This is a genomic window from Sorangium sp. So ce375, from assembly GCF_051473855.1.
In the GTDB taxonomy this organism is placed as follows: domain Bacteria; phylum Myxococcota_A; class Polyangia; order Polyangiales; family Polyangiaceae; genus Sorangium.
This window is the reverse complement of sequence record NZ_CP150335.1, coordinates 2,997,155-3,050,000: the sequence shown is the minus strand read 5'-3', so window position 1 is coordinate 3,050,000 and position 52,846 is coordinate 2,997,155. Positions and strand designations below refer to the sequence as shown.

Below are 52,846 nucleotides of genomic sequence, written 5' to 3'. Positions count from 1 at the left end.
GCCACGCGGGATGACCGTCGAGCCCACCACGTTCACCACCATCGAGGACGATGACCCCGCGGGATGCCGCCCCGGGACGCCTTTGCAGCCGTACCTGTTCGTCGTGCTGCACTGCGATCAGCCGCTCGCCGGTGGCGCTCGGCACAGCCTCTCCGAGGTCGACCTTGTCACGATCGGCCGCGGGGCAGCGCACGCCGCCGCTCGCACCCGCGATGGAGAGGTCCGGAAGCTCGAGATCCGTCTCCCCGGCGGCACCATCTCGTCGACGCACGCGCGCCTCGCGCGCAGCGACGAGGGCTGGGTCCTAGAGGACGCGCAGTCGAGGAACGGAAGCTTCCTCAACGGCGAGCGCGTCACCGGCGCGACGCTGCTGCGCGACCGCGACGTCATCCAGATCGGCCCTGTCTTCCTGTGCTACCGCGCCGCCCTGCCCGCTGCCCCGGAAACCGCGGCTGACCTCGACACGGCCGCGCTCGCTCCCAGAGCTCCCGGCTTCGCCACGCTCTCGCCGGCGGTCGCCGACCAGCTCGTCGCCCTCGAGCGCATCGCCCGCCGGCCGGTCACGGTGCTGCTCCTGGGTGAGACAGGCAGCGGCAAGGAGGTGCTGGCGCGCGCGGTCCACGCCCTGTCGGGCCGCGCAGGGCCCTTCGTCGCCGTGAACTGCGGCGGTCTACCCGACTCGCTCCTCGAGAGCCAGCTCTTCGGCCATGTCAGGGGCTCCTTCACGGGCGCCGCCCGAGACGAGCCCGGCACCATCCGCAGCGCCGATGGCGGGACGCTCTTCCTCGACGAGATCGGCGATCTGCCGCTGCCAGCGCAGGCGGCCCTCCTCCGAGTGCTGCAGGAGCGCGAGGTCGTACCGGTGGGTGGCACGCGGCCGGTCAAGGTCGACCTGCGCGTCATCGCCGCCACACACAAGCCGCTCGAGCGTATGGCCTTGCGCGGCGAGTTTCGAGGGGATCTCCTTGCGCGGCTGTCCGGCTACCGCCACCTGCTCGCGCCGCTGCGCGAGCGGATCGAGGACATCGGCGTGATCGTTGGCGACATCTTGCGGCGCCTGGACATACCGGCCGCAACCGACCTCAAGCTCAGCACCGGCGCCGGCCTCAAGCTCCTGCAGCATCCCTGGCCCCTCAACATCCGGGAGCTGCAGCAAGCCCTCTCGGTGGCGGCGGCGTTGACCACCGACGGCGTCATCGGGAAGGCACATCTGCCGGAGGTTGCCCTCGGAGCGCTGGCGCCGCGCTCCGCGACGCTCCACGAGGAGCGCCGCGACCCGGAGGCGCTGCGACGGCACCTCGTCGTGCTCCTCGAGAAGCACCAGGGCAAGGTGACCCACGTGGCGCGCGACATGGGCAAGGCGCGGATGCAGATTCACCGCTGGATGCAGCGGTTCGGGATCGATCCGAACGAGTACCGCGGCGGGTGAGGGCCCCTAGCGACGGAGGGGGCCGACGCTGACCGGCGTCGCGCCGGCCGCTGAGCTGCGGTGGGCTCCGCGCCACCTCGCACGCAGATCCGTGATCCGAATGGCTCTCAGGAACGCGCCGCGTAACCGTGTAACATCGTTACTGTCACCGTTGCAGTGTGCGGCGTGCGACCTGGGGAGGGTCACCGCGGCAGAGGTGGGGACGACGTAGAGCTGTTTCCGCCCACCTCTGCTACATGCAGAGCATAGGAGCGGCGGTCACCCGCACAGGGCGTCATGGCGACGGGGCATCCGACGGTGCGGCAGAACGGCGCGCCGCACAGGCTCGGCGAACGACGCTTCGAGCAGACCTCCCAATCGACTGTCTCGCGAGCAGGCGCGACGCGCTCTGGGCGCGCCAGGCGGCCCTGCAGCCCGAGGTGTCCGAGGTGCTCGCGGCGCTCGCTCTGCTCGCTCTGCTCGCCTGCGCGTCGTGCCCGCAGGCCGTGGGGAAGGCTGCCCCTTTCAATGCATTGATGAGTTGTTCTGCGGAATCTTCGAGCCCGCGGCGGTCGAGCGATCTCATGGCACAGCCATTGCTTGTGCGCAGAGCGTTCGACACGATGGGTCGGACACACCCGAGGAGAAGAAAATGAAGATCGTTCACGAGCGGATTTGCACTGGATTTTCGTCGATCGCCGCGTGCAGCACGCTCGCGCCGACCGCCACAGGGTCCCAAACGCTCACCGTATGAGCTCGATTGCACAGGCATACAACCCCAAGCCAGCCATGACGAGGAGTCGCGTGAAGAACTTCCTATTTAAAGTAGCAGTACTGCTGGTGGCCGCCATGAGCGGCGTGGCCATCTCCGTCACGCCGGCAGCCGCCGCCAGTGCCCCAGACAACTGTTGGGCCGTGACCGACACCAGCAGCAACTACGAGTACAGATGCGAGTTCGGCATGTTCCCGCTGGCCGACACCCCGGCAGGAGGCGCGGTCAAGCGGGCCGTCTTCCAGGTCGCCATCACGAACTTCTCCGACTACTTCCCGTTCGGCGGGTGCGGCGACGAGCTGGAAGTGGGTCAGGAGTGTGACCTCCAGCCGGGCGATTCCCCCGTCGAGGTCACCGAGATCGGCTCGAACTACTTCATCCTCAAGTCCCTGCCGGGACACCTCGAGGGCAAAGACAGATACATCAAGTTCGCGATCTACATCATCGATAATGAACTGCGCCTGGGCGTACGTGCTTGGGGCAAGCCGAGCTTTGCCGCCAAGCAGAGCGTGGACTCCGAGCTCGTCGACGTGTTGTGGGGCATGTACGCCGAAAATCTGGTGAAGATCGTCTTCCCGTGAGCGAGGTCGACGCGCTGCTTCCGATCTAAGCAGAGCCGCGTGACGGCCAGCTCCTTACGGTTCCTGGCCACGCTCTTCTGGTCAGCAGGAAGCCGCTCGGTCCTTCAGCGGGATACCGTACCCGGGACACGCTGTGGCCCCGCCCATCCGGGCGGGGCCACGCATCTGCGGGCAGCCACTTCGCACGCGCCGAGGCTCGTTCCCACGCCGCCGTCCATCTCGAGGGGTCCGGTCGGCCCCCAGAGCGCGCGCCAGCGGAACGGGTGACCGGATCGACCGGAATGCGCACCCGACCGGGATCCTGAAAGCCGCCCATCGACACCGCGCTCTCACGGCTCCGCATGGACCGCGAGCACGCCGCGCGATCGCGATCGCGCGCCGCGCTCCCCGACGCGATCGCGATCGCGCGCCCGGGCTGAATCTCGGCCGTAAGTCCATGAATTTACATTGGATAGCGTCGGCACACGGGGTGCAACGGGGGCGCTCGGAGAGGAGCCCCGATGCCGATGATGAGCCGAGATACCTCCGATACGTCCGTCACGTTCTCCCTCGCGGAGCTCGCGAAGCTCGAGGAGGCGCGCGTGCGGGAGGAGCACCTCCAGCGCGCCAGGGCGCGCGATGAGAGAGCCCGCGAGCAACGCGAGGCGGAAGCGCGCCAGCGCGCAGCGGAGGCGGCGCGGGTCGCCGCCGAGACAGAGGCGCAGGCGCGGCGCGAGCGGGAGCAGGCGGAGACAGAGGCGCGCGCGGATGCACGGGCGCGGGCGGCGATCGAGGTGGCACGCATCGAGGCCGAGGCGAAGGCGCGCCTCGAGGCCGACAACGCGGCACGCGCACACGAGCTGGCCGTCGTGCGGGCGCGCGCCGAGGGACGGCGCCGCGGCGTGGCGCACGCGCTCGCCGCCGCGCTCGGGCTCGTGCTGTGCGGCGGGGCTGCGGGCGCCTACGGGGTCGCGCAGCACGTGGCGGGCCTGGAGCAGGAAGCGCGGCGGCTCCGCGAGGCACAGGCGGCGCAGGTCGAGGAGCGCGAGAGCGCGAGGGCGGCCGAGCTCGCGGCGCTCGATCGGCGCCACGCAGCGCTGCGCGGACGGCCCCTCGCCAGCGACGCCGAGGAGGCGCGCGCGATCGCCGAGGCGGCGCGAAATGCCCTGGATCCACGGGCGCTGGACCATAACCGGCTCCGGGCGTTCGGGGACGCGCTCGACGCGCTGGAGGCGCGGCTCGATGCGCTCGAGAGGATCGCGGCGCTCGATCGGCGACACGCCGACCTCGCGGCGTGGGCCGCCGAGCGGCGGCGGCCCGAGGCCACGGCGGCAGCCCAGGTCGCCGCGGCGCGCGCGAGGACGCCAGGGGCCGACGAGGGCGCGCTCCGCGCCTACGAGAGCGCGCTAGCCCAGCTGCGGGAGGCGCTCGCCCGACCTGCAGCGCCGGGAGCGCCGGGGCCGAGGCCGCAGGTGGGATCTCGACAGCCCCAGTGCTCGAACCCGGGTGATCCGATGTGCTCGCTCGATGGGCGGCCTCTCTGAGGCGCTGAAGCGGCACGGCACCCCTCTCCGGGAAGCGGCGCTTCTCTCCGGGAAGCGGCGCTTCTCTCCGGGAAGCGGCGCTCCTCTCGGGGCGAACGACTCCGGGAAGCGGCGCTTCTCTCGGGGCGAACGACGTCGCCGTCGCCCCCGGCGCGGCGCTTCCACGCTCTGGACGTGCATGGCACCCTGCGAGGAGAATGGCCAAGGACGTGTCGAGCACCCTGGATCACCGGAGCCCGGTGCGGCCCGAGGCGGGGCGGCGGCGGCCGGCGCTGGTGTGCGCCTTCCCGCGGCCCATGGCGTTCGCGCTGCCCGACTCGGGGACCGTGATCGGCCGCGCATGGCTCGCCGAGCGCGGGCTCGCCGACGCGGAGGTGTCGGGCAGACACCTGCGGATCGATCGCGCCGGCGGCGCGCTGCGCGTCGCGGACGTCGGGTCGCGCAACGGTACGTGGGTGAACGGTTCGAGGCTCGCGCCGCGCGACCTCACGCCGCTCGATGACGGCGCGGTGCTGAGGCTCGGGCGCATCCTCTTCGTCTTCCGCGAGGAGCTCCAGGGGCCGCTGGATCCGGCGCCGCCCGTGGGCGGGCTCGTCGGCCCGTACGGGCTACGCGCCGTCGCGCAGCCCCTCGCGGGCCTGCCGCGGAGCCGCCCGGGCAACGTGCTCATCGAGGGGGAGACGGGCGTGGGCAAGGAGCTCGTGGCGCGAGCGGCGGCGGCGGCGCTGGGGCGCGCGGCGCCGTTCGCGGCGGTGAACGTGGCCGGCGTCGCCCGGGGCGTCTTCGAGTCCCAGATGTTCGGTCACGTGGCGGGCGCGTTCTCGGACGCCCGCAGCGCGGCGCCCGGGATCGTCGTGGCCCACGACGGCGGGACGCTGTTCCTCGACGAGATCGGCGAGCTCGACCCCGATCTCCAGGCGAAGCTCCTGCGGCTTTTGGAGAACCGCGAGGTGCTGCCGGTCGGGGCGCAGCGGCCGGTCCACGTGAACGTGCTGGTCGTCGCCGCGACCCACCGCGACCTCGAGGAGATGGTGGAGCGCGGGGCGTTCCGGCGCGACCTGTTCGCGCGGCTCGCGATGGCGCGCATCCACGTGCCGGCGCTCCGCGAGCGGCGCGAGGACGTCTTCAGCGTGGCGTGCGAGCTCGCGCGGCGCGCGAGCGTGGCGCTCCCAATCGAAGCGGTCGAGGTCGAGGCCATGGAGCGGCTGCTGCTCGATCCCTGGCCGAACAACGTGCGCGGGCTCGACGCGGCCCTCGCCGAGGTGCGCCGCCTCGATCACGAGCCCGGGCTGCGGCTGTGGGCGCTAGAGGAGGTGCTGGGGAAGGCGCCGGACGGCCAGAAGACCGCGCTCACGCAGGAGCGCGTCGAGTCCGCCCTCGCGGCCGCCGGGGGCAACGTGACGTCGGCCGCGGAGCGGCTCGGCGTCTCGCGCGGGAAGCTGCTGCGGTTCCGGAAGCGCACACAGGAAGAGGAGTGATTGCGCCTGGTTCCGCGTGCCAGAAATCCCGACAGAACAACCGGCCTATAGCGGGCAGCCGCCGAAAAGATTATGTATCGCACGGCAAGCCGATGTCCCTCGCCTGCTCGCCGTCAGGATGGGCTCTACCGAACGCACACGAGCTATGTGATGAGCGGACCTCGACACCAGGCAGCGCGGCCGACTGACGTCACGTCCATGCCGATCGCCCGGGCGATGCTGGCATAAACGTCGTTGTGCTTGCGCCCGCCGGCGTCGAGCAAGCGCCCGGTCTTCCAAGCACCTCCACAGCTGCCGGCAACCACGAAAGGTGCGTGCTGGGGCGGGTGGTCGGTCTCGGCGAAGTTCTGGGCTGAGCCCAGCTGGCTGCTGCCGTTCTGGGTGGAAAGAACCGCTGCGGTGTTGTCGAGCAGCGAGAACTCGCCGTCGGAGAGGCTCTTCAGCTTTTCGACGAAATAGCGGAACTCTCCCGCGAAATAGGCCTGGAGCCGAATGATCTGTTGTCCCGGAGCGCCGTCAGGATCGCCGTGTGAGATGGAGTGCCAGGCTGAGATATCGATGTCGCCGAACTTGATGGCCTCGTTGTTCTCGCCGCCGCCCCACATCACGGATACCACGCGAGTGATGTTGCAGGCGAAAGCCATCGCTATGATGTCGAGATACAGCCGGCTGTGCTCCGGCATGTCGCTCATCATGGTGTTCTTGCTGAGCAGCGGCGACGCGATCTCCTTGCACGAGCTCTCTCTGGGGATGCTGCCGCCGACATCGCGCTCGAGCGTGCGCAGCGACTCGAGGTAGAAGTCCATCTTGACGGCTTCCTCCGGCCCGAGCCGCCCGCGAAAGGACCGGACATCGTCCTTGATGAAGTCGAGCACGCTCTGACGGCGGAGCAGCGCCTGCTCGGCGGAGCTCGGCGTGTTCATGGACGTGCCGCCCCCGCCGATGCGGTCCGCGATGCGCTGATACGCAGCCAGCGGGTTTGTCACGCTGGGGATGAACCTGCCATCGACCTGAGACAGCCCGGGGATGACGCCGCCGTCGCCGGATGTCTGTCCGACCGCGATCTCCAGCGATGCCAGCGGGGTCGTGCCCTTTAGGAACCTGGCGAACTCCTGATCGATGCTGGTCGGCGCGCCGAGGCCGAACACCGAGAACGACGCCGAGCGGTGCGCGTTACCGGGGTCGCGCGCGAGCGTCAGGTTCTTGAACACCAGGATGTCGTCGCGCACCGCCTCGAGCGGCGCCATGTGGGGCTTGAGCACGAAGTTTCTCTCGCCCCCGGTCGGCTCCGATTGATACTGAGAGCCATTCGCGTAGCCGAACATGGCGACGCGCGTGATTCGCGGAACAGTTTGGGCGTAGAGGTTGTCGATTAGCCCAGAACAGAAGAGCGTTCCGTAGCCGAGGCCTCGAAGCATCGTACGCCGGGAAAATTTCACGTTGCGCATGGCTGACTCCTAGTTCCTCCGGTCGATGAAGCTCGGCGATTCGACCACGCTCAGCACCAGCCGATCGATCGCGTGCTGCGAGCGCGCAAATTCGTCCACGAGGCGCTCCTTCTCACAGGCGTCGAGCTCCGGCAAATCGTATCCTGAAGCGTAGGCGGCGAACTGCTGGGCGAAGCAGCCGTAGACATCCGGCTTTTGCGCCAACTCGTCCACCAGCTCCACGAAGTTGGAAAACTTGATTCCGGGAAGCGCGTTCCCCTCGCTCGGCAGCGGCAGACTGCCGCTCGCATCGATCTCCTGCCCCTGATCCGTCGTTCTGTAGCGACCGATAGCATCGTAGCTTTCGAGCGCAAACCCGATGCCATCGAACAGTTTGTGACAGACGGCGCAGCCCGGACTCGCATGAATGCCGAGTCTTTGCCGGCCCGTGGCACCCGGCTCGGCAAAACGGCCGGCATTCGGGACACCGCCGGGCGGCAGCGGCACGCGGTCGCATAGGACCTCTGCGCGGACGTAGGCGCCGCGCCCGACGAGGCTCGTATCTTGGCTGTGCGCGTGGCCCCAGAGAAACGGTAGCGAGGTGAAGATGCCCCGGCGTTCCGTCGGATCGAGCTCGCGACGCACCATGGCGTTGCCGGTCACCCCGCTCAAACCGTAGAGCGGGGCGGTGCGCTCGTTCACGAACGCGTACGAGCCCGAGAACAGCGAGTCGAAGCGACGATCCGCTCCCGCGTCGAACAGCACGCTGTTCGTGAACAGGCGCAACTCTTCTTTCAAATCGGCGGCGAGCTCGGGCGTCGCCATCGGGAAGACGCTGGCGTCTTTCACCGACTTCGAGAGATTCTCGAGCTCCAGCCACTGCTCGAAGAAGTGGTTCATGGCCGGCGCCGCCCTGTCGCGCGCCTCGAACAGGCGCTGGGCCTGGGCCAAGATCACCGTACGGTCGCGCAGCTTCCCTTGATCTGCGAGCGCGGTGAGCTCAGCGTCCGGCGCGCTATCCCAGAGCAGGTACGAGAGCGCCGAAGCGATCTCGTGATCCGTCAGCGGCGTCACCGCTCCGGTATCCTTCACCGTGCCGAGCTCGGTGCGGTGCAGGCTGTTCGGCGACATGAGCAGCGCCTGCACGACGCTCTTGACGCCTCCGGCAGGACCTTCGCCCTGCGCGGCGGTCTTGGCGAAGAGCCCGCTGAAGGAGGTGATCTCAGTCGCCGAGAGCGGGCGGCGCCAGAGCTTTTGCCCCGTTTTGGCGACGAAACCGTCCAGGCAGCTGCCAGGCGCCAAGCTGGCGACGTCGCAAGCGATCCCGAACTTGTCGGGGTTCTGCAGCGCGTGCGCCCCGAGCTCTTCGCCGAGCGCGAAATATACCTCCGCGAGGAGCGGCGCGACTCGCAGGTCTGAGGCCTGGTTGGCGAAGCCGTCGAGCCTGGCCTCGTTCGGCAAGTTCGACAGCGCTGCCGGCTGGATGTCGAACTCGTCGCGCAAGGTGTTGGCAAGCTGGGTGTTGGTCAACCGCCAGATGCGCGGTTTGGCCAGCGCAGGGGTGGCGCCACACTCGGCCGCCGGCGCCGCCTCGCCCTCGGGTCCCCCGCCCTCGGGTCCCAGGACGCCCGTGCACCCGCTGGCCACGGCGACCGCGAGCGGCGCAAGGCGAAACGAGCGGCTCATGAGTGAACGCAGTACACCGATTCGTTTTACGATTGGCATGGAACGCTCTTGCTGGGGTGAAATGTTGGACGAAGCTGGGTGGGGCTGGAAATCCAAACGCGATCCGAACGTCGAGCTCCTCGTGGTTGCGTCTCCGTTGATTGCCACAGCGCGGCATTCGTATCGAAATCGATGTCGCTCCCGGGGTTCAGCGCGGGTAGCCGGACCGCCGTGCGTCGCACCTTGCCCAAGGTGGACGCGAGCGTCCGAGGTTGATCACGATCTGCTGGAGACTTGTCGAGAGGCCGTGAAGAACGCTCATTGAAGTATTCTGCGCCGGGGGTGGACGCGGCCGACTCGACCGGTCAGCTCACCGGATGAACCACCGAGTTCGTGCTTGGCCGCGCCATCTCCATGTCGTTCCCCTACCCCGGGGCGCGAGGACCCCCATGAAGAGCTGCCAGGCGCTCCACATCATCACAAACGCCGCGCCGCTCGGCGTGAGCGTGGTCGCCCCACCGCCGGTCGTTCGATGGGCGCCGGCGATCCCCGCTCTGGCCCGGGACGGGGTGCTCCACCTTCCCGGGGCCGGCTCTGGAGCCGACGAGCCGCATCCCACCAGGCTCAATCCAACGAGAGCGACGATTTTTGAGGCATATGAACGCACGGCAGCCTCGACGAGGTGGGTTGTATACGGCTGAAAGCTCAATGAACCTATGCGTGTGCGGGTCGCAGCTGAGGCCTCGCGCTCAGGGCGCGGTGTAGCGCGAGCGACGCCCCCGCGATCGCGCCGCTGCACGCGCGCTCGACGACCGGACGAATCTACCCGGTGCCGAGATCGATCCGGATCCCGCGGACGAAAGGCCGGCGCGCACGACGGCTTGTCCAGGGCAAAACAAGAGAAGACCCCGAGAAGGCATTGTGAACGTTGACATTGCAGGTGTCAACCAGAGATTGAGCGGCGCGCGGGCCTCCTGGATCCCTAGGGTGGGGCGCGGCGCCCATGTGCGCTCTCCGATGCGCTCGGCCCGCACCACGGCCCGGCGAGACGGCGAGATGGCGGGCCTGCCCGTGCGATACGTCGGCCTGCCTCGGGCTCGAGAAAGCGAACGGCATCACGACGGTTGCCCACGAAGGCTGCCGTGGTCAACGGCCTGCCCATGAACAGAAATTGGTACATCACGGCACAGGAGCTCACGATGACCGCGAGACCTCGCCTGCCGGGCACCTCTGATCAGGGCGCACACGCACCTGCCACGCAGGCTCCGAATCTCCGTCTGGCGGCCCCGCTCGGACGGAGCTCTCCGGGCCAGTGTTGGCCTCAGCCCGTCGTACGGCCGGGGCTGCCAGGAGAGCGCGCGCCCGACGCGAGGAGCGGAGAGGGGGATAGCTGAGAGAGGCGCCTCAGAAGGCGGCGTCGCGGAGCTTCGCCTTGTACTCCGCCTTGTACAGATCGTGGCAGGCCTTGCAGCTCGCCTTGGCGCCGTCGATATCGCCCTTCTTGGCCTTTTCCGCGCCATCCTTCGAGATCGCAACCCACTTGGGCATCCCGGGCGGCGGCTTCGACGCCACGTAGTCCAGCGCCGACGCGATCTTCGCGCCGTCGCCGCTCGTGGTCGCCGACTGCATCACCGTCTTCATCCAGCCCTGCATCGGACAGGCTTTCTGTCCTTTTCCACCGCAGCCAAAATCCTTTCCCTCGGCAACAGAACCGGGGACATCCGCCGTCCCGCTCGCGGCCCATGCTGCGCCCGCAAAGCAGATGCCGACGCTCATCAACACCGCACTCATCAGCTTCATGCTCATCGGCATCCGACGTCTCCTCTCATGTAAGAAGCAAGCTCGGCCAAGCCATCGCAGCTCGGAGGAGCAGATTGTGAACGCTCACATTTTTGGCGTCAACAAGAATTGACCGACGCGCGGCTATCCTCGATCCCGATGGGCGCCCAGCGGCGGCCAGCCGCGGCGCCCCAGCTCGGAGAGGCCGGCATCCGCCGATGTTGACGCGACGCGCCGGAGGAGCCCCGCCAGCCTTGCCCTCCCTCAGGCTCGGGGGTACCCCCGCGGGCCCAGGGCCGGCGTCGTTGTGTCGTGCAGGACGAAGAGCGCGTGCCAGCGGTCCTTGCCCTCCGTACCGTGCTCGCGCACGACCGCGGTACGGCGGGGCCGAGGGCGGCGCGGACCTGCACGACGCCCGTGCCGCTCGACGTGCCCACCGCCGGCGCGGGGAGGCCGGCGGAGCCGAGATGAGGGGATGGAAGGGACTTGCCGAGGTGAGCACCCCCGCGTACTTGACAGCGTGAAAGCGCGGCGGCGGGACGCTGGCCGCGAGGCGGCACAATCGCGCTCGCGACCTATCCGGCGCGTATCATCGCCGACAATCCGTTGCCACGTGGATGGGCTCCCAAGGCGGACAACGACAAGGCCCAAAACCTTCTATACCCCGACGAGGATAAGCGCCTCGTGGCTGCGGTGGATATTTTACTGTCTCATCGGATCTATGACGGGTCTCCGATCCGTGAGCGGATGCGTGCGGACGAAGCTGGCAGGCTGGAGCGCTCATCGGTTCCGGGGGACCGCGGCGGTGCTCTTGCGCAAGACCAGCTCGGCATCGACCACGACGCGCGAGCAGGAGCGGCGGCCGCTCTCGATCTGCCCGAGGAGCAAGTGGAGGCACCTGCGCCCCAGCTCGGAGAAGTCCTGGCGGACGGTGCTGAGCGGAGGCGTGAAGTAGGCCGCCTCCGGGATGTCGTCGAAGCCGACGATGCTGATGTCCCGCGGCACCGCGCGTCCGATCTCGTGGAGGTAGCGGAGCACGCCCAGCGCCATCTGGTCGTTGGCCACGAACACGGCGGTGACGCCCGGCGTGCGCGCCAGCTGCGGGGCGAGCTCGTAGCCCGAGCGTGCGCTCCAGTCGCCGCGCAGGAGAGGCGGCGGCTCGACGCCCGCGGCCTCCAGCGTCGAACGCCAGCCGTCGATGCGCTGCTCGGCCTCGAGCGAGTCGGTCGAACCGGCGATGTGCCACACCGTCCGGTGGCCCAGGTCGAGGAGATGGCGGGTCGCGGCCGTCGCGCCGCCGTGCTGGTCGACGGCGACCACCGGGACCGAATCGTCCGGCCCACCCTCGACGGCGACCACCGGCACGTCGGAGGTGACGTGGCGGAGCGCGTCCACCGCCGACCGCAGCGGGGCGATGACCATGATGCCGTCGGCGCCCTGATCGCACAGCCCCTTCACCGCCTCCACCACCGGCGTGCGGCTGAGCGATTTCAGGCTGACGACGCTGACGCCGTACCCGGCGTCGTGCGCCGCCGTCTCGAGCCCGTGGAGCGTCGACGCCGGGCCGTAGTGCGTCGTGTCGAAGCTGACCACACCGAGCGTCCGCGAGCGCCCGGTGACGAGCGCCTGCGCCACGGAGCTCGGGCGGTAGTCGAGCTGGCGGATCGCGTCGAGCACGCGCTCCCGCGTGTCCCGATGCACGTGGGGGCTGTCGTGCAGGACCCGTGAGACCGTCTGGTACGAGACGCCGGCGAGCTTGGCCACGTCGACCATGACCGCGGCCCGGCGCCCGCCTCTCTTGATGCGCCCCTCGGGAGGAGAGTTGTCGTCCATCGGGGCCAAGCTTAGTCGCGCGCGGGGGGAATGGAATCGACATCCACAACGACCGCGCCCCGGCGCCCGCCTCTCTTGATGCGCCCCTCGGGAGGAGCCTTGCCATTGGCCGGGCCCGATCTCGGCGGCGGAGGGGCGGATCGGCGTGAACGTCCCCGGTCGGGCGTCGTCCTCCGGCTTTGCCCTGAGCGGGTCGTCAGCCGCCACGTGCCCAACGACAGGCATGTTACCGGAGCTCATGCCGCAGGCCGCGCTGGAGCAGGCGGTCATGGCGGCGCTCCTGGCGATGCTGGAGGTCAGCGCCCCGTGGACGTCCCCGACTGAGCGAGCGCCTGGACCGCTCGCCATAGCTGGGTCACCACGTCGCGATCCAGCCCGACGGTAGAGAGCTTCCCGAGGCACCCGGCGCAGAGATGACCGGCCTGGAGCTTGATCCCCACCTCGGCCTTCTGCTGGCAGAGGTCGAAGAGGCAGGCGAGGGTCTCGGTGTGCAGCAGCTTCGCGGGCTCATAATCGGCGGAGAGGGCGTGCAGCCCGTAGAGGAGCAGCTCGTACGCCACGAAGGAGATGGCATCCTCGGGCAGGTGCGCGCCCACCTCGGCGCAGCCGCGGAGCCAGCCGCCGCCCAGATCGGTGTTGCCTCGCGCAATCACCGTGTCGAGCGCGGCCTCGGCGTGGAGCCGCGCCCCAGGCGTGGCCTCGGTGGAGGGGATGGGCACCTCGACCTGGTGGTCGAAGGTGACCACGCTGAAGCGGTCGCCGGGCTGGAGGGTGCGGATGGCCTGGCGAGCAGCTTCCAGCGCGAGCCGGAGCTTCTCGCCGGTCATGGAGCCGGAGCGGTCAATCACCAGCGAGAGGTGGACAGGCTTGCGGGCCTGGCTCCCCTCGGGCCGGGGTACCGTGATCTCCACCCGGAGCAGTCGCTCCGAGCGCTCGGCGGGGAGCAATGGTCGATCAAGACGGGCGTTGAACATGGCGGCGGCACCATGGCAAACCCCGCCCGGGCTACCGTCAAGGGGTCGACGGCCTCCGCAGGCTGGCGGCGTGTACGGCGCGCCGCGGCCCCGGGACCTTAGCTGACCGGATCTCCTGACAGCGGCGCGACGCTCTTGGGCCTTCGCGATCTCTTGAATGAGGCTGCCGCCGCGCGACGTGCTACACCGCGGGCTCACGCCGCCCCTCCGGGGCGATCGCCCCCCGAGCATCGATATGACGCAGCCCCAGCCCAACAATCCTCTTCACGGCGTCACGCTCCAGATGATCCTCGAGCGCCTTGTCGCGCAGCACGGCTGGGAGCAGCTCGGACGCATGATCGACATTCGCTGCTTCAAGTACGATCCCAGCATCAAATCGAGCCTGCAATTCCTGCGACGGACCCCGTGGGCCCGGCAGCAGGTGGAGGCTCTCTACCTGCGGGACATGGCCAAACCCAGCCCGTGACCGGGCCGCCCGATCGTCAGGCGCCCGGGGCGCGCACGAACTGCTCGTAAACCACGAGCGTGACCGGCTTGTCGTTGGCGACCTTCACGAGGATGCTCTTGACGCGCAGCCACTCGAGGCCGGTCTTGCCGGCGCCCACGCGCGGTACGCCGATCCGCGCGATCCCCGCCCCGGCGGCGTGCGTCACCATCGCGACGAGCGAGCGCTCGAGCGCGGCGAGCGAGGGCCTCTTCGTCGCGTTCTCCTGGATCGCGAGGCTGTACACCGTATCGCCGCCCTCGCTCCAGACGAAGGCCTCCCCGAGCTGGAGCTTCCGCTCGGCGCTCCGCTGCTCGAACGCCGGGAGCAGGCCCGGCCAGCGCTTCTTGAACGCCACGGAGATCCCCGTGTCCATCTTGCCCGCGCAGCTCACGCCGTGCGCGTACGCATGAAGATCGGGGGTGTTGAGTAGATCGCCCTTGGTGAAGATCGTCGGCACGCGGGGCACCCTAGCACTGACGCGGTCAGCTTCGTGAATTGCCGACGGGCCCGCGAACGCGAGGCGAGGTGCCGCCTACGCCCCCGCCACCTCGAGCGCTCCGTTCCGGCCCACCCGGTACGTCCGCACCGGCGCCCCCCGTACGAGCCGGGCGTGCTCGCTCCAGCGCGCGGCCTCCTCCTCGGCGCCGCGCCGGGCGGCGCGCTCGGCGATGCGCGCCGCTGCGCGGCGGACGTTCGCGTACCGCGAGCGCTCGTCGGCGACGCGCGCCGTGATCCCTCTCGGCCGTCGGGAGTCGATGCGAGCGGCGGGCTCGACGTCCGCCCGAGCTCGCTCCCCCTCGGCGCCAGCCGCAGCCCGAGCAGCCTCCCTTTCGCCTCGTGAGCGACCCGGTGATGGTCGAGCGGGTTCGCTCTCTTCAATGACCGACGACGGCGAGGCCCATCACCACGCAAGCGAGGATGAGCGCCGAGCAGATGGGCAACACGATCCAGAAGCTGAAGTACGGCGTGGAAGGGCGGCGGAGGCGAACGACACTGACGACAAAGGCGTAGAGCGCAGAGGTCAGCGTGAGGGTAAACGCCAACGGCTTGAGCATATTCGCCCCTTCAATCGAAAAGACGTAGAGGGAAAACAGCGTTGGTATCGCGAGAAAAAGGACGGTGAGGATTTTTAGGAGCATGCCGGACGCTCGTCTTGTCGATCAGGGTTTCGGGTTCACAGCAACAGGCACTTTGCGCGGGATCCGAGCCTCCGAGTGATTTCAGCGGGTAAGCTTGTCCCGTGAAACTCAACGACTACCACTCTACCGTACGAGCCGCCCAGGTTGGCGGACCTACGGGTCCTTGGCGCAGCGGAAGCCGATGCTCCAGCCGCGCGCCGTGGAGGCGCTCGGGCGGCGGTGCGCGGAGCGCACGTACTGGCCCTCGACCGTGTCCCACCCGCCGCCGCGGAGCACTCGGCGGGAGTCGTCGCAAGCATCCCTGTCGTAGGGGCAATAATGCCCCTCGGTCCACTCCCAGACGTTGCCGGCCAGATCCAGGGCGCCGGCAGGCGATTTTCCCGCAGGCGATCGTCCGACGGGGGCAGTCGCCGGGGCCGCGTCGTCGTCGTTGTACATCCGAGGCCACGGCCCCTTCCCCACCTTTTCAAGCCGCTCCGTCAGCATCCGGCTGCACTCCGGCCCGCAGGCGTTGAGGCGCTCGCCCGAGGGAGGCGCGTGGCCCCAGGGGTAGGTCCATGCCTCCTTGCCGCGCGCCGCGAGCTCCCACTCCGCCTCGGTGGGCAGCCGCTTGCCGGTGGCGGCGCAATACGCCTTCGCCTGGTACCAGTCGACGCAGTTGATGGGGTGATCCAGCGCCTCGGGGCCATTGCAGAACTGGCTCCAGAAGGAGCGGCCGTTGGGCGTGAGCCCCTCCGACTCGACGGTTTGCCGCGGGCGCTCGCAAGCCTCGCATTCGGAGTAGGCCTTCACCGTGACCTCGGTGACGTCGAGACAGAACGGCTTCACCGTCACGCCGTGCCGCGGCGTCTCGTCGCTGGGCGTCTCCGCGTCCGCGTCGGAGCCCATCTGGAACTCGGCGCCTTCGATGAGCACCATGCCGCCCGGGCAGCCGGCCGATCCGGCCGGCGGAGCGCGAAAGGAGAGGTACACGCCCGCGCACGCGGCGCACGCGGCGGCGGCGAACGGCGCGGCGCGCCGGAGGCGCGTGGCGCGCGCCCCCGAGGGGCCCGGCGCCGCGGGCCGCTCCGCGGCGCGCTGGTGGAGCACGGTGTGGCCAGCCGCAGAGTCGGAGACGGCGCCCGCCATCCCAGGGTCGCCCGCGAGCGCGCCAGAGGTCGCGCGCGCGCTTCGCGTCAGAGGCGTCACAGGCTCTCTCGCGAGCTCGCCCGCGCCGTGGGGCGCGCCGAGGAGATCGACCGGCGCGGCCACGGTCGTGGCGAACGCGGCGGGGTGATGGCGGCCAGCGGGCGCGTCGTCGTCCGCGATCCGGGCGTCCAGGCCGAGAAAGGCATCGACCATCTCGCGCGCGGACTGGAATCGGCAGCTCGGATCGACGGAGAGCGCCTTGGAGAGCCAGTCGTCGATCGGCGCCGGCAGGCCAGGCCGCTGCTCGGTGGCGGGGCGGAATTTCCCCTTCAGGACCGCCGCGCCCACGGCCACGAACGAGCTGCCCTGGAACGGCAGCGCGCCGGTCAACGCCTCGTAGAGGATGACGCCGAGCGACCAGAGATCCGAGCGGAGATCGACGTCCTTGCTCCCCTCGAGCTGCTCGGGGCTCATGTACGGAGCCGATCCGATCACCATCCCGGTCTCGGTGAGCGCGGGGTTCGCCGCCGGCACCGCCGCGTCGCCCGCCACCTTCGCGACGCCGAAGTCGAGCACCTTGACGAAGAGCGGGTATCCCTGGCTCCCCTCCGTGATGAAGACGTTGTGGGGCTTGATGTCGCGGTGCACGATGCCGAGCTCGTGGGCGCTCTCGAGCGCGCTCCCCACCTGCCGCACGAGCGATCTCGCGGTGGCGAGGCTGAGGCGACCGCCGCGCTCGAGGAGCTCGGCGAGCGAGAACCCGCGCAGGAGCTCCATCACGAGGTACGGCACGGCGCCGTCGACGACGCCGTAGTCCATGACCTGCACCACGTGCGGGTGCGCGATCCGCGCCGTGGCCCGCGCCTCCCGCTGGAAACGCGCGACGAGGGCAGGGTTCGCCGCCACCCGCTCGGGGCGGATGAACTTCACCGCGACGTCGGTGTCGAGGGCGAGGTGCCGCGCCGCCCACACGACGCCCATCCCGCCCTGCCCGAGAGGCCTCAGCAGGTGCAGCTTGTCCGCGATGACAGCGTCGGGCCGGAGCTCCACGATGGCCAGGCGATGCTACCACCGGCGCGCCGGCGGCTGCACCGCGGCCGGCGGGAGCTTGCCGTCAGGTGGTGAGGGTCTACTTCGCCTTCTCGTCGAGGAAGCCGGTCACCCACGCGAGCGGCGCGTTCCAGTTGATCGTGATCTCGTTCACGCTCCAGGCCTCGATGTTGTCCACGAAGCACCGCTGCGCGACGCACCCCTTGAGGCCGGCGCTCTGGGCGTAAGGATCCTGGAGCGAGGAGTTCGGGCCGCCGGAGACGGCGCCAGGCGGCGCCTTCGGATACTTGCTGTTCGCCTGGTGCGCCCAGAACCGGTGGTGCGGGTTCTCGAGCGGCTTGTCGCCGTAGCCGGTCACGTACGACTGCCCGAGCGGGTTGCGCCCGAGGAGGTAGTCCATGCCCAGCACCACGCCGTCGAGGTACTTCGGCTGCTTGGTGAAGTCGTGGGCGAGGGCCACCACGAGCATGTTGTTCAGCACGCCCGAGTTCGAGCCCCAGTCGTACTTGCCTTCATGCGTCCGAGCGATGAGCGTCCGGTACCCCTCCTTGTCCGCGATGGCGAGGTACTGGTCGGCCGCCTTCGCGATGCGGCCGCGGAGCTCCTTCTGCCACGCCGCGTCCACGTGGCCGGGCACGATCGCCATCGAGATCTGGCCGAGCCCGTCGGTGACCCGCCAGCTCATCGACGCCGCGCCCCCTTCGACCTCCGTCGGGAACCGCGCGTTGAGCGGCGAGTCCTGCAGGAACTTCTTGTACTCCGGCTTCCCCGTCGTGACGAAGAGCTCCGCCGCGGCCCAGTAGAACTCGTCCTTGACGTCCGTGTCGTCGTAGGGACCACCACCCTTGTCGCCGCCGGGCGGCGCATAGAGGGCCGGGTTCTTCTTCGCCGCCGCCCAGGCGCGCTCGGCGGCCGTCAGGCACTTGGCCGAGAACGCCGCGTCCACCGTCTTCCAGATGCGCGCGCACTGCGCCCCCGTGGCCGCGACGTTGAGCGTGGCCGCGGTGCTCGGCTTGTGGAGGAAGCGCGCCACCTTGTCCTCGTGCGGCGCGAGGCCGAGGCCCGTCCACGACTCGTCGTGCATCTTGTGGTGGACCATGCCGGCGAGCGGCTTGCCTTCCGGCACCTGCATGGCGAGCAGGAACTCGAGCTCCCAGCGCGCCTCGTCGAGGATGTCCGGCACGCCGTTCTTGCCCTCGGGGATGCTCAGCTTGCCGTCCGCGAAGTCGGCGCTCGAGGCGCCGAGGTGCTTCGTGCGCTCGTACCAGTTGAGCAGCGTCCACACCGAGATACCGCCGTTGACGACGTACTTGCCGTGGTCGCCGGCGTCGTACCAGCCGCGGGACACGTCGAGCGCGTAGTCGCAGCCGCTGTCCTTCAGGCAGCGCGTGCTCTTGTCGTGGAGGTGACCCGCCGGACGCGCCAGCTCGGGCTTGCCGGCGAAAGGCATCTTGATCTCGATGCCGCTCCGGTTGTGATAGAAATACGCGAGCGCGTCGTACTTGAGCTTTTGGTAAAGACCCGTGCCGATGTCGAACGGGAAGCTCTTGTCCTCCCCCACCTTGAGCACGTAGCCCTGGCCCGGCGCCTTGAGGGCCGTGAAGTCGACGAGGTGGACGTGATCGCCGGAGGCGCCGTCCTTTCCGAAGACCTTTGTCTGGCCGTGGGCGACCGCCTTGCCGGAGGCGTCGAGGACCTCCCAGGCGAGCGGCGCGGTCGCCGCGTTGTTCACGCTCGCGATCTTGATGGCGCCGGGCAGATACCCGACCTGGTTCACGGCGACCTTCGGCGCCGCCGACTCGGCCACGGGCGCGGCGGCCTTGAACTCCGGGTCGTCCAGCCGGATGTCGTCGATGCAGACCTCGAACGGCTCCTTGGCCGACGCCATCGCGCCGCCGATGTGGAACGCGAGCTCCGCCGTGGCGTCATCGGCCTTCGCCATCGAGAACTTGCCGGAGAACGTCTTGGGCTCGGTCCCGAGGATCACGGTGTCCGACCAGTACTCCTCGTAAGGCGGCCCCGACATACCGACCTTCGGGCGCGCCTTCGTGGGCGAGGACGCCCAGGCCTTGTACTGGAGGGTATAGGTGTGCCCCTTCTGGATCACCATCTCCCGGTGGCGGAACTGGGCATCCCAGTTGTTCGACCCCTTGTTCGTCACCGTGACGCAATAGGCGCCCTTCTTCACCTCGGCGCTGCCCGCGCCCGGCGCGGTGAACGAGGTGTTCCAGGGAAGGCTCTTGTTGTCGTCGAAGTTGGATGCCTTGAGCAGGTTGGTCTGCGCGGGATCCGGGCTCGCCGCGGCGTTCGCGCCAGGCTCCGCGCCGGCGGTCGGGGCGGCCCCCGCTCCGGGGCCCTGCGTGACCACGCATCCGGCGCTCAGCCCGAGCGCGCCGAGCGCGAGCGCGGACACCCGCCCCGCTCGGCGGAGCATCGACTGCTTGAGAAGAAGGTCGTTCATAAGTCCTCGGTTCACGGCTGGGAGCAATCGGCGCATAGAAAGCGGCGATTCCGCTCGCCTTGTCAAGCGCAAACCTTACGGGCGCGCGGGATCCAGGCACGGCGCCTGCCATCCCAGCCATCCCCCGTCATCGTCCGGCGGCCGGCGGTGCGCAGCCATCCAGCGCGACCGGCCGCGCGCGGGCAGCCGTCATCCATCCCGAGCGCTCTGCGGCGCGCATCCCGCGCATTCTGCGGCGCGCGAAAGGCTCGGTAAGTTCGCGCTGGTACCCGTGGCGAGGTCGCACTAACCTCCGCCGCACCTCGCGCCGTACAAGGATGGCGACCGAGCACCCCAGGAGACGACATGGCAAAGCACAGCTTCTCAGTCCCCTTCAGCGGTTCCTCTCAAGACATCGTCGCGAAGGCCAAGGAGGCGATCGAGAAGGCCGGCGGCAAGTTCAGCGGCAATGACAGCAAGGGCGACTTCTCGGTGTCGACGCCGGCGGGGACCGTGAAGGGGACCTATGCCGTCTCGGCTCAGAGCTTCTCCGTGGACATCACGGACAAGCCGTTCATCGTGCCTGGCAGCGCGATCGAGTCCCAGGTGCGCAAGTTCCTCGAGAAGGCCTGAGCCCTCTCGGAGCGCACGCCGGCGCGCGCCCCCTCGGAGCGGGAGCGCGGCGGCTCGGAGCAGGAGCGCGGTGACATCGAGTTGCGACGGGCTGGTCACGGTGACGCTCAACGCGGCCGTGGACCAGACGCTGGAGTGCCCTGGCTTCACGGCCGGCGCGGTGAACCGCGTCGCGGCCCAGACCTTCACGGCGGGCGGCAAGGGCATCAATGTCGCCGCGTTTCTGGCCGGGCGCGCCGGGCGCGCCGGTCGGGTCACGGCGACGGGCTTCCTCGGCGGCGACAACGCGGCGCCCTTCGAGGCGCTGTTCCGCGAGCGCGGCATCGAGGACCGCTGCCTGCGCCTGCCCGGCGCGAGCCGGGTCAACATCAAGGTGGTCGATCGCCTCGGCCCGGAGGGTCCGAGGGTCACCGACATCAACCTGCCAGGCCCCGTCGTGCCGCAAGAGGCCCTCTCGCGCCTCGTGGACGAGCTCGACGCGCTCGCCCGGGAGAACCGCTGGTTCGTGCTGGCCGGCAGCGTCCCCGCCGGCGTGCCCGAGGATTTCTACGCGGAGATGGTGTGTCGGCTCAAGGCGCGGGGCTGCTCCGTCGCGGTCGACGGGAGCGGCGCGCCGCTGCGGCGCGCCGTGGCCGCGCGGCCCGACCTGATCAAGCCGAACGAGCACGAGCTCGCCGAGCTCCTCGGCAACCCGCTCCTGGGAGAGCGCGCGCAGATCGTCCGCGCGGCGCGGGAGATCCAGCGGTCCGGCGTCGGGCTGGTCGTTGTGTCGCTCGGGGCCGGCGGCGCGGTCTTCGTCGACGCGGAGCGGGCGCTCCTGGCGGTGCCGCCGCCGATCGAGGTGGCGAGCACGGTCGGCGCCGGCGACGCCATGGTGGCGGGCGTGCTGGCGGCGCGGCTCCTGGCCGAGGGCGGCGACCTGGAGGCGTGCGCGCGCCTCGGCACCGCGTTCGCGGCGGGCAAGCTGGCCGAGGTCGGGCCGGTGCTGCCGCCCGACGAGCGGCTCCGGGAGCTCCGTGACGCCACGCGGATAGAGCCTCTCGACGGCGCGGCGTGAGGCCTCGCGACGTGCAGGAGGCGAGAATCAGCCTGGCCTGTCAGATGCCGTCGCCGGCGAGGTGGACCTTGAGCACGCTCTCCTCTGCCGGCACGCCGAGCCGAAGGGGAAACCCGTAGTGTCCTGTCCCGCGGTGGACATAGAGCCGATCGGGGCCGCGGGCCCACAGGCCGTGATCGGGCATCTTCACGAAGAGCTGGAGAGCAGTCCAGGAGCCCCCGAGGCTGACAAGGCCGAGCTGCCCGCCGTGGGTGTGGCCCGAGAGCACGAGATCCCCCTCCCCCTCGCCCAGGTGGCGGAACGCGCCCGGATCGTGGAGCAAAACGAGCCGTAGCGCGCCCTTCACGCGCGGGTGCCGGGCGCAGACCGCCGCCATGCGCTCCGCGCGATCGCGGTAATGGAAGTCCATCCCGAGGACCTGGACCGGCCCGGCGGCGGTCTCGACGAGCGCCGCGTCGTCCACGAGCAGGCGCGCCCCTGCGCGCTCCAGCGCTGTCGCGACGTGGCGGGGCGACTCGTGATCATGGTTGCCATGGCACGCGAACACGCGGCCCTCGAGGGCGCGGAGCGGGGACAGGGCCTCCGCGAGGTGATCTGCGGTGTCCTGGGACTCCATGGTCAGGTAATCGCCGGTGAGCACGACGAGATCGGGATCGCGCTCCACCGCGCGCTCGCAGATGCCGCGGAGACGAGCGACGGACATGAACGGACCGAGGTGCGGGTCGGTGATCTGGACGATGCGGAGGGGCCGGCGCGCGCCGGGCGCCCCCTCGCGCGGGAGCGGGTGGCGGCGCAGCCCGTCGATGGGGGCGCGGTCGACGACGAGCTCGATCTCCTCGCGACGGGTGGTGAGCGACTGGAGGATACCGACGCCGGCGAGGGCGAAGGGCACCCAGAGGCCATGGGGTGTGGCCCCGAGCCCGCTCGCGATGGCCCACGGGAAGGACAGGAAGATCGCCGCCACGAAGTACGACGCGGGGATGCTCACGAGCGCGCGGTAGGCGAGCGGCCGCATCCGGGGGCGCGAGAGCAGGAGGAAGTGCAGGTACACCGCGCCCTGGAGGTAGGCGAACACCGGAGCGAGCGGGCCGACATGGCGGAAGAGCGCGCACGAGATGAGGGTGTGGATGCCGAGCAGCACGCCGACGAACCGCGCGTAGAGCCGACCGCGGCGGCGCCTCGCCGCCGCCACGATGAAGAGCCAGGCCAGGACGGAGACCGCCCAGAACAGGACGATGGGGGAGAGAAAGCTCAATCGACGGCTCCACGCGACCCGGGCGCACAGGACCACCATGGTCTGCTCTGCCTGGGCGGACGCGGAGTGTCCCGCGTTCCGGGCGTCCGCGCCAGGCGCCGCCGGAGGCCGATCGCCTGGCGTGCGGCGCGCATACGCCCAGCGCCGCCCGGCGGCGTTGCGGCACACGCACATCGCTGGTACGGAGACGCGATGCTCCTCCTCGTGAGGCACTTCCGGTGTTCCGGGAGGACATCGCCACGAGGGTCGCCCCATGATCCCGTACAGCAGGCGCGCTTGGCTGCAGATGCTGGTCTCGCCGCGGGGCTCCTTGTCGCCGGGCGTGATGAAGCGCGTGCTGGCCTTCGGGGTCATCGCCGCCGCGCTCTGGCTCGCGCACAGGTTCAGCCCCCGCGTGTCCCTCTCGATCGGCATTCACGAGGTCGCCGGCGCGGTGATCGCGCTCATCCTCGCGTTCCGCACGAACACGGCCTATAACCGCTTCTGGGAGGGCCGCACCCTCTGGGGCTCGATCGTGAACGCGAGCCGCAACCTCACGCGCATCGTGAACGCTCACGCGGCGGTGGACCCGGGCGCCGCGCGCGAGCTCGCCGTCTGGGTGGTGGTGTTCGTCCACGCCGCTCGGCGCTCGCTCCGCGGGCAGGCCGAGCGCCCGGAGATCGAGCGGCTGCTCCCGGCGGCCGAGCACGAGGCGCTCGCGGCGCGCGCTCACCCGCCGCTCCATGCGGCGCAGCAGATCTCCGAGCGCCTCGCGGCCTTCGTGCGGGCCGGGCGCCTCGAGCACAACATGGCCGTGTGCGCCGAAGAGCAGCTGAACACCCTGGTCAACTGCCTGGGAGGCTGCGAGCGAATCCTCAAGACGCCGACGCCGCTCGGCTACATCCTGCTGTTGCAGCGGGGCGTGGCGCTCTACCTGGCCACGCTGCCCCTCGCCCTCGCCGAGGCGCTCGGGGTGCTGACGCCCGTCGTGACGATGATGGTCGCGTATCCCGTCCTGATGATCGAGGCGCTCGGCGGGGAGCTCGACGACCCGTTCGGCCACGAGCCGAACGACCTCCCCCTCACGCGCATCTGCGACACCATCGAGCGCGACCTCCTGGGGTCGTCGCCGCTCAATCTGGTGATGGCGTCGAAGCCCGAGAGCTACCAGGACTGAGCGCGGCGCGGCGATGGGGCTCGTTTCTCACCTCTTCCCGAGGAGGGCGGTCGAAGCGTCCTGCACCTCGGGCTCCATGACCCCGCCGCGCGCTCTTGGCAATTTGCTCGACGATATCGTAGATCTGCGGCGCTCGCGGGCGTGGCCCCGCGTCGCTCGAGCCTGGACGCTATCATGACCGACCGTTACGCCATCATCGGCAATCCCATCTCCCAGACCAAGTCGCCGGCGCTGCAGACCGCCTTTGCCGAGCAGTGCGGGCAGGACATGGTGTACGGCGCGATCCTCGGCGAGCTGGATGGCTTCGCCGCCGCCGTGCGCGAGTTTCACAAGAGCGGCGGCAAGGGCATGAACATCACCATGCCCTTCAAGCTCGACGCCTTTGCGCTGGCCGACGAGCTGACGCCGCGCGGCCGTGCCGCGGGAGCGATCAACATGTTCACCTTGCGCGCCGACGGCACCATCCTCGGCGACAACACCGACGGCTTCGGCATCGTGCGCGACATCACCCACAACCTCGGCCGCGACCTCGAGGGCGCGCGCGTGCTGCTCCTCGGCGCGGGCGGCGCGGTGCGCGGCACCTTGTTGCCGCTCTTCGATGAGCAGCCGGCCGAGATCTTCATCGCCAACCGCACAGCCGGCAAGGCCGTGGAGCTCGCCGCCGAGTTTGGCCCGCGTGCCGGCGCCATCCCGCTCGCCGGCGGCGGCTTCGCCGACATCGCCGGGCGCTTCGACGTGATCATCAACGGCTCCGCCTCGTCCATGACCAACGAGGTGCCGCCCCTGCCCGCCGGCGTGTGGGACGAGGGCTCGCTGGCCTACGACATGGCCTACAAGAAGGAACCGACCGCCTTCGTGCAGGCCGCGCGCGCGGCCGGCGTGGGTCAGACGACCGACGGCCTCGGCATGGTGGTCGAGCAGGGCGCCGAGTGCTTCTACCTGTGGCGCGGCATGCGGCCCGACACCGCGCCCGTGATCGCTGCGCTGCGGGGAGCCTGAGAGGCGCGCCCGCTGGCAGAGCGCACGGCGGGCGGCGAGCAGCGCACCGTGGCGCCCCGGTGTCGGTCCTCGCACGGAGACCCGGCGAGGCGGACGCCGTGCACGTCCACGCCGCGCACCAGGACGTGCCAATAACGTACCAACGACAGAGCCCGCCTCTATACGGCATTTTCGCCACCACCCCGGCGCGACGCTGCTGCCTGGGAAGCAGCGGATCAGCAACTCCGCTGCTCAGAGCGCAGGACGGACATGGAGTGACCGGCCACCTGGACCGCGCGCCGTCGCTGGACACAGAGCCGGCGGCGAGGTGCCGCTGTCGCCGCCAGCTCGAGAAGGACATCACACGAGGAAAGTGTGCTTGCCAAGGCGAGAGGAGGAGAGTAAGAGTCGACTGCATGGCGAGTACCTCGACCTCGCAGGTGCGCTTCGTCGCGCGCTGGGAGCTTGGCGAGGTCGATTGCGGCTCCGGACGCGACAGTGACGCTTCGCTCCGAGAGGGCCGCACGCGCTGACGCTCATCCATCCTTCGAGCGTGCGACCCCTGCGTCGCTCGACAACCTCGCCGATGCTTCACAGCCCGCCGCAGGTCGCTGAGCGCTGCCAGGGCGTTCCTCCGATGATCCATCCACACGCCGAACGTTGAGCAAGAGGAACAGATGTCACGAGCTACAGTCACGTTGAAGACCAGGGATGGCCAAACCGAAGCGTCCGTCTTCCGTCCCGACTCCGGCAAAGGCCCCTGGCCCGCGGTGCTTGTGTACCAGGATGGCCGCGGCATACGGCCCGCTCTCTTCGAGCTGGGGGAGCGCATCGCGCAGGGCGGCTATCTCGTCCTGTTGCCGGATCTCTTTTACCGCGGCGGGCCCTATCAGGCGCCGGACGCCGAGACCTTCAGCCGAGATCCGGAGCTCCGCAAGCAGTGGCAGCAGAAGTACATGGCCACGGCCACCAAGGCCAACGTGCGCTCGGACACGGAGGCGTTCCTCGCCTTCCTGGCCGCCGAGCCCGATGTCCGCTCGCTGTCGATCGGCACGACCGGCTATTGCATGGGAGGCGGGTTGTCGCTGGCGGCGGCTGGCCATTTTCCGGATCGCGTGATCGCCGCGGCGTCTTACCACGGCGGCAACCTGGCGACCGATGATCCAGACAGCCCGCACCTTCTGGCGCCGCGGATCCGCGCGCGCGTGTACGTGGCGGGCGCGATCGAGGACGCCTCGTTCCCTGACCAGCAGAAACAGCGCTTGATCGACGCCCTCCAGCAGGCGGGCGTGCAGCACGCGGTCGAGACGTATGAAGGCGCGAAGCACGGCTGGGTCCCCTCCGATTCAGCGGTGTACAACCGAGCCGCCTCCGAGCGCCATTACCAGACATTGCTCGCGCTGTTCGACGCGACGCTCAAGCCGGCGCCTCCGAAGAACTGAACGCTGAACCCCGGGGTCTAAAGCGGGGAGCAGGTCCCCGCGTGACGCCAGGCCGGGCGGCTCGGCCTGTTGACCGGCGTTCGCCGGGCGCCCACTCCGCGCAGCGCGTCACGTCGACATCACCCACAACCTCGGCCGCGACCTCAAGGGCGCGCTCCGGCGCGCCTTGGCACAGTACGCACGACGTGGATCCACGTAAGCGCCTGAAATGACACGGGTATGGCTCGGTACGCGCCGTGCTTCGCAGCATGCCCGGCCGCGTCCGACGTCGGCACGTGACGACCCTGGCGGCCGAGGAGATCCCGATGCACACCCATTTCCGCTTCGCTTTCATGGTGGGAAGCCTTCTCGCGCTAGGCGCATGCTCGGTCGGATCGAGCCCGGCCGAGGGCGGCGACGGGGAGATCCCGGGGAGGGGCGCCGGCGCTGGCGAGGGTGACGCCTTTGGCTCAGCCGCTGCAGGAGGTGTGTCGGAGGGCGCCGAGCCCTCGGACGGAGCCTCTCCCGGGGTCGGTGTGGGCACAGGCGGCGGCGGAGGCGCAGGCGGCGGAGGCGGCGGAGGTGCAGGCGGCGGAGGCACCATCGAACCTGGCACGCTCACCGCGGGCGTCTGGGACGACAATCGCAACTTCGACTTCTTCCTCTCGTACCGGAGCACGCTCTATTCGCAGCCGCTCCCGGGCGTATTGCCCTTCACCGAGGCCGACCACCAGGCCGCGCATAGCCTCTTCGCGGCGCCTCCGGGAAAAAAGGAGACGCTCGACGTATCGCTCGTCATCGACACGACCGGCAGCATGGGTGATGAGATCACGTATCTCCAGACGGAGTTCATCGCGCTCTCCGACTCCATCTTCGCCAAGTACCCGAACGCCCAGCAGCGCTGGTCGCTCGTCCTGTACAGGGACACCGAGGACGACTACGTCGTCCGGTGGTTCGACTTCCGCTCCGATCCCGACGAGTTCCAGGAGAAGCTCGCCGAGCAGGCGGCCGGCGGTGGCGGCGACTTCCCGGAGGCGCCGGACATGGCGCTCTCCAAGGCGGCCGACCTCTCCTGGCGCGCGGACGACACCACCGCGCGCCTCGCCTTCTGGGTCGCGGACGCGCCCCACCACGACAACAACGCGGCGGCGATGGCGGGCGGGATACGGGCCCTCAAGGACCTCGGGGTGGCCGTCTATCCCGTCGCGTCGAGCGGCGTCGACGAGCTCACCGAGCTCAGCATGCGCTCTGCCGCACAGCTGACGGGCGGGCGATACCTCTTCTTGACGGATGACTCCGGGGTCGGCGGGACGCACAAGGAGCCAACGATCCCCTGCTATTACGTGACCAAGCTCGATCGCGCGATCCTGCGCATGGTCGACGTCGCCCTCTCCGGCGTCTACCGCGAGCCGGAGCCGTCCGAGATCCTCCGCACGGGCGGTGATCCCCAGGACGGCGCGTGCGAGCTCGCGTCGGGCAGCGAGGTGCTCGCGTTTTGATCTGACCGCTCGTCAGCCCCGCTCCCGCTGGCCGCTCGTCAGCTCCGCTCCCGCTGGCCGCTCGTCGGCCCCGCTCCCGCTGGCCGCTCGTCGGCCCCGCTCCCGCTGGCCGCTCGTCGGCCCCGCTCCCGCTGGCCGCTCGTCGGCCCCTCTACTCTAAGAGAGTGGGCGGATCAGATAAAAAATTGTCCTGCCAATCCGGCGCAGATACCGCAGTTGTGGCTTGACGCCTCCGGAAACTTTGGGTTCCTATCCCCCCGTGAACATGGGTGCATCGCGATGAGGGAGAAGGGGCAGACCTTCGAGGTCATCTTCGGCCGTCCGGCAAAGCTCCTGGCCGAGGCGCCGGGGCGCGTGAACCTGATCGGCGAGCACACGGACTATAGCGGCGGGTACGTGTTGCCTACCGCGATCCCGCAGAAGACGCGCGTCGAGATCGCGCCGCGGGAGGACGGGCTCATCCAGGTCGCGACGGCGAACGTGGACGGCGGCGCCCAGCTCTCGTTCCGCGCTGGAGAGGAGTCGCGCCGCGGCCTGTGGCTCGACTACGTGCAGGGCATCACCGCGGTCCTCCGCGGCCGGGGCGCCTCGATCCCGGGCTTCGACGCGAGGATCGCGTCGACGGTGCCGCTCGGAAGCGGGCTGTCGTCGAGCGCCTCGCTGCTCGTGGCGCTCGCCCGCGCGCTGCGCGCGATGCTCGGCCTGTCCATCGACGATGTGGAGATCGCCCGGATCGCACACGCCGCGGAGCACGACTTCGTGGGCGCGCCGGTCGGGACGATGGATCAGATGGCCGCGAGCCTCGCCGACGAGAGCACGGCGCTCTTCATCGACACGAGGACGCTCGCGTTCGAGCGCATCCCGCTGCCCGCGGAGGCCGAGCTGCTCGTGGTGGACTCCGGGGTGGCTCACCAGCACGCCAGTGGCGATTACAAGACTCGGCGGGCGGAGTGCGAGCGCGCGGCCGCGGCGCTCGGCGTCCCACAGCTCCGGGACGTCGACGCGACCGTGGAGCCGCGCATTGCGTCGCTGCCGGCGCCGCTCGACCGGCGCGCGCGCCACGTCGTGACCGAGAACGCCCGTGTGCTCGCCGCCGTGGCCGCGCTCCGCGCAGGAGATCTGCGCCGTCTGGGCGAGCTCTTCGACGCGTCCCACCGGTCGATGCGCGACGATTTCGAGGTGTCCGTGCCGGCGGTCGACGAGCTTGTGGAGAGCGCGCGGGCGCAGCCGGACGTCTTCGGCGCCCGGCTGACCGGCGGCGGCTTCGGCGGCGCGATCGTGGCCCTGGTGAAGCGCGGGCGCGCAGCGAGCGTGGGCCGGGCCGTCGTGGAGGCCTATGCGCGCACGCCGAACCGCCGGGCGACGGTGCTGGTAGGCGGGCCCGTCTCGTAACAGAGAGGCTCGGCGTCGACGTATTCGTCAGGCGCGTCCACCACGGGAACGGGTCGCCGTGGGGAGACGGGGCCCCATCAACCGGGGTACCACGTGACGCGCGGGTCATCGGGCGCGCGCACGTGGTCGAAGGCGGCGTCCGTGAGCTTCGCCAAGTCGTACTGCGGCCGCCAGCCGAGCAGAAACTTCGCCTTCGAGTTGTCCAGCCAAGTCGAATGAAATTGCGTCTTCACCCTCACGCTCGGCAAGCCCCGCGTCGTCTCGAGGTAACGCGCCAGCTCCCCGTAGTCCACAGGCTCGTCCATGCAGATGTTGAAGGTTTGCTGGCGAGCCTTCTCATGATTGATGGCCTTCAGGATCGCGGTGACCAGATCCTCCACATGCACGAAGTTACGCTTCACCGGCTCACCGCCAGGGTCGAGCATCACCGGCACGGCGCCCGAGCGGACGTACCCCTCTGCCGCCTCAGCACCGACCAGATCGCGCCACCTCGGCCCTCCGAACACGTCGTCACCGAAGGATAGCTGCGCCTTGAAGTCGTCCTTCTCCATGATCCACGGCGCGCGCAGGCAGCACCCGTTCAGCCCATATTGAATGTAATACTGCTCGAGCATGACCTCCTCGAGCACCTTGGACAGCGCGTAACAGCCCGGGTAGGCGCTGTGCCGCTGCGCCTCCGTGACCGGGACGGGGTGCGGATAAAAGAAGTGGCCCATCCCGGCGTCGCCCCCGACCAAGATGAATTGCTGGAACGCAGGGCTGACGCGGCAGGCCTCCAGCAGCCAGAACATGCCTTTGACGGCCACGTCCATGATGCTCTCGGGGGTCTCCTTGCTTGTCGCCAGGTGCAGCACGTGGCTCACGCCCTCGGTCGCCTCGTTGACAAAGGCCCTGTCCTCGATGGCCCCCCGCAGCACCTCCACGCGCTCCGTCCGCTCCAGCACGCGGTTGTGGCACAGCGCGCGGACCTTCCATGCCTCGAACCCGGGGTTCGACAGGAACCTGCGGATGAATGCCTGGCCGACCTTGCCCGCCGCCCCGGTGACCAGAATTCGCTTGGTCTCGCTCATTCTATCGCTCCTCGCTCTCCAGCATCATCAAGGATGAACGTTCTCCACCCCCCTGGCTGCGGGGGCCGACCGGATCAGGACCTGCTGCATGACGATAAAGACGAGCAGCAGCAGCCCGATGCTGATGTGGTGCCAGGGCGACGGCAGCCGTCCATCCAGGTTGATCACCGCCCGCACGATGCCCGTGATCATCACGCCCATCACGGTGCCGACGACGCTGCCGGCCCCCCCGGTCAGCAGCGTGCCACCGATCACCACCGAGGCGATGGCCTCGAGCTCCAGCCCGGCGCCGATGTTCGGCTTTCCAGCGCTGTCGACCAGCGCCGTCGTGACCCCGCCGAGGCCCGCGCACAAGCCGCACAACGCGTACAGACACACCGTCGTGGCGCCCAGCGGCACCCCCATGAGCAGCGCGGCCTGCCTGTCCCCGCCGATGGCCAGGACGTTCCGGCCGAAGCTCGTGCTGCGGCCAAGAACCACGCCGAGCACGACGACCATCAAGAACAAGAGCGCCGTCGCCGGGACCCAGGTTCGGTCCAGGCCCGGGATCCTCAGCGCGAAGCCGAGCTCATCGACGATCCAGTCCAGCGCAGGGTGATCGATGCCGATGGGCTGCATGCTGACGAGGAACGCCGCGCCGCGGGCGAAGAACATGCCCGCGAGCGTCACAAGGAACGGGGGCAGAGAGAAACGATGGATCAGGTGCCCCGTCATCGCGCCGAACGAGACCGCCACCGCGAGGCCGATGCAGAACGCCAGCAGCGGGTGGCACCCACCGGCGACCAGCGTGCCGACGAGGACCGTCGTGAGCGCGACGACGGAGCCGACCGAGAGGTCGATACCCCCCGACAGGATGACGAAGGTCATGCCCACCGCGCAGAGGCCCATCGCCGCGTTGCCCTTGATCAGGTCGACCAAGAAACGCAGGCTGCGCGCCGCGTCGTAACAGACCAGCACCCCCGAGTAGAGCGCGATCAGGAGGACCGCGGTCACCACGAGCGGCAGATCCCGCCGATCCCAGCTGCGCATCGCTACCGCCACCGCCTGAGCCCGAGCAGCTCGACGAGCCGCCGGCGCGACTCCTCCGAAACGAGCAGGCAGCTGAGCAGCATCACGCCGGCCTTGGGCATCGGCTCGATCTCCGAGGGGACGTGCTGGATGTACATCGTGGTGGAGAGCGTTTGTATCAACAACGCTCCTATCAGGGTGCCGCCCAGATAGAAGCGCCCGCCGGTGAGCGCGGTACCGCCGATCACCGCGGCGAAGATGGCGTCCAGCTCCCGCAGGCGCCCCACGCGATCGGGGTCGGCCGTGGAGATGTACGAGGCGGCCACGAGCCCGGCGATGCCGGCGCACAGGCCGGAAAAGCCGTACAACCAGAGCTTGATGCGGCGATCGTCGACGCCTGCGAGGCGGCTCGCCCGCTCGTTGTCGCCGATCGCTTCCATGAACAGACCGAGCGCCGTCCTCCGGCAGAGCAGCGCGGCGACGACGAACACGGCGGCCACCAGCACCATGGAGAACGGCAAGCCACCGACGTGACCGTTGCCGATGAACGCAAACGTCGCGTCCGTGTGCGTGACGGGCTCGGCGCGGGTGATGAGCATGGCGACGCCGCGGACACCGACCATGCTGATCAAGGTCACGATGATGGGCTGGATGTTCAGCGCCGTCACCAGCGCGCCGTTGAACAGACCGACGGCGCCGGCGACGACGAGGGACAGGAGCGCAGCCGGGAGCGGCCCCCAGTGAGCCTCCTTCATCAGGATCACGCAGGTAGCGCCGGACAACGCCATGACCGAGCCGACCGACAAGTCGATGCCCCTGACGGCGATCACCAGGGTCAGGCCGATCGCGAGGAGCATCACCTCCGAGCCCTGGTTGAGCAGGTTGATGGGCGTCCCGTAATAAGCGCCGTCGCGCTCGACGATCGAAAAGAAATTCTTGGACAGGACGGAGTTGAACAGAAGGAGCACCAGGAGGCCGAGCAGAGGCCAGGCCTCGCGGCGCCCGCGCACGAGCAGAATGGCGCCGGCGCACCCGGTGAAGAGGAGGATCCCGATGCCCGTGAGGTTGGCGTTCGTGGGCGCCGCTTCCGCGATCTTCTCAAGCATCGGGCGCCTCCTTCTGATGGGCGATGGCCTGGATGATCGACGAAGGCGTCACCGACTCTCCCGCGAGCTCGCCCTGCTGCTTGCGGTCCCTCAGGACGACCACCCTGGAGCAGTTGCGCGCGATCTCCTCGAGCTCCGACGAGATCAAGACCGTGGCGACCCCCTTCTCGCTGAGCGACTTCACGAGCGCCTCTATCTCGAGCTTGGCGCCGATGTCCACGCCGCGCGTGGGCTCGTCGAGCAGCATGATCCGCGGCTGCATGGCCATCCAACGCGCGAGCAGCACCTTCTGCTGATTGCCGCCCGACAGCAGCTTGACGGGCGTCTCGGGGGACGGCGTCTTGATGCTCAGGGCCTCGATGTAGTGCTGGACCAGACGATCCCGCTCGTTGCGCGGGAGCACCCGCAGCGCCCCCTGGGAGGCCTGCAAGGCGAGCACGAGGTTCTCGCGCACGGAGAGGTTCGGGATGATGCCATCCACCTTGCGGTCTTCCGGGCAGTACGCGAGGCCGGCCCGGATCGCCTGCCGAGGCGCCTCGATCTCGGTCGCACGTCCGTTCACCGCGAGCTCACCGCGATCGGCGGGCTCGATCCCGAAGAGCATCCTGGCGGTCTCGCTTCGACCCGAGCCGAGCAGCCCCGCCAGCCCCACCACCTCGCCGGGCCGCAGCGCGAGGTCGATCGGCCCGATGACCCCCTTTCTTTCGAGGCCGCGCGCGGAGAGCGCCGGCTCCGCGGCGCTCTCCCCCCCTCCGGGACCGGCAGGGCCGCCTGACGCGGCCCTGTCTTTTTCGCCGAGCTTGACGCCCAGCATCGCCTGAACGAGCTCCAGGCGAGGCAGCGCGCCGCTCGCGTACTGGCCGACCAGGCAGCCGTTCCTGAGCACCGTGATCGTATCGCTGACCGCGTAGACTTGATCCAGGAAGTGAGTCACGAAGAGGATCGCCAACCCCTGCGCCTTCAGCCCCCGCATCACGTCGAAGAGCCGCAGCGTCTCCGCTTCATCCAGGCTGGAGGTGGGCTCATCCAGGATCAGGATCCGCGCGTCCACGGCGAGCGCGCGGGCGATAGCGACCATCTGCTGTAGCGCGGTCGGCAGCGCCGCCACCGATCGCGACACGTCGAGTTCCAGCGAGAGGCGCGCGAGGGCCTGACGAGCCTTCGCGCGGACGGCGCGCCCGTCGATCAGGCCGAAGCGCCGAGGCTGCCGGCCCAGCATGATGTTGTCCGCGATGGAGAGGTGCGGGATCAGGCTGATTTCCTGGTGCACCGCGCTGATCCCCAGCGATTCTGCGTGGCGGGGAGACGTCGGCCGGATCACCGTGCCGCCGAGGCGCAGCGTCCCGGCGTCGGGGGAATAGACGCCGGTGAGCAGCTTGATCAGCGTCGACTTGCCGGCTCCGTTCTCCCCCATCAACGCCTGGATCTCGCCGGCGCGCGCCTCGACGTGCACGTCGTGCAGCGCGCGAACTCCGGGGAAGGACTTGCTGAGGCCCTCGACAGAGAGCAAGGCGTTCGAGACAGGCATGCGGCTGCTGCTCCGTAGGTGAGTGCCGCGCGACGAGCGAGCTCACGAGCGTGATGGTGCTCGCGCCGCCGCAGCGAGGCCGGCGCCGACCCCTCTTCAGTAGGGCCGCGAGCTGATGACCGCCGCTGCCTGCTCGCGCTCGAAGATCTGGCCGGGGACGATCGTGCGCTTCGGCACCTTCTCACCGCGCACGATCTTGTCGATCGTATCGAAGAGCAGGGGGCCGTGCATGGGGTTGCACTCGACCGTCGCGTTCAGCTTCCCCTCCATCATGGCCTCGAACGCCGCCTTCACGGCGTCGATCGATATCACAAGGATATCCTGCCCGGGCTTCAACCCCGCGGCCTGGATCGCCTGGATCGCCCCGAGCGCCATGTCGTCGTTGTGAGCGTAGACGGCGTTGATCTCGCCCTTGTGGGCCGAGAGCAGCGTCTCCATCACGGCCTTTCCCTTGGTGCGCGTGAAGTCACCGCTCTGGCTCGCGATGATCTTCATGTCCGGGTGTTTCGCGATCGCCTCGGCAAAGCCGGTCTTGCGCATCACCGCCACGTCCGCCGCCGGCGTGCCCACGAGCTCGATGATGCGCGCCTTGCCGTTCGTCTGCTTCGCGAGCCACTCCCCTGCCCGGCGCCCCTCCCAGACGAAGTCTGCGACCATCACCGTCTCGTACAGATCTTCGTCAGCGTCCACGCCCCGGCTCGTGAGCACCACCGGGATCCCGGCGCGCTTGGCCTCCTTCAATGTGGGCTTCCAGCCGACAGACTCTTGCGGCGCAATGACGATGACGTCGACGCCCTTGGTGATGAACCCGTTGACGGCGTTGACCTGGTTGTTGTGCACGTTCTGGCCGTCTGCGAAGAGGAGCTGCACGTGGCGCTTCTCCGCTTCCTCCTGGATCGACTTGCCGTGCGCGATCCTCCACGAGCTCTCGGCGCCCGTCTGCGAGAAGCCGACGACGATCTCGGACAGCTTCTTCGGCTTCCGCCCCGCGGGCTCGGCGCTCGAGGCCGGCTTCTGGGCGGCGCGCTCGGCGTCGCCTCCCTCGCGGGAGCAGCCGGCGGCGACGGACGCTGCGCCTAGGATGGTCAGGAACGTCCGCCGTGACACGTAGTTTCGAGGGTTCATGCTCTTCAACATAGATTACGCCATCCCGACGGCTGTCGTCCAGCCGCGCCGCCAGCACCGCCGGATCTTTGAAGGAATCATCTCCGGTGAACAGCACTCGAGATCTCACGACAGCCGCCGAACGAGCGCGGTATGCCGTGTTCTCTGGTGGAACACCCTCGGCCCGATACAAATCCCCCATCGTTCGGAGATCGCTCCCGCGACGACCGAGCGAACGGAGCTGGTGCAAAAATCGGTAGGATAACGAATGCCTCGGTACGCACGGCGACCGGAGCACGGCGCAGCGACAAGGATACCCCTCGGTGAGGAATGTGAACGATCACATGACGAACGTCAATTCCAATCGACCGGTCTGTAAGCATCTTGATCCCGGGAGAGAGCGGGGCTGACGGCCCGATGCCCGCCCGCCCCTCTTGACGCGGCGCTCCGGAGGAGTCCTGTCTAGCCTCGGGACGCGAGGACGGTGGCCGGCGGACGTTTCGAGTTGACATGGAGATTGTGAACGTTCACATTTCGTCTCTGGGGCCCCGCTCCGGCTTGCCCAGGACTGGGGTCGTCATGAGCACCGGGACGCAGGAGAGCTCCGCTGTTCGGGGTCGTGCGCACGACACGATTCGCTCCCTTGTGGCGGCGCCCTCTCACGCCTGCAGCACGCGCAGCGACCCCCGCACCACGCCGTAGCTCCCCTCGGCCCGCAGCCCGCGCGCGACCTCCGCCGGCGCCACCTCCCCGGCGAGCAGCCGCCGGTACGCCTCCACCACCCGCCGCGCCCCCTCGGCGTCCTCGCGCACCAGCTCGATCCGGAACCGCCGCACGCCGCTCTTCGCGAGCGTCGGCACGAGGTGCGCCGCGCTCTGCGGCGCCGCGTGGAACACCGTGTTCCGACACCCCACGTCCGCCTCGAGCGGGTGATCCATCCCCGCCCGGTCCCGCAGCGACAGCGCGTGCTGCTCGCACGGGCGGCCGCAGGTGAGGTGATCCTTGCCCTCGGACAACGTCGCTGCGATCACGCAGTGCTCCATGTGGAACAGCGGCATCGGGTGGTGCACAACCACCTCGGCGAACGGCGCGAACGGCGAGTCGAGCAGCGACTCGAGCTGGGCGGCGTCGAGGTCGAACGACGGCGTGAACGCGGCGAGCCCCCGCGAGAGCACCTCGCGCGCCGCCAGCTTGTTCGTGACGTTCAGCGAGAAATCGCCGATCCGGGGCACGCCCGGCGTGGCGTCGAGCAGCGCGCCGAGGCTGCGGACCAGGATCGCCGCCGGCCCGAGCGAGAGCAGGTAGCGGTCGATCTTCTCCTCGCCGGGCTTGCGGATCCGCGGCGGCGCCACCCCCACGCAGGCCCCCGCCGCCATCAGCTCGCGCGCCGCGGCGCCGAGGCCGACCATCTCCAGGAAATCGAGGTAAACGCCGCTGGCGCCGGCGTCGAGCGCGGCGCGCGCCTGCACCACGTTGCGGCACAACACGAAGAGGCCGGGCGTTGGCGGCGGCGCCTCCGGCGGAGCGACCCCGGCGACGAGCCCCTCGATCGCGAGCGGCGCCGACGCATGGGGCCGGTGCGACGCCTCGAGCAGCGCGGCGACGAGCGCCCGGCGGGCGCGGTTGAGCGCCGACGGCGGCACGAGGGCGGGCCCGTCGAGCGACAGGCCGACGCCGCGCAGGACGAACGGCGTGTCGCCAAGCCGATCCAGCTGCTTCCGCAGCGTAGCCTCGTCGAGCGGCGACCGATCGGCGCGGCCGAGCGGGGCGTCGACCTCGACCGACGCCGACACGCCGCCCTCGATGGTCGCCGAGAGCCGCGGGCGCTCGCCGAGGCGGCCCTCCAGCCGGACGTCGATCGCCACGCGGCGCGGGGCGCGGTCGAGCGCGTCGCGGACCGCGCGCGCGGCGGCAGGATCGCTCGTGCGAAAGACCCGGCGCCCCCGCAGCCCCCGCGCGCCGCGCAGCACGTCCTCCGGGAGCCGCCGATCCGGCCCGAGCCAGACCTCGACGTCGCCCCCGGCCGGCGCGCGCTCGACCTCGCGGCCGTCGAGCCACAGGCCCCAGATGCGGCCGCCGATCTCGCCCTCGCCGGCGAACCCACCCTCCACGAGGATCCCCTCGCCGCGCGCGAGCGGCCGGGCGGCGCGCACGACGAGCACCTCGTGGCCGCGCCGGCGCCCGGCGCCGAGCGCCTCGCCGACCTCGATGCCGCGGTGATCGCAGGTGCGGCCGTCGACGAGGCGCTGGTGATCGACGCCGCGCAGGAAGCCGGGGCCCGAGCCCCGCGAGAACGCCTGGAGCGCCGCCTCCCGGTCGGTCGCCCCGGGGCCCGCCCCCTCCCCGAGCGCCGCGTCGATGGCGGCGCGGTAGAGCCGCGCCGTGGCGCCGACGTACTCGGGGCCCTTGAGGCGCCCTTCGATCTTCACCGAGGCGACGCCGAGCGCGACGAGGTCGGGGATGACGTCGGTGGCGTCGAGATCCTCCGGCGACAGGAGGTAGGCCGCGTCGCCGAGGTCGCGCAGCGCGCCGTCGACGACGAGGCGGTACGGAAGGCGGCACGCCTGGGCGCAGGCGCCGCGGTTGGCGCTGCGGCCGCCGATCGCCTCGCTCGTCAGGCACTGGCCCGAGTAGGCGATGCAGAGCGCCCCGTGGACGAAGACCTCGAGCTCGACGTCGGTCGCCCGCCGGATGGCGGCGATGTCGTCGAGCGAGAGCTCCCGGGCGAGGATGACGCGCGCGGCGCCGAGCGATCGCGCGAGCTCGACGCCGGCCGCGTCGGTGCAGGTCATCTGCGTGGAGGCGTGGATCGGGAGCCCGGGCGCGAGCGCGCGCGCGAGGCGCATCACCCCGAGGTCCTGGACGATCACCGCGTCGACGCCGGCCGCGGCGCACGCCTCGATCGCGCCGCGGACCGCCGGGAGCTCGTCGTCGAACACGAGCGTGTTCAGGGTGACGTAGGCCTTCACGCCGTGGGCGTGGAGGAAGCGCACCGTCTCCTCGAGCTCCGCCGCGTCGAAGTTCGCGGCGCGCGCGCGGGCGTTGAACGGCGACGCCGCGCCGCTGCCCGCGGCGCCCCCCCGGAGGCCGAAGTAGACGGCATCGGCCCCGCCGCGCACGGCGGCTTCCAGGGCGGCGCGATCGCCGGCGGGAGCGAGGACTTCAGGGCGCGCGGGCCGCGACATGCGGGCGGTTCTAGCAAGGGGTGGAGCGGTTGTCGCTCCCGCAAGCGCTCGGCCTCTCCCGAAGAGCCTGCCGGACGGCGCCTTGACCTCGCTTCCCGACGTGGGGCACGATCGTGCAGCGGCCCACCCGGCCGAGCCGCCGTCGGGTCGTCGCCGGCCGGCGCGGCGAGGCCTCGATGGCAGGGTCGGATGTGCGGAGCGACCACGTCAGCCATCAACCACCAGCGCGGGGCCCGGGAGCCGAACGTCGGAGAGGGGCTCGCGCTCTCCGCCCGCCCGAGCGTCTCGACGGCGCGTGCCGCAGGGGGATGCCGATGAACAGAGACGGATTTCGCTTCGGGTACGCGCTCTCGCGGGCGGTGCTCTGGCTGTCCGCGGTCCTCTCGTCGATGGCCGCTTGCGGCGACGACGAGGCCCTGGCGCCGCGCTGCGACCCCCCCTACACGGTGTGCGACGGGGTCTGCGTGGCGCTGCGCTTCGACCCGGAGCACTGCGGCGCGTGCGGCCAGGAATGTCCGGCCGGCGCGGCGTGCGTCGAGGGCGCCTGCGAGCCGCTGGAGGCCGGCGAGGGCGGCGGCGGGGGTGACGGCGGCGGCGAGGGCGGCGGCCCCCCCGAGTGCCGCGAGGGCCGCTACGTGAAGCGCTGCGGCGACGCCTGCGTGGATACGCGCACCGACCCGGACCATTGCGGCGCGTGCGGCGCGCAGTGCCCGCCGGGCCGCGCGTGCGCCGGATCCATGTGCCGGCAGAGCTGCCTCGCGGGCCTGACCGAGTGCGCCGGCAGCTGCGTGGACCTCGCCGCGGATCCGCAGCACTGCGGGCGGTGCGAGCGCGCCTGCGACCCCGGGCGCCCCTGCGAGGGCGGCGCCTGCGCCTGCAGCGCGGAGCCCTCCCAGGACATCGGCTCGGCCGTCCCGCAGCGGGCGCGCGGCACCACGATCGGCGCCGACGACAGCCGCTGGCTGACCTGCTCCGGGTCTGGCGCGGCCGATCAGGCGTTCCTGTTCACCGCGCCTCGCGCGGGGACTTACCTGTTCGACACGCTCGAGTCCTCCTACGACACGACGCTCGGCGCGCTGCGGGCGGACACGTGCGACGAGCTGGCCTGCAACGACAACGCGGGGGGTTTCCAGTCGCAGATCTCCGTCGATCTCGAAGGCGGCGAGCGCATCCTCGTGGTGGTCAGCGGCGCGCGCGGCGCGCAGGGCGACTTCACGCTCCGCGTGGCCGAGCCCGGGCCCGTCGAGTGCACACCGACCAAGCTCGACCCCGTCGTCCCGCAAACGGTGACGGGCACGACCGTCTTGCGCGAGGACACGGTGTACGCCGCGTGCGACATCAGCTCGGCCGTGGACGCCACGTACACCTTCACGGCGCCGTCGGACGGCACCTACGTGTTCAGCGCGTACGCCGCGTCAGACCTGATCGTCGAGGTCCTCGACGGCGGCACCTGCACGGGTCCCTCGCTCGACTGCCGGTATGGCACCGGCCAGTCGAACGCGTTCGCGACGCTCGAGGCCGGTCAGACGGTGCTCGTCGCCGTGGCGGACCCGGCCGGCCCGCTGGCGAGCTTCACGCTGGAGATCTTCGAGGCCCCCCCGTGCCCGGGCGTCCAGCTCGGCGCGACCCTGCCGCAGACGGTGACCGGGAACAACGAGCACCTCCGCAACCTGATCTCGGCCTGCTCCACCTTCTCGACCGGGGGCGAGGCGACCTACGGCTTCACCGCGCCGCGCGAGGGCCTCTACACGTTCGACGCGACCGGTTCGAGCTTCCCCGTCCTCATGGAGGTGCGCCGCGCCTCGTGCGCCGGCGAGCTCGTCGCGTGCGCGGACGCCCTGTTCGAGCCGGCGCTCATCACGCTCCCGCTCGCGGCCGACGAGACCGTCATCGTCGTTGTGGACACCGCCGGCCCGACGGGCGACTACCAGCTCGAGGTCAGCGAGGTGGCGTGCCCGTTCCTCGATCTCGGCTCGACGGTGCCGCAGACGGTCACGGGCACGACCGCGGAGCTCGCCGATCACCTCGCGCCCGACTGCGCCTCTCGCGGGGCGCCCGAGGCGACTTACCGCTTCACCGCCCCGGCCGACGCGCTCTACATCTTCGACACCGGCGGCTCCGCGCTCGATACGGTCCTGGAGGTGCGGGACGGCTCGTGCACGGGCCCCTCGCTCAGGTGCAATGACAACGTGGACCCCGCGGGGGTCGTCACCCACTCGCGGGCGAGCCTGTTCCTCTCCGCCGGCCAGACCGTGATCGTCGTCGTGGACAGCCCCTCGGCGAGCGGCGAGTACACGCTCAGCGTCGACCAGCGGGACGTGCCGCCGTGCCCCTTCTTCGAGCTCGAGGCCGCGGTCCCGCAGTCGGTCACGGGCAACAGCGAGGGTTATCCCGATCTCCTGGCGCCCTCATGCGCCTCGGCCCCCGGCGGCGAGGCGACGTACACGTTCACCGCGCCTGAGGAGGGGTTCTACCGCATGAACACGGTGGGCTCCACGATCGAGACGGTCCTGTCCGTGCGCGACGGCGGGTGCGAAGGCGACGAGATCGCCTGCGTCAACGATGGCACGGACTCGAGCATGCTCGTGTGGCTGGACGCCGGCCAGACCGCCCTGATCAGCGTCGACGGCCACGGCGCGGAGGGCGACTACGTGCTCAACGTCGACCTGTTCGACGGCTCCGGCACGTGCGATAAGCCCATCGAGCTCACGCCCCTCGCCTCGCAGACCGTGACGGGGACGACCGCGGGGAGCCTCGCCAAGGTGGACGCGAGCTGCGGCGGCATCGAGGCGCCCGAGGTGGTCTATCTGTTCACCGCGCCGGAGGCGAGGACGTACACGATCGATACGGTCGGCTCCGACCACGACACCGTGCTCGCCGTCTTCGACGGGGACTGCTGGGGTGAGGAGCTCGCGTGCAACGACGACGTGCTCGGGGACGAAGTGCACCTGTTCACGTCGAAGGTCACGGTGTCGCTCGACGCAGGGCAGACCATCGTCATCGTGGTCGACGGCGCGTTCGAGGAATCAGGTCTTTACCAGCTCAACATCCATCCTTGACCACGCACCACGCACCACGCACCGCACCCCGCGGCGGGCGACCGACGGCTGGGAGCAGCTCGCCTCTGACACCACGCAGCCGTGTTCAGGTCGAGACTAGTGTTTGCGGCTTCCCTTGAGCCCCGCCGGGGGCTGGAGCCGATACACGGACGGCGCGACGCACCGCACACGAGGGTCCGTCCCGTGAAGGCCCTCGGCGTGGCCGAGGAACAGGTACCCTCCAGGCGCGAGGCTGGCGATGAGCTTCGCCACGATCGACGCCTTCGTCGCGGCGTCGAAGTAGATGAAGACGTTCCGGCAGAAGATCAGATCGAACAGGCCGAATCGCTCGGGCGCCGCGTCGAGCAGGTTGAAGCGCCGGAAGGTGACGAGCCGGCGTAGCTCCGGCCCCGCCTTCATCAGGCCCGCGCTCGCGCCCTTCCCGCGGAGCATGTAGGCGCGCAGGCGCTCGTCCGGGATCTCCGAGGCCCGCTCGATCGGCCACACCGCGCGTTGCGCCTGCTCGAGCGCACGAACGGACAGGTCCGTCGCCAGGACGCCGATCCCCGGAGCGCCCGTCGGCGCGCCGCCTCCCCGGAGCGCCGCCTGTCCCGCCGCGCCCCTGCGCTCCGGGGAGGACAGGCTGTCGAGCAGCGACATCGCTATCGAGTAGGGCTCTTCCCCGGTCGAGCAGGCCGCGCTCCACGCGCGCAGCGGGCGGCGGACGCGCGCGTGGGTCGCTCCGCGGTCGGGCGCGCCGTAGCCGGCGCTCTCTCGCCACGCCGGGAGGATCTCGCGCTCGAGGAGCTCGAACTGCTCGCGCTCCCGGAAGAAATGGGTCTCGTTCGTGCAGATGCAGTCGAGCATGTGCACGAGCTCGCCCTCGCCGCCCGCGGCCGTCACCCGGCGGTAGTACTCGCCGAAGCTGCGGAGGCCGAGCGCGCGGAGCCGGGGCCCGAGGCGGCAGAGCAAAAGCGGCTTCTTCTGCGGGCCCAGCGAGATGCCCGAGAGGCGCTTGACGAGGTGCTGAAACAGCGCGAACTCGTCGTCGCTGAGGGTGCGTGTGCCCGGCTCGACGACCGCGATCATGGCCTGCCCCCTCCTCCAGCCGGCGCGCCGTCGCTGCCTGGCATCCCCCGCGGGGCCGGGCGGCCCGACGGGACCCGCTCGATGCACAGGAGCAGCCGAGAATCGCCGACCAGCAGAGCCCTCTTCCGATGCACCAGCTCACCCCCTGGGCAGCATCACCTTACCACGGCGGTCGATGCAGCCTCCACGCGGAACTTCGCAGCACGCACGCATCCCGCGTCCCGCATCCCGCGTCAGTTCCCTTGTCCATCCTCGCTGACCCCGGTCGGTCGCGACGCCGCGCCGCGGAGGCACAGCGCGCCACCCCGCCCTGCGCTGCGGTCCTCGACGGTCGCAGCGTGGCCTCCTCGGCGCAGGTCGAGTAGCGTGCGGCCATGATCAGAGGCGTGGTGGAGCCGGTCCGGCTCGGGAAGACGGCGCTCCCCGACGGCCGGCAGCTGGGCTGGGCGGAGTGGGGACCGGAGGACGGCCTCCCCGTGCTGCTGTGCCCCGGCGGCGCCACGAGCCGATCGATGGGGTTCGGGGGCGACGTCGTCGACGGGCTCGGCGTGCGGCTGATTTCCGTGGATCGTCCGGGGCTCGGGGCGTCGGACCGGGCCCCGGGGCGCACGCTCGGCGACTGGGCGCAGGACATGGGGCGCTTCGTCGAGGCGCGGCGGCTGTCCAGCGTGGCGGCCGTGGGGTTCTCGGCGGGCGCGCCGTTCGCCCTGGCCTGCGCGGCGGCCGGCGTGGTGGTCGGCGTGGCCGTGGTCGCGGGGACCGATGAGCTCGCGAATCCGGTGTTCGCCGATGCGCTCGTGCCGGACGTGCGCCGGCTCGTGGAGCTGGTGGCGACGGACCCGGGGCGCGCAGAGGCGTTCTTCGCCGGGTTCAGCGCCGAGGCGATGTGGAGCTTCGTCATCGCGGCGCTCGCGGACGTCGACCGCGCCGTGTACACCGCCCCGGTGTTCGAGCGCGCGTACCGGCGCGCGATGGATGAGGCGTTCTCCCAGGGGCCGGCCGGCTATGCGCGCGACACGGTGCTGACGATGAGCCCGTGGCCGTTCGATCCAGGGAGCATCCGCGCGCCGGTCGACCTGTGGTACGGCGCGCGGGACACCAGCACGGTGCACTCGCCGGACTTCGGGGCGTCGCTCGCCGGGCGGCTGCGTGCGGCAGAGAGGCGCGTGCTCCCGGAGGCGGGAGGGTCGCTGCTGTGGACACATGCAGAGGAGATCCTGCGCTCGCTGCTCAGGCGCGCGCGCGGGCGGTGATCTCCAGGCGGGACGCCTTTGGGTCTCGTCGCTGGCGCGGAGGATCGGACCGCCGCGTCACGGTATGGGGGACAGCTCGCAGATCCTCCAGCGCAGCCGCGAGAGGCCGCTCCAGGGCGCCCAGATAAGCTTCGGAGATGGGTGGAGCGGGGACGACCCCGGCCGCCGCGGCGATCGCGACCGACGGCGAAAGCGGCCGGGGTCAGAGGACAATCAGTAGAAGCACACCTCGAGCGAGGGGCGGTCGGCGAGGATGCCGTGCTCGCTCGAACGGTAGCTGGTGAGCGCCGTCAGGTCCTCTTCCAAGAGGAAGCCGTGGTTCGGGTGCACGCCGTCGACCCACCCCTGGACGAGCGCGGCCAGGTCGACGGTCGCGACGCCGGACGACGCCCCGAGGAACGTCGCCTCGACCGCCGGATCGAAGCTGTCCGCAAAGCTGCTCCAGGTCACCGTGGACTCCGCCCAGGCGCCGTTGACGCGGTGCACCCGGATCTCGCCGGTGCCCGAGCTGTAGAGCGTGGTGCTGAACCTGGCCGACTCGACCGTGGCGCCGTACGGGATGGAGTCGAGCTCGAAGCGGTACAGCGCGTTCTTCTCCGCGCCGTTGCTCAGGCCCGTATGGAGATCGGGTGAGCTCCCGTCGTTGTAGCGCGGGTACAGCGCCCAGATCGTCGCGTCCGCCACCTGGCCGTAGACGCCCCGCTGGATCGTCACGCAGGTGACATCGCAATGGCCGTCGCCGTCCGCGTCGGGGCACCCAACGGTGCAGTCGGCGTCGCAGCCATCGCCGCTGTCGGTGTTGCCGTCGTCGCACTCCTCCCCGTCATCGACGACGCCGTCCCCGCAGACCGGGGCGTCGGGGACGCTCGCATACGCGAAGACGAAGGTGTTCGGCTCCCCGAGATCCGGTCCGCCGGCGGTGTCCGGCTGGCCGAACGAGTAGGCCTCGGCCGCGACGGCGGCCAGGGCGCTCCGGGCGTCGTCCTCGGTGCCAGCGGCGCCGTAGAACGTCTTGAAGACCTTGCTCTCGCCGGGCGCGAGCTCGCCGAAGTCAAAGTCGAAGAGCGCGCCGTGATCGGCCGGGCCCGCGTCGGTCACCGGACCTGGCTGGTTGCTGAAAAAGGTGAACGGGTTGGCGCTGTTGAATCCATTGGTGTCCGTGCGGAACAGCTCCGAGGCCGTCCCCATGTCGATGGTCACGTACTCGTTGAACGGCGTGGGATAGATGTCCCAGTCCATGACGCGTCGATAACGCAGATCCACGGGATCCGGGCTGATGTTGTCGATGGTCACCACCACCTCGTAGAGCCAGGGGGTCAGCGCCGACGGGTGGTAGTCGTGCGTGACAATGAACGTCGAGCCCACCTGGACCGTGGAGACCGCGGTGCTCCCGGTGGACGAGAAGCTCAGGCGCGCCATGTTCACCGCGCCCCCGTCCTGGGACAGGTTCGCGTAACCGGTCACCCCGGAGGTGGCGTCGCCGACGCCCCACCCCTCGGCCTGCACGCCCGGCTCGATCGACGGGTTGGCCGTGGGCAGGTAGCGCAGCCCCAGGTACCCGATGCCCCGAGGATCCCCGGGGAACGGGTGGTTCAGGTGACCCTCGCAGTTGACGCCGAGCTGGACGTTGCCGTTGTCGATGATCGCGCCGCAGAGATCGCACGCGTCGCCGTTACCGTCGCCGTCGCCGTCCACCTGGTCGGGGTTGTAGCTGAACGGGCAGTTGTCCACGCCGTCGCAGAGCCTGTCGCCGTCGCTGTCATTCGACCCCGGTCCTGCGCAGGAGTCGCAGACGTCGCCGAGCCCGTCGCCGTCGCTGTCCGCCTGGTCGGGGTTGTAGCTGAACGGGCAGTTGTCCACGGAGTTGCAGAGCCCGTCGGCGTCCCGGTCGGGGTCCCCGGACGCGTAGCAGGCGTCGCACGCATCGCCGCGACCGTTCATGTCGCTGTCTTCCTGGCCGGGGTTCGCCGCCTCCGCGCAGTTGTCGCAAGCGTCGCCCACGCCGTCGCCGTCGGCGTCGCTCTGGTCCGGGTTGTAACCGTAATAGCAGTTGTCCTCCCGATCGCAGAGCCCATCGCCGTCGCTGTCGTACGGCCCCGCGCCTGCGCAGTAGTCGCAGGCGTCGCCCACGCCGTCGCCGTCGGCGTCGCCCTGGTCCGGGTTATAGTAGTAGCAGTTGTCTGCCTCATCGCAGAGCCCATCGCCGTCGGTGTCATACGACCCCGCTCCTGCGCAGTAGTCGCAGGCGTCGCCGTGCCCGTCGCCGTCGCTGTCGGCCTGGTCGGGGTTGTGGTAGCCGCCGCAGTTGTCTACCGTGTCGCAGACTCCGTCGGTGTCCCAGTCGGTGTCCCCGGACGCGTAGCAGGTGTCGCAGGCGTCGCCACGACCGTTCCAGTCGCTGTCTTCCTGGCCGGGGTTCGGCGTCCCCGCGCAGTTGTCGCAGGCGTCGCCGAGCCCGTCGCCATCGCTGTCGGCCTGGTCGGGGTTGAAGGCGTAGTAGCAGTTGTCCGCCGCGTCGCAGGCCCCGTCGCCGTCCGAGTCGGTGTCCCCGGACGCGTAGCAGGCGTCGCACGCGTCGCCACGGCCGTTCCAGTCGCTGTCTTCCTGGCCGGGGTTCGGCGTCCCCGCGCAGTTGTCGCAGGCGTCGCCGAGCCCATCGCCGTCGGCGTCGCTCTGGTCCGGGTTATAGGAGTAGTAGCAGTTGTCCGCCCCATCGCAGCTCCCATCGCCGTCGCTGTCGTACGACCCCGTGCCTGCGCAGTAGTCGCAGACGTCGCCGATCCCGTCGCCGTCGGTGTCGCTCTGGTCCGGGTTATAGGAGTAGTGACAGTTGTCCGCCCCATCGCAGCTCCCATCGCCGTCGCTGTCGTACGACCCCGGTCCTGCGCAGTAGTCGCAGACGTCACCCACGCCGTCGCCGTCGGCGTCGCTCTGGTCCGGGTTAACGTAGTAGTAACAGTTGTCCGCCCCATCGCAGATCCCATCGCCGTCGCTGTCGTACGACCCCGATCCTGCGCAGTAGTCGCAGACGTCACCCACGCCGTCGCCGTCGGCGTCGCTCTGGTCCGGGTTGGTGTAGCTCGCGCAGTTGTCCGCCGAGTCGCAGGCTCCGTCGCCGTCCGAGTCGATGTCTCCGGACGCGTAGCAGCTGTCGCACGCGTCACCTCGGCCGTTCCCATCGCTGTCTTCCTGGCCGGGGTTCGCCGCCTCCGCGCAGTTGTCGCAGGCGTCGCCCAGGCCGTCGCCGTCGGCGTCGCCCTGGTCCGGGTTGTAGCCATAAACGCAGTTGTCCGCCCCATCGCAGCTCCCATCGCCGTCGCTGTCGTACGACCCTAATCCTGCGCAGTAGTCGCACGCGTCGCCGATCCCGTCGCCGTCGGCGTCGCTCTGATCCGGGTTGTGCATCACGATGCAGTTGTCGCACCTCTGGCCCGCGCCCGCCGCGATGCCGTCGCCATCCAGGTCCGCGCTCCCCACGGAGTCGAGGTTGAACGTGTAGCTGTTGCAGAGCTCCCGATCGGCGCAGCGCGGGCTGGGGTTGGCCGGGTCGCCGTCGAACAGGCACGCTGACGCCGCCCCCTCGTCCGACGCGACGTCGACGCGCGCATAGCCCCACGCGACGGAGCCGTCGCCGACCGTCGCGACCTGGAAGTCATTACAGCTCGCGGGGTTATAGAGCTCGAGCACGGCCGGATCGGTGATCCTCACCTGGAGCGGCGTGCTGTTGCACGTGCAGTCGTTCGAGCTGAGCACGGTCTGGAGCAGCGTGCCGTTCATGTACAGCGCGAAGCTGTTCACGCCGCAATCCGCGTGACCGATGGTGTACGTGATCGCGGTGGTGGCCGCGTGCGCCGCGCCGGGCAGCAGCACGCAGCCGAGTAACAAGCCAAGCGTACGGAATAGCAAGAAGCCAATTTTGCCGCGACGGCGCATGGTTCCTCCTCGATTTCGGGGCGCTCGCACCGGAGCGCGCGGGGGCAGGGAGCAGATCCGATCGCCCGGCAAACACGCCTATCATAGGTGCCGCCATGAAAACGATTACAATCGGTTACAACCATCGATGGCGCGAGCGCGTCGCAAAGGCAGCTTTACGACGACCGTCCTGCACATGCGTGACCGCGGCGCATCGAGGACACCACGGCCGGCGCATCGCCTCATCCAGGCATCTACGCGGGCACGAGCGATATCGAGTTCGTGCTGCGGGGTTGACAACGGACGAGAAGGGGCCGCGTTCACTCCACTGCCTGTCGGAGCTCATCGACGAAGCGGCCCGGCTTCGACCCCGGCAGGGGCATGCAGCGCCGGCCGCCACGCGGCTTGCCGTCGTAAGCCGCGATCGCAGCGCGGCCATGGGAACATCCTGCGCGCGCCGCTGTCCCGCCGGTCGATGCCTCGCCCCGTGGCCCGGTTCTTCCTCCTCGCATACGCGATTACATGGCTCTGCCAGCTGCCCCTGCTGCTTGAGCAGTGGGGCGCCGGCATCCCTCCCGGCGTCGCCATGGCGCCGCTCGTGCTCGGGGCGGTCGGCCCGTCGCTCGCGGCCGTTGTGTGCGCCTGGAGGGACGGCGGCCGCGGAGGGCTCTCGGGGCTCCTCTCACCCCACCGCGCCCCGACGGGCTGGGGCTATGCGCCGCTCGCGCTGTGCGTGCCGGCGGCGCTGCACCTCCTCGGCCTCGCGCTGCTGGCGCTCGCCGGCGGGAGCCTGCCGGCGACGCTCCTGTATGCGCCTGTCACGCCGGAGCAGCGCGGTATCGCCGTCCTCGCCCCGCTGGGTGAAGAGCTGGGGTGGCGCGGCTATGCCCTCCGGCGGCTCCTTCCGGCGCAGGGCCCGGTGCGCGCCAGCCTCGTCCTCGGCGTCGCATGGACCTTCTGGCACCTGCCCGCCATGTGCCTGCCGGGCGTCCCTTGGCGGTCATGGCCGCTCAGCCTCCTGTTCATCACATCGCTCAGCGTGCTGATGACGGCGCTGCACCTGCGATCCGGCGGTAGCGTGCTCGTCGCGTGGGCGGCGCACCTCGGCATCCACGTCGACAACGTCTCTCGCGCGCACATGTCCGGCGACGGCGCCACGCCGCTCCTTGTCACGACGATCGTCGCGCTCGTTGCGGCGGTGATCGCGGCGCGATGGATGCAGAACCACACACGGGGCGCCGCCACGGCGCAGCTCGCGCCCCCCGCGGCGTGAGGCGGGGCGGCCGAGCTACATCGCGGCGGCGAGCGCCCGCGCCTGAGCGAACAGGTCGGGGCGCGCCCGGTCGTGGGACCAGCCCTCGGGATACGAGGCCACCGCCGAGGGGCGGCCCCGCACGCGGAGCTCGTACGCTTCGAGCGCGGGATAGCCGGCCAGCGACAGCCCGCGGCGCTGCATGTAGGCGAGCACGGGGTAGAACGCGCAGTCCGCGAGCGTGAAGGCGTCGGACGCGATGAACCGTGTCTTCTGGGCCCGCGCATCCCACAGCGCGAGCTCGCGCTCCACGCCCGAGAGCGCGCCCAGGACGGCCGCTCGCCGGTCCGGCGACACCGCCTCTGGGCCAGCCTCGAAGAGGCTCTCCAGCGGGTCGTAGACGCACGCCGTGGCCTCGGACTCCTGCGCCAGGGCGAGCGTGCGGGCGAGCGCGCCTGGCTCGGCGAGCGGCGGGAGGAGCGGCGGGTCGGGATACCGCAGCTCCAGGTACGTCAGGATCGCCAGCGACTCGTTCATGACGGTGCCGTCGGGCTCGACGAGCACCGGGGCCTGGCCGCGCGGGTTGAGGGCCAGGAACTCCGGGGTGCGCGTCTCGCGGGGCTCCCGCATCACGCGCAGGCGGCGTGGCTCGAAGGCGAGGCCCTTCTCGCGAACGGCCATCAGCACGCGCCAGCTCGAGATCGAGCCGTTCACGAAATACACCGCGCGCAGCGCGCTCATCGGTCGCCTCCCGGCTCTTGCAACGTCCGGAAGTTGAGCGCATCGAAGCCCGGGCGATACGCGGCGGCGTCGAAGGTGGGGTCGATGTTCTCGGCGCGGAAGAGCTGCAACATCCGCTCTGCCTCGGCGCGCTCCGCCCCCTCGCGCTCCGGCTCGGGGACCGCGGACCGGGCTCGGGCGCGCGCCTCGGCCTCGGCGCGATCGGACGCGGGCGCGCCGACGCCCCAGACAGCCCCGGTCGCCGGATCGTGAAACGTGCCGATGTGCCGGAAGGTGAGCGAGATCCGCGGCGTCGTACCGTCGCCCTCGCCGCCCACGCCCTCGGTGTCCCCCTCCTGCCGGATGGCGTGATAAAAACGGCGGTTCGTCTCCAGGTCCATGACGAGCAGCGAGCCGTGCGGCAGAGGGACCTTCTGGAGAGCTCTCCCCTCCTCGGCGCGCTTGGGCCGGAGCACCATGGTGCGCTGTCGTCCGAGCGAGACGTTGACGATGAACGACGGGCGCACGAGGTCGAGCGTCTTGTCCGAATGCTCGCTGATCCAGTCGCGCCCCGTGCGGTAGCGCTGGAGCAAGCAATGGTTGAGCGGGTGCCCGACGCGGCGCTCGACCTCCTTGCGGATGCGATCGACGGCGGGGGTGAACGGGCCGAGCTCGGGCTGCTCGTCGGCCGGGTGGCGATAGAGCGGCGCGGCGCCGTCGAGCGAGCGCTCGCCCTGGATCGCGACGAGGCGCGGCACCTCCCCGCCGCGGTGGCGCATCGTGGTCCACGCGACCTCGCGATCGACGGCGGCGAAGGCGCCGGCGTCCCCGGCGAGCCCCTCATCGAGGGCGCCGCACCACAGCGCCGTCTCGCCCGCGCCGATGCCGGCGATGTGCACCGGGCCGGGTCCGTCGGAGAGGAGGTCGGCCCAGCTGCGGCGCCGGCCGCCGAGGCCCTCGATCTCGCGCAGCGCCGCGGCGTGTTTGCCAGCGGTCCCCGCCGCGGTCGCGTCCCCCAGGACGTCGACGTCGTAGCCGAGCCGGCGCGCGTCGCGGGCGGCGGCGAGGACACACACGTTTGTCGCGACGCCGCACAGGACCACGGCGGTCACCCCCGCCTGCTCCAGCCGGGCGTGCAGATCTGTGTCGCGGAACGCCGAATACCAGCGCTTCTCGACGTGCCACTCCGCCGTCCCCGCGGGGCGCCCGGCGCGCGCCGGGACGAGCGCCGGGAACAGCTCGGCGCCCCACGTGCCGCGGGCGCAGCACGCGCTGCCGGTGTGCGTCTGTCCGCGGAGCGCGTCCGGGGCCGCGTCGATCTCGCCGTAGGCCGAGGTCACCCACACCACGACCCGCCCCTGCGCGCGCGCGGCGCCCACGAGCCAGGCCACGGTCTGCGCGAGCTGGTGCGGATCGCAGTGCCGCTTCGAGAACGCGCCTCCCTCCGCGAGGAAGTCGTTCTGCATGTCGATGATCAGCAGCGCCGTGCGCGCAGGATCCCGGGAGGGCAGCGCAGCTCTCACGTCCATCGTGTCCTGGTACCACCGGTCGGCCGCTCGGCCAAGCTCCCTGGCCGCGACGCGGGGCGCGGAACAGGCGCGAACAGACGCAGAACAGCGGACCGCCAGGCCGAGCTCACCAGGGATCACCAAGGCTCCAAGGTCGAACATGGTAGATTGGGCATCATGACGATCGAAGAGTCGCAGCTTCGACTCGGTAGCTCGTCGAGAGGGCCAACGCACCCGACACCCCCGAGCCCGTCGGAGCGTTCACCGACGACGCATCAATGCGGCCGAAGCTGCGCGTCATCACCTGGGTGTGCGCGGAGGGACGCCCTCGTGCGACACGGATGTCGTGGTCTTTGCGAAGGGCGAAGCGGGTTTGGCAGCAGATACGGTGCTGGCTTGGCCCTTGCTTGAGCTCGCGCCCGAGCTCTAGGATGAGGGAGTGGTGAAAACCCGACGGCGGCACACCTCGCGATGGAGGGTCTTCTGGCACGTGCAGTGCCTCGGTTTGCTCATGAGCGCGCGGTCGTTCGCTCAGGCGCCCGACCCGAGCGCCATGGAACCCGCACCCGCGCCGCCTGCAGCGTCGCAGCCCGCGCCCGCGGAAACCCCGCTGCCCACACCCGCGGAAGCCCCGCCGCCCACACCCGCACAGCCTGCACCGGCTCCTCCGAGCGCCGCCCAGCCGTATCCGTATCCGTACCCAACCCCGTATCCGTATCCAACCCCGTATCCGTATTCCTATCCATACCAGCCATACCCGCCCGGGCCTCCATCGCCCGTGCCCCCGCCGGTCCCCCAGGCTGATGCGCCATCGGAGCCAGCGCCTCGGCCCAAGAGGAAGCCGCGGAGCGTGCCGCTGACCGCGTTTCGCTTCGGCTACGGCGCCTACGGGAGCGGGACGCTGGACTTTCAGGGCCAGTGCGCCGGCAAATGCCCGCTGTCCTTGCGCTCGGGGAAGGAGGGCGTCGACGATCACACGCCGGTGCTGCTCGGCTTCGATCTGACGTTCGGGCCGGAGCCCGTGAACTTCGGGTTTGGCTTCTGGTTCACCACGGGCACGACCCTGGAAGGACGAGGACTCACCGTGCCGGAGCGGGGCATCGGATGGGAGTTCGCGACCCCCTTCATGCTCGGCGCCGCTCTGCCCGTGGCCAAGTCCCTCGCGCTCCGATTTGGCGCCTTCGCCGGTCCGGAGTTCCTGTTCGCGGGCGAAGGCAGCGCCCAGGGCAGGGACGGAGAAGCCTACGAGGACTTGTGTGACGAACTGCGGGCTCGCGGGCAACTCGGCGAGTGCGACGTGACCTATCCGACCCGCTTCAGCTGGATCTACGGGTTCCATGCCGGTCCTGTCTTCCGTACGTCGCGCCTCAACACCATCGGCGCCGAGCTCTTGGTCCAGCACGTCGAGTATCCCCTGTTCGGGATCGACGCGGAGGGACCGAGCTGGCGAGCCAAGCAGACGTACGACTACAGCGCGTGGAGGTTCTGGCTCATGGTCACCGTCGGGATAGGGAAATGACGTTGCGCTACGGACTCTGGGCGACGGCCCTGGCGCTGGTCGTCGGGTGTGGCGACGACGGCGCGATCCTGCTGCCCAACCCCAGCTGCGGCCAAGGCCGCGTCTGCAACTGCGCGCCGGGAGATGACCGGCCTGACTGCAATCCGTGCCAGCAGGGCTTCCGGCCTGCGCTGATCGGGTCCGACTGTGTTCCGACCTGCAGCGCCCCGGACATCGACTGCGGTGAGTCCGGCGTCTGCGAGGAGACGGCGAGCGGGGCTGTGTGTCGCTGCGATCCGGGGCACGCGGGCGCCGGCTGTGAGAGCTGCGAAGTAGGACTCACGCGCAACGACGCCGGTCGGTGCGTCGCCGAGCTCTCGGGTCCAGCCTTGCTGACGCTCTCCGACGTCGGCTCCGAGCGCGTCCTCGGCGCGCTCGTCCCGCCCGGCTGGTCGTTCCGCCCTCTGACGAGCGTGCCGAGCACCGTGACGGACATCGCG

General features: G+C 70.3%; 37 protein-coding genes (2 of these 37 cut by a window edge). 17 read left to right on the top strand and 20 right to left on the bottom strand.

Going from position 1 to position 52,846, the window contains the following annotated elements:
* From WME90_RS11575 to WME90_RS11560, 4 genes are all read left to right on the top strand, one after another.
* On the top strand, positions 1–1,429 hold the 3' portion of the coding sequence (locus WME90_RS11575) for a sigma 54-interacting transcriptional regulator (RefSeq protein WP_437281156.1). Its footprint begins 101 nt before the window's first position; the window shows 1,429 of its 1,530 coding nt (coding positions 102–1,530); the start codon falls outside the window, past its left edge; the stop codon is at positions 1,427–1,429.
* A gap of 783 nt (positions 1,430–2,212) precedes the next feature.
* Positions 2,213–2,761 (top strand): hypothetical protein, encoded by a 549-nt coding sequence (locus WME90_RS11570; RefSeq protein ID WP_437281155.1) that lies wholly within the window; start codon positions 2,213–2,215, stop codon positions 2,759–2,761.
* Between the two features lie 506 nt (positions 2,762–3,267).
* Positions 3,268–4,284 carry a hypothetical protein gene (locus WME90_RS11565; RefSeq protein ID WP_437281154.1) on the top strand — a complete coding sequence of 339 codons (1,017 nt, stop codon included), beginning with the start codon at positions 3,268–3,270 and terminating at the stop codon, positions 4,282–4,284.
* A gap of 209 nt (positions 4,285–4,493) precedes the next feature.
* Positions 4,494–5,762 carry a sigma 54-interacting transcriptional regulator gene (locus tag WME90_RS11560; RefSeq protein WP_437281153.1) on the top strand — a complete coding sequence of 423 codons (1,269 nt, stop codon included), beginning with the start codon at positions 4,494–4,496 and terminating at the stop codon, positions 5,760–5,762.
* Positions 5,763–5,905: 143 nt separating this feature from the next.
* On the opposite strand, the gene WME90_RS11555 is transcribed toward WME90_RS11560, so the two are convergent.
* The 5 genes from WME90_RS11555 to WME90_RS11535 form a co-directional block, all read right to left on the bottom strand.
* Positions 5,906–7,210 carry a DUF1552 domain-containing protein gene (locus tag WME90_RS11555; RefSeq protein ID WP_437281152.1) on the bottom strand — a complete coding sequence of 435 codons (1,305 nt, stop codon included), beginning with the start codon at positions 7,208–7,210 and terminating at the stop codon, positions 5,906–5,908.
* A 9-nt stretch (positions 7,211–7,219) separates the two neighbouring features.
* A complete protein-coding gene (locus WME90_RS11550; protein ID WP_437281151.1) occupies positions 7,220–8,875 on the bottom strand; it encodes a DUF1592 domain-containing protein in 1,656 nt (551 codons plus the stop codon).
* Between the two features lie 1,383 nt (positions 8,876–10,258).
* A complete protein-coding gene (locus WME90_RS11545; protein ID WP_437281150.1) occupies positions 10,259–10,660 on the bottom strand; it encodes a hypothetical protein in 402 nt (133 codons plus the stop codon).
* Positions 10,661–11,413: 753 nt separating this feature from the next.
* Entirely contained in the window at positions 11,414–12,466 is a 1,053-nt protein-coding gene (locus WME90_RS11540; protein ID WP_437281149.1) for a LacI family DNA-binding transcriptional regulator, read from the bottom strand.
* A gap of 296 nt (positions 12,467–12,762) precedes the next feature.
* On the bottom strand, positions 12,763–13,440 hold the full coding sequence (locus WME90_RS11535; protein ID WP_437281148.1) for a vWA domain-containing protein: 678 nt from the start codon (positions 13,438–13,440) through the stop codon (positions 12,763–12,765).
* A 235-nt stretch (positions 13,441–13,675) separates the two neighbouring features.
* Here WME90_RS11535 and WME90_RS11530 point away from each other — a divergent pair, with 235 nt between their 5' ends.
* On the top strand, positions 13,676–13,906 hold the full coding sequence (locus WME90_RS11530) for a VF530 family DNA-binding protein (protein WP_437281147.1): 231 nt from the start codon (positions 13,676–13,678) through the stop codon (positions 13,904–13,906).
* Between the two features lie 16 nt (positions 13,907–13,922).
* Here WME90_RS11530 and WME90_RS11525 read toward each other — a convergent pair whose 3' ends face one another.
* The 4 genes from WME90_RS11525 to WME90_RS11510 form a co-directional block, all read right to left on the bottom strand.
* Entirely contained in the window at positions 13,923–14,384 is a 462-nt protein-coding gene (locus WME90_RS11525; RefSeq protein ID WP_437281146.1) for a macro domain-containing protein, read from the bottom strand.
* A 418-nt stretch (positions 14,385–14,802) separates the two neighbouring features.
* Positions 14,803–15,066, bottom strand: a complete 264-nt coding sequence (locus WME90_RS11520; protein ID WP_437281145.1) for a hypothetical protein — start codon at positions 15,064–15,066, stop codon at positions 14,803–14,805.
* 153 nt (positions 15,067–15,219) lie between these two features.
* A complete protein-coding gene (locus WME90_RS11515) occupies positions 15,220–17,244 on the bottom strand; it encodes a bifunctional serine/threonine-protein kinase/formylglycine-generating enzyme family protein (RefSeq protein ID WP_437281144.1) in 2,025 nt (674 codons plus the stop codon).
* A 79-nt stretch (positions 17,245–17,323) separates the two neighbouring features.
* Positions 17,324–19,705, bottom strand: a complete 2,382-nt coding sequence (locus tag WME90_RS11510; protein WP_437281143.1) for a glycoside hydrolase family 9 protein — start codon at positions 19,703–19,705, stop codon at positions 17,324–17,326.
* Between the two features lie 345 nt (positions 19,706–20,050).
* On the opposite strand from WME90_RS11510, the gene WME90_RS11505 reads away from it, so the two are divergent.
* Together WME90_RS11505 and pfkB are read left to right on the top strand one after the other, a co-directional pair.
* Positions 20,051–20,317: a hypothetical protein gene (locus tag WME90_RS11505; protein ID WP_437281142.1), complete on the top strand. Its 267-nt coding sequence runs from the start codon at positions 20,051–20,053 to the stop codon at positions 20,315–20,317.
* 70 nt (positions 20,318–20,387) lie between these two features.
* Positions 20,388–21,374 carry a 1-phosphofructokinase gene (pfkB, locus tag WME90_RS11500; protein WP_437281141.1) on the top strand — a complete coding sequence of 329 codons (987 nt, stop codon included), beginning with the start codon at positions 20,388–20,390 and terminating at the stop codon, positions 21,372–21,374.
* A 40-nt stretch (positions 21,375–21,414) separates the two neighbouring features.
* Here the strand turns inward: pfkB and WME90_RS11495 are convergent, their stop codons facing one another.
* Entirely contained in the window at positions 21,415–22,629 is a 1,215-nt protein-coding gene (locus WME90_RS11495) for a metallophosphoesterase (RefSeq protein WP_437281140.1), read from the bottom strand.
* Positions 22,630–22,882: 253 nt separating this feature from the next.
* Here WME90_RS11495 and WME90_RS11490 point away from each other — a divergent pair, with 253 nt between their 5' ends.
* From WME90_RS11490 to galK, 5 genes are all read left to right on the top strand, one after another.
* The gene (locus WME90_RS11490; protein ID WP_437281139.1) at positions 22,883–23,785 is read left to right on the top strand and encodes a bestrophin family protein; all 903 of its coding nucleotides are present in this window, start codon (positions 22,883–22,885) and stop codon (positions 23,783–23,785) included.
* Positions 23,786–23,959: 174 nt separating this feature from the next.
* A complete protein-coding gene (gene aroE / locus WME90_RS11485; protein ID WP_437281138.1) occupies positions 23,960–24,784 on the top strand; it encodes a shikimate dehydrogenase in 825 nt (274 codons plus the stop codon).
* A gap of 656 nt (positions 24,785–25,440) precedes the next feature.
* Entirely contained in the window at positions 25,441–26,205 is a 765-nt protein-coding gene (locus tag WME90_RS11480) for a dienelactone hydrolase family protein (RefSeq protein ID WP_437281137.1), read from the top strand.
* A 305-nt stretch (positions 26,206–26,510) separates the two neighbouring features.
* Positions 26,511–27,683: a vWA domain-containing protein gene (locus WME90_RS11475; RefSeq protein ID WP_437281136.1), complete on the top strand. Its 1,173-nt coding sequence runs from the start codon at positions 26,511–26,513 to the stop codon at positions 27,681–27,683.
* A gap of 279 nt (positions 27,684–27,962) precedes the next feature.
* Positions 27,963–29,075: a galactokinase gene (galK, locus tag WME90_RS11470; protein WP_437281135.1), complete on the top strand. Its 1,113-nt coding sequence runs from the start codon at positions 27,963–27,965 to the stop codon at positions 29,073–29,075.
* A 77-nt stretch (positions 29,076–29,152) separates the two neighbouring features.
* On the opposite strand, the gene WME90_RS11465 is transcribed toward galK, so the two are convergent.
* From WME90_RS11465 to WME90_RS11440, 6 genes are all read right to left on the bottom strand, one after another.
* The gene (locus WME90_RS11465; protein ID WP_437281134.1) at positions 29,153–30,145 is read right to left on the bottom strand and encodes an NAD-dependent epimerase/dehydratase family protein; all 993 of its coding nucleotides are present in this window, start codon (positions 30,143–30,145) and stop codon (positions 29,153–29,155) included.
* 27 nt (positions 30,146–30,172) lie between these two features.
* Positions 30,173–31,174 carry an ABC transporter permease subunit gene (locus tag WME90_RS11460; protein WP_437281133.1) on the bottom strand — a complete coding sequence of 334 codons (1,002 nt, stop codon included), beginning with the start codon at positions 31,172–31,174 and terminating at the stop codon, positions 30,173–30,175.
* A 2-nt stretch (positions 31,175–31,176) separates the two neighbouring features.
* Entirely contained in the window at positions 31,177–32,259 is a 1,083-nt protein-coding gene (locus WME90_RS11455) for an ABC transporter permease (RefSeq protein ID WP_437281132.1), read from the bottom strand.
* On the bottom strand, positions 32,252–33,787 hold the full coding sequence (locus tag WME90_RS11450; protein WP_437281131.1) for a sugar ABC transporter ATP-binding protein: 1,536 nt from the start codon (positions 33,785–33,787) through the stop codon (positions 32,252–32,254). Before WME90_RS11450 ends, WME90_RS11455 begins: the two co-directional genes overlap by 8 nt.
* A gap of 96 nt (positions 33,788–33,883) precedes the next feature.
* Positions 33,884–34,912: an ABC transporter substrate-binding protein gene (locus WME90_RS11445; protein WP_437281130.1), complete on the bottom strand. Its 1,029-nt coding sequence runs from the start codon at positions 34,910–34,912 to the stop codon at positions 33,884–33,886.
* A 638-nt stretch (positions 34,913–35,550) separates the two neighbouring features.
* The gene (locus WME90_RS11440) at positions 35,551–38,076 is read right to left on the bottom strand and encodes a DUF3656 domain-containing U32 family peptidase (RefSeq protein WP_437281129.1); all 2,526 of its coding nucleotides are present in this window, start codon (positions 38,074–38,076) and stop codon (positions 35,551–35,553) included.
* Positions 38,077–38,390: 314 nt separating this feature from the next.
* Here WME90_RS11440 and WME90_RS11435 point away from each other — a divergent pair, with 314 nt between their 5' ends.
* Entirely contained in the window at positions 38,391–41,135 is a 2,745-nt protein-coding gene (locus tag WME90_RS11435; RefSeq protein WP_437281128.1) for an MXAN_6577-like cysteine-rich protein, read from the top strand.
* A 96-nt stretch (positions 41,136–41,231) separates the two neighbouring features.
* On the opposite strand, the gene WME90_RS11430 is transcribed toward WME90_RS11435, so the two are convergent.
* Complete coding sequence (locus WME90_RS11430; protein WP_437281127.1) at positions 41,232–42,203, bottom strand: CheR family methyltransferase; 972 nt, start codon at positions 42,201–42,203, stop codon at positions 41,232–41,234.
* Between the two features lie 374 nt (positions 42,204–42,577).
* Between WME90_RS11430 and WME90_RS11425 the strand changes: the two genes are divergently transcribed.
* A complete protein-coding gene (locus WME90_RS11425) occupies positions 42,578–43,456 on the top strand; it encodes an alpha/beta fold hydrolase (RefSeq protein ID WP_437281126.1) in 879 nt (292 codons plus the stop codon).
* Between the two features lie 213 nt (positions 43,457–43,669).
* On the opposite strand, the gene WME90_RS11420 is transcribed toward WME90_RS11425, so the two are convergent.
* A complete protein-coding gene (locus WME90_RS11420; protein WP_437281125.1) occupies positions 43,670–47,362 on the bottom strand; it encodes a thrombospondin type 3 repeat-containing protein in 3,693 nt (1,230 codons plus the stop codon).
* 493 nt (positions 47,363–47,855) lie between these two features.
* On the opposite strand from WME90_RS11420, the gene WME90_RS11415 reads away from it, so the two are divergent.
* The gene (locus WME90_RS11415; RefSeq protein WP_437281124.1) at positions 47,856–48,641 is read left to right on the top strand and encodes a CPBP family intramembrane glutamic endopeptidase; all 786 of its coding nucleotides are present in this window, start codon (positions 47,856–47,858) and stop codon (positions 48,639–48,641) included.
* 15 nt (positions 48,642–48,656) lie between these two features.
* On the opposite strand, the gene WME90_RS11410 is transcribed toward WME90_RS11415, so the two are convergent.
* Together WME90_RS11410 and WME90_RS11405 are read right to left on the bottom strand one after the other, a co-directional pair.
* Positions 48,657–49,361 (bottom strand): glutathione S-transferase family protein, encoded by a 705-nt coding sequence (locus tag WME90_RS11410; RefSeq protein ID WP_437281123.1) that lies wholly within the window; start codon positions 49,359–49,361, stop codon positions 48,657–48,659.
* Positions 49,358–50,869: an isochorismatase family protein gene (locus WME90_RS11405; protein WP_437281122.1), complete on the bottom strand. Its 1,512-nt coding sequence runs from the start codon at positions 50,867–50,869 to the stop codon at positions 49,358–49,360. Before WME90_RS11405 ends, WME90_RS11410 begins: the two co-directional genes overlap by 4 nt.
* A gap of 829 nt (positions 50,870–51,698) precedes the next feature.
* On the opposite strand from WME90_RS11405, the gene WME90_RS11400 reads away from it, so the two are divergent.
* Together WME90_RS11400 and WME90_RS11395 are read left to right on the top strand one after the other, a co-directional pair.
* The gene (locus WME90_RS11400; RefSeq protein ID WP_437281121.1) at positions 51,699–52,367 is read left to right on the top strand and encodes a hypothetical protein; all 669 of its coding nucleotides are present in this window, start codon (positions 51,699–51,701) and stop codon (positions 52,365–52,367) included.
* On the top strand, positions 52,364–52,846 hold the beginning of the coding sequence (locus WME90_RS11395; protein WP_437281120.1) for a calcium-binding EGF-like domain-containing protein. 1,002 nt of this gene lie beyond the right edge of the window; only the first 483 of its 1,485 coding nucleotides appear in the window; its start codon is at positions 52,364–52,366; the stop codon falls past the right edge of the window. The genes WME90_RS11400 and WME90_RS11395 overlap by 4 nt, the downstream gene beginning before the upstream one ends.

Bases quoted from the DNA above. Each gene is read 5' to 3' on its own strand.
- WME90_RS11410 (WP_437281123.1), bottom strand. From the start codon at position 49,361: ATGAGCGCGCTGCGCGCGGTGTATTTCGTGAACGGCTCGATCTCGAGC.
- WME90_RS11460 (WP_437281133.1), bottom strand. From the start codon at position 31,174: ATGCGCAGCTGGGATCGGCGGGATCTGCCGCTCGTGGTGACCGCGGTC.
- WME90_RS11475 (WP_437281136.1), top strand. From the start codon at position 26,511: ATGCACACCCATTTCCGCTTCGCTTTCATGGTGGGAAGCCTTCTCGCG.
- WME90_RS11405 (WP_437281122.1), bottom strand. From the start codon at position 50,869: ATGGACGTGAGAGCTGCGCTGCCCTCCCGGGATCCTGCGCGCACGGCG.
- WME90_RS11535 (WP_437281148.1), bottom strand. From the start codon at position 13,440: ATGTTCAACGCCCGTCTTGATCGACCATTGCTCCCCGCCGAGCGCTCG.
- WME90_RS11565 (WP_437281154.1), top strand. From the start codon at position 3,268: ATGATGAGCCGAGATACCTCCGATACGTCCGTCACGTTCTCCCTCGCG.
- WME90_RS11510 (WP_437281143.1), bottom strand. From the start codon at position 19,705: ATGAACGACCTTCTTCTCAAGCAGTCGATGCTCCGCCGAGCGGGGCGG.
- WME90_RS11540 (WP_437281149.1), bottom strand. From the start codon at position 12,466: ATGGACGACAACTCTCCTCCCGAGGGGCGCATCAAGAGAGGCGGGCGC.
- WME90_RS11445 (WP_437281130.1), bottom strand. From the start codon at position 34,912: ATGAACCCTCGAAACTACGTGTCACGGCGGACGTTCCTGACCATCCTA.
- WME90_RS11425 (WP_437281126.1), top strand. From the start codon at position 42,578: ATGATCAGAGGCGTGGTGGAGCCGGTCCGGCTCGGGAAGACGGCGCTC.
- WME90_RS11520 (WP_437281145.1), bottom strand. From the start codon at position 15,066: ATGCTCCTAAAAATCCTCACCGTCCTTTTTCTCGCGATACCAACGCTG.
- galK (WP_437281135.1), top strand. From the start codon at position 27,963: ATGAGGGAGAAGGGGCAGACCTTCGAGGTCATCTTCGGCCGTCCGGCA.
- WME90_RS11555 (WP_437281152.1), bottom strand. From the start codon at position 7,210: ATGCGCAACGTGAAATTTTCCCGGCGTACGATGCTTCGAGGCCTCGGC.
- WME90_RS11530 (WP_437281147.1), top strand. From the start codon at position 13,676: ATGACGCAGCCCCAGCCCAACAATCCTCTTCACGGCGTCACGCTCCAG.
- WME90_RS11550 (WP_437281151.1), bottom strand. From the start codon at position 8,875: ATGAGCCGCTCGTTTCGCCTTGCGCCGCTCGCGGTCGCCGTGGCCAGC.
- WME90_RS11440 (WP_437281129.1), bottom strand. From the start codon at position 38,076: ATGTCGCGGCCCGCGCGCCCTGAAGTCCTCGCTCCCGCCGGCGATCGC.
- WME90_RS11505 (WP_437281142.1), top strand. From the start codon at position 20,051: ATGGCAAAGCACAGCTTCTCAGTCCCCTTCAGCGGTTCCTCTCAAGAC.
- WME90_RS11450 (WP_437281131.1), bottom strand. From the start codon at position 33,787: ATGCCTGTCTCGAACGCCTTGCTCTCTGTCGAGGGCCTCAGCAAGTCC.
- WME90_RS11545 (WP_437281150.1), bottom strand. From the start codon at position 10,660: ATGAGCATGAAGCTGATGAGTGCGGTGTTGATGAGCGTCGGCATCTGC.
- WME90_RS11490 (WP_437281139.1), top strand. From the start codon at position 22,883: ATGATCCCGTACAGCAGGCGCGCTTGGCTGCAGATGCTGGTCTCGCCG.
- WME90_RS11435 (WP_437281128.1), top strand. From the start codon at position 38,391: ATGAACAGAGACGGATTTCGCTTCGGGTACGCGCTCTCGCGGGCGGTG.
- WME90_RS11455 (WP_437281132.1), bottom strand. From the start codon at position 32,259: ATGCTTGAGAAGATCGCGGAAGCGGCGCCCACGAACGCCAACCTCACG.
- WME90_RS11480 (WP_437281137.1), top strand. From the start codon at position 25,441: ATGTCACGAGCTACAGTCACGTTGAAGACCAGGGATGGCCAAACCGAA.
- aroE (WP_437281138.1), top strand. From the start codon at position 23,960: ATGACCGACCGTTACGCCATCATCGGCAATCCCATCTCCCAGACCAAG.
- WME90_RS11465 (WP_437281134.1), bottom strand. From the start codon at position 30,145: ATGAGCGAGACCAAGCGAATTCTGGTCACCGGGGCGGCGGGCAAGGTC.
- WME90_RS11430 (WP_437281127.1), bottom strand. From the start codon at position 42,203: ATGATCGCGGTCGTCGAGCCGGGCACACGCACCCTCAGCGACGACGAG.